The sequence below is a fragment of the Brevundimonas sp. genome (assembly GCF_032107865.1).
Lineage (GTDB): Bacteria > Pseudomonadota > Alphaproteobacteria > Caulobacterales > Caulobacteraceae > Brevundimonas.
Map to the genome: position 1 here is coordinate 1 of NZ_DAMCNG010000003.1, position 41,591 is coordinate 41,591.

Here is a 41,591-nt window from a genome sequence, read left to right on the forward strand (position 1 = left end):
CCGGTTCGGGCGAGGACGCGGGCGGCCGTTTGGGCCGCAGCTTCGCCGCCGAGCGGTCGCAGGACAGCGTTAATCTGTTCGCCGCCGTGGCTCAGCACGCCGAGGCGCTGAAGGAGCAGGGCAAGCGCGTCCTGTTCGCTTCATGGTCCGAAGGTTCGGCCGAGCGTCTGGCCGCCATGCTGGGCGATCACGGCCTGACGCACGTCGTGGCGGTGCGTGACTGGGACGATGTGCGCGGCGCGCCGGAGGGCCTCTATCTGCGCGCGGTGCTGCCGGTCGAGCATGGCTTCGCCACCGACGATCTGGCTGTCATTTCCGAGACCGACATTCTGGGCGACCGTCTGGCGCGGCCCAAGCGCAAGCGGCGGGCGTCCAACTTCCTGGCGGAAGCCTCGGCCCTGACGGCGGGCGATCTGGTCGTCCACTTGGATCACGGCATCGGCCGCTATGAGGGCCTGCGGACGCTGGAGATTCAGGAGGCGCCGCACGACTGCCTCGAACTCCTCTATGCCGGTGAGAGCAAACTCTACCTGCCGGTTGAAAACATTGATCTTCTGACCCGGTACGGCACGGACGCCGAAGGGGTTCAACTGGACCGTCTGGGCGGCGCGGGCTGGCAGGCGCGCAAGGCCAAGGCCAAGGAGCGTCTGCGCGCCATGGCCGAGGGGCTGATCGCCCTGGCCGCCAAGCGGGCGTTGCGCGTGTCCGACGCCATCGTGCCGCCCGCCGGCCTGTTCGACGAGTTCTGCGCCCGCTTCCCCTATGATGAGACAGACGACCAGCTGAACGCCATCGGCGACGTGCTGGAAGACCTGGGCAAGGGCACGCCGATGGATCGTCTGATCTGCGGCGATGTCGGCTTCGGCAAGACGGAGGTCGCCCTGCGCGCCGCCTTCGTCGTGGCCATGACGGGCCAACAGGTCGCCATCGTCTGCCCGACGACCCTGCTGGCGCGCCAGCACTTCAAGACCTTCAGCGAACGCTTCGCCGGCTGGCCGATCAAGGTGCGCCATCTGTCGCGCATGGTCACGGCCAAGGACGCGAACGAGACGCGCGCGGGACTGAAGGACGGCAGTTTCGAGATTGTCGTCGGCACCCATGCGGTGCTGGCCGATCAGGTCGGCTTCAAGGATCTGGGCCTCGTCATCGTCGACGAGGAGCAGCACTTCGGCGTCAAACACAAGGAGAAGCTGAAGTCCCTGCGGGCCGATGTTCACCTGCTGACCCTGACGGCCACGCCCATTCCGCGCACGCTGCAGATGGCGCTGTCGGGCATTCGCGAGATGTCGATCATCGCCACGCCGCCGGTCGATCGTCTGGCGGTGCGGACCTATGTCACGCCGTGGGATCCGGTGCTGGTGCGCGAGGCCCTGCTGCGCGAGAAATATCGCGGCGGTCAGGCCTATTACGTCGCGCCGCGTCTGAAGGATTTGCCGGACATCGAGCGGTTCCTGCGCGAACAGGTGCCAGAGGTGAAGTTCGTCGTCGGCCACGGCCAGATGAGTCCGACCCAGCTGGAAGCCGTCATGAGCGCCTTCTACGATGGTGAATATGACGTGCTTGTCTCGACCACCATCGTCGAGAGCGGCATCGACATTCCGACGGCCAACACGCTTGTCGTGCATCACGCCGACATGTTCGGCCTGGCTCAGTTGCACCAGATCAGAGGCCGCATCGGCCGGTCCAAGGCGCGGGCCTTCGCCTATCTGACGACCGATCCGACCAAGCCGCTGAACCTGTCGGCCGAGCGGCGTCTGCAAGTCCTGCAGTCGCTGGACAATCTGGGCGCGGGTTTCCAGCTGGCCAGTCACGATCTGGATCAGCGCGGCGGCGGCAATCTGCTGGGCGACGAACAGTCGGGCCACATCCGCGAGGTCGGCGTCGAGCTGTATCAGCAGATGCTGGAAGACGCCGTCGCCGAACTGCGCGAGCAGGGCGAGGCGGCGCCGGATCGCGGCTGGTCGCCATCGATTAACGTCGGTGCGGCAGTCCTGATTCCAGAGGATTACGTTCCGGACCTGAACGTGCGTCTGAGCCTGTATCGCCGCCTGTCCGACGCCGAGAAGATGGAAGACCGTGAGGCCATGGCCGCCGAACTGATCGACCGGTTCGGCCCTCTGCCTGACGAGGCGCAGCAGCTTCTGCGGATCGTGGGGATCAAGGCCAACTGCCGCACGGCCATGATCGAAAAGATCGATATCGGGCCTAAGGGAGCGGTGCTGACCCTGCGCAACAACACCTTCCCCAATCCGATGGGGCTGGTGGGCCTGATCCAGAAGAACCACGCCTTCTGGAAGATCCGCCCAGATCAGAAGATCGTGGTCAAGGGCGACTGGCCGACGCCGGAGGATCGGCTGAAGGTCGCCGAACGCATCACGGCCGATCTGGCGCGGGTGGCGGGGGCGGCTTAGAGCCCCCGCGCTTCAGCCCATGCGGGCCTTCATGCTGCGTATCAGGGCGTCGAACAGGTTGACGTAGTCGTCGGTCCACGGCCGCACCTCGGTCGGCTCCAGCTTGCGCCAGCGACCGTCAGCCTTGAAATCAGCCAGTCCCTCGGCGGTCGGGGAGATGACCAGGGCCTCGGTCGAAGCCTCGGCCATCAGGGCGGCCTCAGGGTTCTCGACGTAGACTTGATGCAGTTCGGCCGCGCCCAGTTCGCGCGCGGCGGCGACGGCGGGCAGGGTGATCTCCAGATTGCGGTTGGACAGGTGCAGCACCACGACGCCTGTCGGCTTCAACAGCTTCAGATAACCTTCGATCGCTTCGCGGGTCAGCAGGTGAGTCGGCACGGCGTCGGACGAGAAGGCGTCGATGACCAGCAGGTCATACGTGCCGCGAGGCTCCTTGTTCAGCGTCAGTCGCGCATCGCCCAGCACCGTGCGGATCGGCCCGTCAGCGCAGTCCGAGATGAAGGTGAACCAGTTCGGATCGCGCGAAATGCGGTCGACCATGGGGTCGATCTCGAAGAAGGACATCTGGTCCGCAGCGCGCTTATAGGCGGCCATGGCGCCCGAGCCCTGACCCACCACGCCGATGACGGCGGCCGGGCTGCGGGCCTGGATCAGTTCGGCCGCCTGGCCCAGGGGCGTGGTGCGGGCGTAGTACATGGTCGGGGCGCAGGCGAAGTCCGGATGGCGCGCCTGGGCGCCGTGCAGGGTGGTGCCGTGCATCAGCACATGGATGTCGCCGCCCATCTTGGGATCGGGCGTGACGGCTACCCGCATGACGCCGAAGAAGCTGCGCTCGGACAGGCTCCAGTCGTAACCGCGACCGATGTAGTGAGCGGACAGGGTCATGGCCGCGACCACAGCCGTGAACATCAGCACGCGATCACGGACCCGGAAGGCGAGAATGGCGGCGACGCCCAGGATGATCTGAGCCGTCGTGGTCAGTCCGAAATCGCTGAAGACCGTTCGCAGAGACGGATTGTAGCGCAACATTTCGAACAGCAGGGGCACGAAGAAGGCGATCGCCAAACCGGCGGCCATCAGCCAGATTTCATGCCTGGCCGGACGATCGCCCAGCCAGGGCCGGGCCAGACAGACCAGCACCATGACGAGCGGATATTCCAGCACCGTCTCGAACACGACCGGCGCGATCAGAGCGGTGAAGGCGCCGCCCAGTACGCCGCCCAGCGACAGCAACAGGTAGAATTCTGTCAATCGGTCCGGCGCCGGACGCCGCGCCGCCATCTGTTGGTGGCACATCAGGGCGGTGAAGAAGAAGCCCAGAAGGTGCAGACCTAGCAGAGACAGCCACTGGCCAGTCGTCATCCCGACCAGGGCGGCGATCAACACCGTGAGGAAGGCCTGAATCATCAGGGTGATGTGCAGGGAAATCCACGGCTTCGCCTGGAAGGCGATGACGAAGGTCAGCAGATAAAGCGCTAGCGGTGCGACCCAGAGGAAGGGGGCGGAGGCCACGTCCGTCGAAAGGTGAGCGGTGACGCCCAGCATCAGGCTGGATGGAGCGGCAGCGAGCAGAACCAGTACGATCTTGCGACGCCAAGGAATGGGCGGGCTGCGGTCAGCGGCCTTTTTGGGCTGGGTGATGCTCGCGGCGCGCGGCATGAGGATCGTGAGGCCCACCAGCATGATGGCGAAGACGCCATAGCCCACCGTCCAGCCCCACCTTTGTCCGGACAGGGAGGCCAGCGGCTCGATCAGGGCGGGATAGGCCAGCAGGGCCAGGAAGCTTCCCAGGTTGGAGGCGGCGTAGAGGACATAGGGGTTGGCGCCGTCGGGCCGCCCTGCACGAACACGCGCATACCAGGCCTGCAGCAGGGGGGCCGTGGCCGATAGGACCGCGAACGGGGCGCCGACCGATAGCGCCAGCGCTCCGAGCAACCAGCCGATCGGAGCCGCCGGATCAGGATCGCCAAGCGCCTGGGTGATGCTGAGCGGCAGGAAGACAGCCGCCGCCGCCAACAGCACCAGATGGATCGTCGCCTGCGCCCGTATCGACGGGATGCGCTGCAGCAGGTGAGCGTAGAGATACCCTGCCAGCAGCGCCGCCTGGAAGAAGACCATGGCGGTGTTCCACACCGACGGCGACCCGCCCAGCAGCGGCAGCACCAGCTTGGTCGTCATCGGCTGAACGACGAATACCAGGCTGGCCGAGGTGAAGACGGCGACGGCGAAGGCCGCAGGTGTTATCGCATCGACCTTGCGATGCGCCGGCGTCAGAATTTGATCGGTCATTCGCTGCTTTCGACGTCGGGCGGCTGATTCTGTCCGGTGAGGCTATGACGACTCGTGGACGGAGCGAATTCCTATGTTGCCGCAGGATATCGAGGCGATCGCCGAGGCCGTGATTCGTCGGGCGGAGGCGAAGGGCCTGATGATCGCCACGGCTGAAAGCTGCACGGGCGGACTGGTGTCAGGCGCGCTGACGGCGATTGCAGGCTCGTCCGCCGTGCTGGATCGCGGGTTCGTCACCTACAGCAACGAGGCCAAGGTCGAGATGCTGGGCGTGAGCCGCGATCTGTTGGCGAGTTTCGGCGCCGTGTCCGAACCGACGGCCCGCGCCATGGCGGAGGGCGCCGTGGCGCGCTCGCGGGCCTCCATCGCCGTGTCTGTGACGGGCATCGCCGGGCCCGGAGGCGGCTCGCCGCAGAAGCCTGTGGGGCTGGTGCATTTCGCTGCGCACGGCCCGAACGGTCGGACCGTGCATCTGGAGAAGCGCTTCGGCGACATTGGGCGCGATGCGATCCGGCTGGAAAGCGTGCGGACGGCCTTGGGGCTGCTAATGGACGCCGTGTCGGAATGAGCGAGGCTGTGATGACGGTGGATGCGCGCGGTCACAAATGCCCGGTGCCCAGCCTGCGTCTGCGCAAGGCGTTGGCGGGACGAGAGGCGGGCGTCCGGCTGACCTTGCTGGCCACGGACGCCATGGCGCGGATCGACGTGCCGTTCCTGATGCAGGAATTGGGCGGCCGCGTGGTTCAGATTGACGAGACGGATGGGATCCTGAGCATCACTGTCGAGACCGGCGACGTTCGGACAGGCTGACGACGGTGTCGGGCAGGGCGGCGGGTTCAGATGGAACCGCTCGCGTCTCCCACTCGATTTCCAACTCTGTGGCGAAAGCCCCGCCGTAAAAGACGGCGTTGACGTTCCATGAAAGCCAGATCAGCAGCACCACCACGGCGCCGACCGAGCCATAGGTCGCGCCCAGGTGAACGATCTGCTCGACATAGATGGTGCACAGCCAGGAGAAGAAGGTGGACATGACCGTGGCCACCAGACCGCCGATGATCGCCGCCTTCCAGGCGACGCGCTTGGCGTGGGCCATGGCGTAGCGGTAGAGCATGGTCAGTCCCAGCCATAGACCCAGGGCGGGCCAAAGACCGTCCAGGGGCAGGGCCAGCCAGCCGACGGGCTGATCGGCATAGGCGTGCTCCATCAAGCGCGAGGTCACCACGGCGCCCGACACGAAGGTGAACAGCACGAAGGCCGCCAGGGCGACCAGGAAGGCCAGCATGTTGAACTTGAAGAAGCCGAGCGGGTTGGTCTCGTCGTGGATCAGGTTCAATCCGGCCAGCAGGGCCTTGAACCCACGGTGCGCGGCATAAGCGCCGATCACCAGGGCGATGGCGCTCTGAGCCGAGACCGTGCGCGCCGAGGCGTTCGCCAGACGGTCGATCTCATTCAGGAACAGGGTGCGCGCGGCCGAGGGAATGACGTCCGCCAAGGCGGCGGCCTGCTCGCTGACTTGTCCAATAGTCAGAACGGCCTTGTAGAAGCCGATCAGGATGGCGATGGCCGGGAACAACGCCAGCAGGGCGAAGAAGGACACGCCGCCCGTATAGAGCATGACGTCGCGACCCCAGCTACGGCTAAAAGCCCGCGTCATCAGGCGTAGCCAGAGCCGGGGTTGGGCCGTGATCGGCTTGGAAAAGGTCAAACGGCAGTCTCGATCGTCAACGAAGGGGGCGGATTAACCCCATTCGCGGCAAGGTGAGAAGTCCCAATGTCGTCATCGGATGATCAGCCTTGCCCATTGCGGGCCTCGTCGGCGCCGGTATCATGGCGGTTCTGGAGCGGTCGCGGGGGCGAGCCGTCCAGGCCAAGGAGACAGTGTTTGGAATCGGATCCGCGCGTTCTGGTCGTCGCCGACGCTGACGATCAGCTTGGCTCGCTTTGCGAAGGACTGGACCGACTAGGATGGCGCACCGTCACGGCGCGCTCGCTTGACGCCGCGCTTCTGGCGGTGTCGGACCTGCCGGTGGATGCGGCCGTAGTGGAGTTGAAGAGTCTTCCGGAGGACGGTCTGGAGCGTCTGCGCCTTGCCGCCGCTCCGCGCTATCTGTCGATCCTGGGCCTGGGCGCCGCATCAGAGCGCGGCGGCGATGGATGCGACCTGGTTGTGTCGACCCAGCCCCATCCCTTGCAGACGGCCTTCCGGCTGGAGCAGTTGACCCGCGCTGCGGTTGCCGAGGAAGAATTCAGACTACGCCGAGCGACGTTTGCGGCTCACGGCGTCGACCTGCCTGAGCCGACGATGGGCGACACGCCGTTGCAGGTGCTAACGGCAGGCGCTGCTGACCGCCGTTTCCTGGCCCTGTCCAACGCCTTGGCGGCGGCAGGGGCAGAAGCTGTGGCGGCGCCGACACCCTATACGGCTTTCGACTATCTGCATGAGCGCGCCTTCGACGCCGCTGTGCTGTGGGGCGACCGGGACCATGCGCCGGCCTTGTCGATCGCGGCGGGCATGCGTCGCAACACGCGCCTCTATCATATCCCCCTGACCCTCTACCTGCGCGAGAAGGTCGAGCCTGATCTGGCGGCCCTGTTCGAACGAGGGTTCGCAGACGTCGCCGCTGCAGAGACTTCGGAGGAGGAAGCGGCCGAGCGGGTGCTGGCCCTGGCGCGCAATCATCGCCGTCGGCAGGGTTTGAGGCGGGCTCTGGACGCTGTCCGGGGTTGCGACCTGATGGACCCGGAGACCGGACTGTTCAGTCGCGACCTGTTCGCGGGGCATCTGGCCCGCATCGCCGAGGGTGCGCGTGAACGGGAACGGCGCCTGTCCGTATGCGTGCTGCGCGTGCCGAATAGCGAAACCATGGCGGCGGTTCGCTCAGGCGGCTGGCTGGAGCGGGCCATGCCCCAGATCGGCGCCATGGTGTCGCGCCTGGTAAGGGTGGAGGACACGGCCGCGCGTCTGTCGACGGAGACATTCGCCTTGGCCTTGCCCGCAACGGATCATGATGCGGCGCGGCTGACGGCCGAACGGATCGCAGCGGTGATCGCCTGCACCGCCTTTGACGCGGGACCGAACCGCTCGCCCTTTGTGGTTGAACTCGACGTCGGCGTCGCCGAGATGCGGCCGGATGAAGCGCCGGCCGACTTGTTGGAACGCGCTTCGGCCCAGGTGTCGTGACGGTCTAGGCGTCGGCGTCCAGTTTGTGACCGTCCAGACGGGCCGCGTCGCGGTCGCGTTCTTTCTGCGTGGTCTCGCGCTCGGCGCGGGTGCGGCCGAAGGTCAGGCGGTTGGCTTCGGCCGTGCGCTTGGCGGCGGCCTTGTCGCGGGCCTTTCGCGCCTTGTTCAGGTTGACGACATCACCCATCAAACATGACCGTCCGGGCTGTCCTTGGCCCAGGCGCGCTTCAGCGCCGGGCGGGCGCCGATGCGCTGGACGTAGGCGTCATAGGGTTCGCCTGCGGGCATGGCCGCGCGGAACCACTGCAGCAGACTGCCGAACAGGATGTCGAGGGCCGAGAAGTCGCCCAGGATGTAGCCGCTGTCCTGGATCGCCATGCGCCAGCGCCGGTCCAGTTCGGCATAGGCGGCCTTCTGCGTCTCGTTCCAACCGGCGGGCGGACCGGAGGTCAGCACCGTCTCCAGCACATTGTTGTAGAGGCCCAGCCACGACAGATACTCCGCTCGGCGCGGATCGGCCGGTCCCGGCGCCAGGCCCGCCTCAGGATGACGGTCGGTCAGGAACAGGAAGATCAGCACCGATTCGATCAGCACCTGGCCATCGACCTCGAGCGCCGGGGCCTGTTTAAGCGGATGGGGGTTGGCCGGGTCGGTTCGGCCCTGGCCGTCACGCCGCAGAATATCGACGTAATGGACACGATAGTCGGCGCCCAACTCCTCCAATAGCCACAGAAGGCGGGTCGAGCGGGACTGCGGCGCGTGATGAACGATCATCGACATTGTGAACTTCCTCGCCTGGCTTTGCGGTGAACCCTCTAGCGGCCGGGCCGTTCCGAAGCGGTCCTCATAGTAACGGAGAGCGTCAATGATAAACGCCTCGATGATCAAGGAACATCAGGAAGTCGTCGGTTCGGACGGCGGTCACGTCGGTCGCGTGGACCATGTGATGGGCGACCAGATCGAACTGGCCAAGCTGGATCTGGGGTCGGGCCTCAAGCACCACATGATCCCCGTCACCTGGGTCACGCGCGTGGATGAGCACGTGCATCTGAACATGACGAAGGACGAGGCCAAGGCGCGCTGGACCGAGAAACACTAAGGCGTCGCCTTACCGCGATTTCACCCGAGGCCCTGCTGTAATCAGCGGGGCCTTTCGCCATATAAAGCGGGTGATTGACGCGAAGGGGCGACAGACTTGATCCGACTGTTCCTGAATCTGCTGTGGTTCTTCCTGGGCGGTTTCGCCTCGGGCCTGGCTTGGCTGTTCGGCGGGCTGCTGCTGGCGCTGACGGTCGTGGGCCTGCCGTGGGCGTTTTCGGCTTGGCGCATCGCCAGCTATTCCTTCTGGCCGTTCGGGCGCGAGATCGTCTGGCGCGATCCGAATCCGGCCGATCTGGGCGCGGGCTGCCTGGGTGTTGGGCTGAACGTGATCTGGCTAGTGCTGGCGGGATGGTACATCGCCCTGGCGCACCTCCTGATCGCCGTACCGCAGTTCGTCAGCCTGATCGGCATTCCGTTCGCGTTGAAGAACGTCGAACTGGCCAAGCTGTCGCTGGCCCCGGTCGGGCGGACGATCCGGGACAGATAATTACGACTACTGAGTCAGCCAGACTTCTTTGACCTTGCAGTTTCGAACGTCAATGGCGACATGAGCTGTGCCGCCAGGTCTCACTTCAGTCGGTGCGTAGAAAGCAATCACGACGTCTTGATACTGCGCAGAAACCAACGGCCCACGCGGCTGGAACCAAGGGTGCTTGGTCTTGATCGCTTTTGCTGCGATCTCATCGTAATCGCAACTTTGTAGTGTCGGCCACGCCCTTTCACAACTGCCCAGACCGAGTGCAGCGGCAATGACAAAAAGGGCGTGGCGCTTGTTCATGCTTTTTACTGCGGCGAGATCATCTTCTCGGGGCGGACCCACTCGTCGAACTCTTCGTTCGTTAGATAGCCGCCGCCGACGGCTTCCTCGCGCAGGGTGGTGCCGTTCTTGTGCGCCGTCTTGGCGATCTTGGCGCAGGTGTCGTAGCCCAGCTTGGCGTTCAGGGCGGTGACCAGCATTAGGCTGTTTTCCAGGCCGTGCTTGATGTTGTCCTCGCGCGGCTCGATGCCGACGACGCAGTTGTCGGTGAAGCTGACGGCCGCATCGGCGACCAGGCGAACCGATTGCAGGAAGTTGTAGGCCATCACCGGGTTGTAGACGTTCAGCTCGAAGTGGCCCTGCGAACCGGCGAAGGAGATGGCGGCGTTGTTGCCGAACACCTGGGCGCAGACCTGGGTCAGGGCTTCGCTCTGGGTCGGGTTGACCTTGCCCGGCATGATGGACGAGCCCGGCTCGTTTTCCGGCAGCGACAGTTCGCCCAGACCGGCGCGCGGGCCAGAGCCCAGGAAGCGGATGTCGTTGGCGATCTTGAACAGCGACGCGGCGACCGTGTTGATGGCACCGTGGGTGAAGACCATGGCGTCGTGGGCGGCCAGGGCCTCGAACTTGTTCGGCGCCGTGGTGAAGGGCAGGCCGGTGATGCCCGCGATCTGGGCCGCGACCTTTTCCGCAAAACCGATCGGCGCGTTCAGGCCGGTGCCGACGGCGGTGCCGCCCTGGGCCAGCTCCATCAGGCGCGGCAGGGTCAGTTCGATGCGCTCGATGCCCATGGCGACCTGATGGGCGTAGCCGCCGAATTCCTGGCCCAGCGTCAGCGGCGTGGCGTCCTGGGTGTGGGTGCGGCCGATCTTGATGATGTGGGCCCAGGCCTTGGCCTTGGCGTCCAGGGCGGCGTGCAGGTGCTTCAGCGCCGGGATAAGGTCGTTGACCACCTGCTCGGCGCAGGCGACGTGCATGGCCGTCGGATAGGTGTCGTTCGACGACTGGCTCATGTTGACGTGGTCGTTGGGGTGGACCGGCTTCTTGGAGCCCATCTCGCCGCCCAGCATCTCGATGGCGCGGTTCGAGATCACCTCATTGGCGTTCATGTTCGACTGGGTGCCCGAACCCGTCTGCCAGACGACCAGGGGGAAGTGGTCGTTCAGCTTGCCTTCGATCACTTCATTGGCGGCGGCGATGATGGCGTCGGCCAGCTTGGCGTCCAGCTTGCCCAGGTCGCGGTTGGTCTCGGCGGCGGCGCGCTTGACGATGCCCAGGGCGCGCACGACCGGCAGGGGCTGCTTCTCCCAACCGATCTTGAAGTTGCCGAGCGAGCGCTGAGCTTGCGCGCCCCAATAGCGATCAGCGGCGACCTCGATGGGGCCGAAGGTGTCGGTTTCGATACGAACGTTGCTCATGTGCGCGGGACTCGTCTCTCAGGCGTGGCGGGAAGATGCCGGGCGGTGTAGCACGCAGGCGCGGCGGGGCAAGGCGAGCCGCACTTCACGAAAGGCGGACGGCGCGTGGACGGCTGGATCGGAACCGGAAAGGTCAGGGCGCGCGAGCAGGGCGAGGCGGTCGAGATCGCCATCGACGGCCTGACCACCCAGGCCAAATACTACAAGCCGCTGGTCTATGAGTTCATGCGCAAGGAGTGGACGTCGCGACCATCATGGGGCGACTACGTCGTCGAGATCGTGATGGAGCACGTCGGCGACCCGCCGTGGATGGACTTGGACAACCTGGCCAAGGCCCTTCTGGACGCCATCAAGGGCTATCTGTTCCACGACGACAGCCAGGTCGCCCGCCTGCTGGTCGAGCGGCGCGAAGGCGAACGCGAGCGCATCACCATCCGAGTCTTTCCCCGCAAATAGGGTCACGAAAATAGGGGCCGCGCCGGGCGTGACCCCTATCTTTGAAAGTCAGTCTTGAAGGCGGTTCAGCCTGCCGCGTTCGAGATCAGCGTCTGTATGTCTTTCGGCTTGGCGATGTTCGAGTCGGCGCTCTTGTAGGTGGTCAGCTTGCCGCCTTCCCACAGGCCGACTTCCAGCGCCTTGGTCGCCGGGTCGATCAACAGGTAGGCCGCGTTGACGCCGCCCTCATGCTGTTTGTTGCCCGAAGTGAACAGGACGTCGCCGTCTTTTTGCAGCGGCGCTTGGGTCTGCATACTGGTCGCCAGGACGTCGAACTTGTCGCCCAGCAGCGTCTTCAGATCAGCCGTGATCGCGCTGTCTTCCAGAAGCTTGGTCTCGTTGGGATATTTGCCGATCTGGGTGTTCAGGGTGTTCCAGTCAGCAGTGGCGGTTTCAGCGGTTGCGGGCGCGGCTTCGGTCGAGGCGGTCGGGGTTTCCGCCGGGGGCGTCGCTTCAGGCTGGCTGCAGGCGGTCAGCGTCAGGGAAACGGCGGCGACGGACATGAGGGACAGGCGCATGGAAGCGACCTCGCTTAGGTAAGGAAGTGGAGGTTACGGCAACGCTTGTCTGCAGCCAAAGGTTGCGTGCCCTTTGGGGCGAAGGCGTTATTTCTTGCGGAACTGGTCCAGCGAAACGACCTTCGGGCCGTCGTCGTCCGAGGGCGGAGGCGGGGCGGCGTCCGGATCGCGCGCAGGCGGCGACAGGGGCGCGATCTCGGCCTCGACGATTTCCGGCTCGTCGAACTGCAGCAGGAACTGCACGCTGGGGTCGTAGAAGCGGACCACAGCGCTGTACGGAACGGTCAGCACCTTGGGCGCGCCGCCGAACTTCAGCATGACCGAGAACAGATCCGGCTCGACCGCCAGATCCCAATACTGGTGCTGCAGCACGACCGTCATTTCGTCCGGGTATTTGGCCAGGACGTCCGGCGGGACGCTGACGCCGGCCCCACGGGTCTTGAAGGTGATGTAGAAGTGGTGGGCGCCGGGAATGCCCTCGGGCTCGGCCGCGCGCTCAAGCGCCAGGCGGATCACGCCGCGCAGGGCGTCCTGGGCGAGTTGCTCATAGTGCATCTCGTCGACAGGGGGAGTTTGATCCGTCATCGGCGCCTCAAGAAAGGGGAACGCGCGACTGTTACCCGCCCAAGGCGAGCGACGGAAGACGCAGAGTCGCCTGCGGCAAAGGAATTTCGATGTCGGGATAAGCGCCGGGATTCTGTCGCCAGGCTCCCGAGACGCCTGAAAAGTGGGGGGCTTCTGTTGCCAGGCGCCCCCCGGGCCCCGCCTGAGGATCTGAACCCCCAGGACTTAAGTGTTCGAAATCAACCGAACCGCATTACGCGGCGAGGCGGACTTCTCCAGCGAAGTTATCGTTCGCAGTTAGATAAAGGCCCGATACGGTGGGCCAGGACGAGCGAAAGCAATCCTCTTTACACGTCCGTCGATGCTAGTCGGCCCCATGCTGCCTCCGCCGATAACGCGGGGAAGAAGTTGGTGGAGCCGCCGGGAATCGCACCCGGGTCCGGTCCGCTTATTACAGGCGCGTTTATCGCCATAGCTCGGGCGAACCCGAGCAGGATCAATATAGTATGAGCGACGCGGCCTTCCAAGAGGCTGGCGAAGAAGTTCAGGCGAAACCGGGGTGGCGGGGCCAGTCTCTCTGCTGGTTGCGGAACCAGGTCAGCTGGCGCTTGGCGTAGTTGCGGGTGGACTGCTTCACCGCCGCCACGGCGTCGGGCAAGGGCAGTTCACCCGCCAGATGCGCCGCCAGTTCGCGCACGCCGACCGCCTTCATCGCGGGCAGATCCGGGTCGAGATCGCGGGCGACGAGGGCGCGGACCTCATCCAGGGCGCCGTGCGCCATCATCAGATCCACCCGCGCATCGCATGAGGCGTAAAGACGATCGCGCGACGGCTCAACGATCCGAGCGTCATAACTGCCCGGCGCCAGCAGCGGCTGCGTGTCGGCCTTCCAGGCGCTGAGCGCGCGGCCGCTGGCGCGATGCACGCTGAGAGCGCGGACCAGACGCTGCCGGTCGCCAGGGAAGACGGCGGCTTCAGCGGCAGGATCGACTTCGGCCAGGCGGCGACGGAAGGCGGCTTCACCCTCAGCGTCGAACTCGGCCTGTACGGCGTCGCGGATATCGACAGGCACCGGCGGGATGTCGGCCAGCCCCTTCGCCAGGGCGTTGAAATAGAGTCCTGTACCGCCGACCAGCAAGGCAGGGCGTCCTTCGGCGGCGAGTTCAGCCAGAAGGTCCATCACCGCCCGGCTCCAGCGGCCGACAGACCAGGCGACGGCGGCGTCGGCCACGCCATAGAGGCGGTGCGTAATTTCGGCCTCGTCCTCGACCGAGGGGCGGGCGCTGAGAACGCGCAGGTCGGCGTAGAGCTGCTGGCTGTCGGCATTGATGACGACGGCGCCCGTCGCGTGCGCGGTTTCCATCGCCAGACGTGACTTGCCCGAGGCGGTGGGGCCGGCGATCAGGGTGACGAGGGGCTGGGACAAAGGATCAACTCGCGAACGGACGCTTAGGGCGATAGAACGCCCGTAACCGGCCCGGCAAGTCCGTCGGGCCACAAGGAGCTTCTATCGTGACCGACCGCGCCGCCGTTCTCGCCGCCCTTGACGCCGTGACCGACCCGAAGTCGGGCCAGGGGCTGGCGACGGCGGGGCTGGTCCAGGGGCTGGTCGTGGCCGAGGGGCGTGCGGGCTTCGTCATGGAGGTTCCAGCCAGCGAGACGGCGCTATACGCCCCTGTTCGTGATGCGGCTGAAGCGACGCTGAAGGCCTTGCCGGGCATGGAGCGGGTGTCCGTCGTCCTGACCGCCGAGGCCGTGACCGCCGCGCCGCGCCGTACGGCGGGTCTGTCGAAGGCTGCGACCGATCAGGGGCGGCCCAAGGCGCCGGTCCCGACCGACCGGCCCGCCCATGTGAAGCGCGTCCTGGCCGTGGCCAGCGGCAAGGGCGGCGTCGGCAAGTCGACGGTCTCGGTCAACCTGGCGGCGGCTCTGGCGGCGCGCGGCCTGTCGGTCGGAGTGCTGGACGCCGATGTCTATGGCCCGTCGTTGCCGACCATGCTGGGCCTGTCGGGCCAGCCCGCCTATGAGGACGGCGCCATGGTTCCGCATATGGCGCATGGGCTGAAAGCCATGTCGGTCGGCCTGCTGACCAAGGCCGAGGACGCCATGATCTGGCGCGGACCGATGGCGTCGCAGGCCATTACCCAGATGCTAACCCAGACGCGCTGGGGGACGGAAGAGCAGCCGCTGGATGTTCTGGTCATCGACCTGCCGCCCGGCACCGGCGACGTGCAACTGACCCTGATCCAGAAGACGCCGCTGGACGGGGCGGTGATCGTCTCGACGCCGCAGGAAGTGGCCCTGGCCGACGCCCGCCGGGCGCATACCCTGTTCGCCAAGGTCGGCGTGCCGACCCTGGGCCTGATCGAGAACATGAGCGGCGAAGTGTTCGGGACCGGCGGCGCCGAGGTCGAGGCCGCGCGTCTGGATGCGCCCTATCTGGGCGACCTGCCGCTGGACGGGGCGCTGCGCCGCGCGGGCGATGCGGGGCGGCCATTGGTCGCCGTTGACCCGCAGCACCCGGCGTCCGACCGTTTCCACCAGATCGCCGCGCAGGTCGCTGCGGCGTTAGATCTCTGAGGGAGGGGATGATGGCTGAACAGCAAACGTCCGTGGTCGTCTGCGGCATCGACGGCAGCGCGCATGCCGAAGCGGCCGTGCGTCTGGCGGCGCAACTGGCCAAGGCGAAGGGCGGCAAGCTGGCGCTGGTGGCGGTCAATCCGCTCAGTTCGGCCAGCGGCCACCCTGACATTCGCACCTGGAAGGTCGAGGAGCAGGAGGCCATCCTGACCCGCTCGATGGCCGAGGCCCGCCGTCACTGCAACTCAGTCGAGGCGGTGACGATCGAGGGGCACGATGTCGCCGACGCCCTGATCGCCGCCGCCGCCCAACTGGGCGCGGACCACATTGTCGTGGGCACGGGCGATCGTAAGGGGCTGGTGAACTGGCTGATGGGCTCGACGGCCAAGGCCGTGGCCGCCCGCGCGCCGGTCAGCGTGACGATCGCCCGCTAGCTTCAGACGGGTTCGACCACCACGGCGGTGCCGTAGGCCAGAACCTCGGTCACGCCAGGCATGATCTCATTGGCGTCATAGCGCATGGCCAGGATGGCGTTGGCGCCGATCTCCTGCGCATGGGCGATCAGGTCGTCATAGGCTTCCTGTCGCGCCGCCTCGGCCAGTTTGACGTAGGCGCCGACCTTGCCGCCGATCATCGACTGCACCCCGCCTATGGCGTCGGAGATGACGTTGCGCGAGCGCACGGTGATTCCGCGCACCACGCCCAGTTGGCGCACGACGCGATGACCGGCCAGGTCATTGGTGGTGGCGACGATCATATGGCTCTCCCTTAGATTCAGCGGCGGTCCAGAACGGTGAAGGCGAAGGCGTGGTCGTCCTTCTCGCCCGCTTTGTGCGGTTCGAACGCGGTGCGGACGAAGGCGGTTTCGTCGAAAGGCGGGAAGACGGCATCGCCTGTAGGCTCGGCCTCGACCTCGGTGATGTAAAGACGCCTGGCGCGGGGCAGGGCGGCGGCGAAGATCGCCGTGCCGCCGATGACGCAGACTTCGGCCACGCCGTCCTCCGCCGCCTGCTCGCGCGCGATGGACAGGGCTTCGTCCAGGGTGGCGCAGACCACGGCCCCTTTGGCCAGGCCCGCCTCGGCGTAGGATTCATCCTTGGTCAGGACGATGTTCAGGCGGCCGGGCAGGGGCTTCAACGGCAGGCTCTCCCAGGTCTTGCGGCCCATGATGCAGGGCTTGCCCACGGTCACGGCCTTGAAACGCTGCAGATCCGAGCGCAGTCGCCAGGGCAGGTCGCCGTCACGACCGATGACGCCGTTCTTGGCGCGGGCAACGACGAGGGCGATGGAGGGAACAGCCAAGCTGATTGTCCGTTTGATGCTGGAACGTCACTTTCAAATGCCCTCGGAGCCTCGTGTGAACAAGTACGCCAAGCCGCTGATCGTCGGATTCATCGTCCTGCTGGTCGTCTCCTTCCTTCTTGGCTTCCTGGGCGGAGCGGTCGGTGCGGACCTGGGCGTGTTGCCGATGATGGCGGGCCTCTTCGCCGGCGCCTTCACGGCCTACATCATGGCCAATCTGGCGGGGAACAGGGCTGGCGTCGCCGCATCCGACGCCGAGCGCGCCAACGTCGCCAGCCTGACGCCGCCGCCCGGAAAGGCCCTGGTCATCGTCTATCGCGAAGGTTTCGTGGCTATGGCTGCGGGCATGAACCTGGCGCTGGACGGCCGGGAGTTCGCCCAGATCAAGGGCGGCAAGTTCACCGCCGTCGCCGTGGATCCGGGCGAGCATGAACTGGCCGCCGGTTTCGGCGGCTTGGCCGGCCCTCAGAACAACGCTGCGGTCGTCAGCCTCGTCGCGCGTGAAGGTCAGGCTTTCGCCTACAGGGCCACGGTGTCGTTGGGCGCGGTCAAGAACAGCGTCGTGCTGGCGCCTGCGCCCGAAGACAAGGATGCGCTCAGCGCCAGGCTGGCGCGCATGCCGATGACGGCGCCGGACAGCGCCGTCTCGACCTGATCAGGCGTCCGGCTCAAGCAGTTTCGAACGGAACAGCAGGCCGCCGATCACCGCCCCGATCGCCGGGGCGACGAAGAAGACCCAGACCTGGCTCAGCGCCTGGCCTCCGACCAGCAGGGCGGGGCCGAAGCTGCGGGCCGGGTTGACCGACACGCCCGTCACCTGGATGCCGACGATGTGGATGACGGCCAGGGTGATGCCGATGGCGACCCCGGCGAAGGCGCCGTGCCCCTTGGCCCCCGTCACGCCCAGGATGGCGATCAGGAAGATTGCGGTGGCGACGATCTCGAAGATCAGCGCCGCGTGCAGGCCGTACCCGCCCGGCGATCCGGCGTCGAAACCGTTCTGGCCCAGACTGGCGAAGCCTGTCTTGGCGATCATGCCCAGGATGGCCGCGCCGATGATCGCGCCGATGAACTGGGCGATCCAGTAAACGATCATGTCCTTGGCGCTCATCCGTCCGGCGACGAAGGCGCCCAGGCTGACGGCCGGATTGACGTGGCACCCCGACACCGGCCCGATGCCATAGGCCATGGCCACGATGGCGAAGCCGAAGGCCAGGGCGATGCCCAACTGCCCGACGTGATCGAACCCACCCAGTACGGCTGCGCCGCACCCGAAAAGCACCAGAACCAGCGTGCCGACCAGTTCGGCGGCGAACTTCTTGACCATGAAACCCTCCCGTTTCCAGTCACCGCCTGATGGCGGATCGCAGAGAGGGTGCGCTCAAAACGCCGAATTCGCCAGTCGTCGTTACGTGAGTTTACGCATCCGCAGGTTCATCGACTTCCTCGACCTGCGCCGCTCGACGTGCTGCACGTTGCACTTTTTGGACGGCTTTCCGCAGTTTTGTACGAACCTCATCAGCTTTTTCGCCATCGACCAATTCGCGCTTGATGACGTGCAGACGCATCATCTCCTCGACAGCTTCAGCATCAATCTTGAGTTCAGGGAATGCGCGACGAAGCTCCCGGCGAATTGAGGTTATGACGGGCTCGGAAAGCGCCGCGTGGGCAACTGTGAAGGCATTGAAAAGCTGCCCTTGCTGGTGGAACGCGGTGATGGCGTCTGCCGCCAAGCCTTCGCGTGCAAGCAAGAATAGCTTCTGAAGATCATCCTCAGAGCGTGTTGATAGATCCGGCAAGCAGATGCTCACGACCTCATCCCAACCGATAGGTTGAGCGAAGCGGACACGATAGAAGCGCCATTCTACGGCGTTGGTCAGTACAATCCACTCGATGCCTTTATGCGCGCCGTAGTTTACGGCTTGGCGAAGGTGCGCGTCGCTCAATGTCGAACCGGCTGACTTGACCTCAATCAGGAAGCGAATAGCGCCATCCATTTCAACTGCGAGGTCACAGAATGTCCCACGAATCTGATGTTCGCTCGTGAGCTCAGCGTATTTGTCGTAGCCGAAGACTTCAGCCAAAATGTCTTTTACCAACGTGACGGTATCGGCTTCCGATACATCTCGTGCGCGTTGGGATACGGCAATCGTTTGAAAGTGCTTCAGACGCGCCCGGACTCTATCGGTGAACTTCTTGGGAAGTTTGGCCATTTTCCCCCTCCAAACCACATACTGACGTTAGTCGGACATGGTTCTCTGGGAAGGTCAAGCTAGCTCTTCAGTCTTTCAGCCAACTCAGCCATTTGCGCTGCATCGCGGCGTTCAGGTCCACGCCCGCACGGTCGCAGTAGATCAGCAGCATGCCCAGTACGTCCGCGGCCTCGTCGGCCAGGGCTTGCGGGTCGGCGGCGCCGCGGGCGCGGCTGGTGAGGCGCAGATGCTCGGCGGTCAGCTCGCCCAGTTCTTCCTGCAGCTTCAGCAAGGCCCAGTCACGGTCGCGATCTATGGAATGTTCGCGCGCATAGATGTCGGAGATGCGGAGAACGTCCGCCTGGAGGTCGGTGAGTTTCATCGGAGATCAGGTCGCGTCAGACCGCGACAGCGGCCTTGATGTGCGGCCAGGACTGGTAGTCATTCAGCACGAAGTCCGACAGTTCGAAGCCGAACAGGTCGTCCTTGTCCGCCACCGTCAGGGTCGGCAGGGGCAGGGGCGCTCGGCTGAGCTGAAGCTCGGCCTGCTCCAGATGGTTCAGGTACAGGTGGGCGTCGCCGAAGGTGTGGACGAAGTCGCCCGGCTCCAGCCCCACGACCTTGGCCAGCATGTGCGTCAGCAGGGCGTAGGAGGCGATGTTGAACGGCACGCCGAGGAAGACATCGGCCGAGCGTTGGTACAGCTGGCAGCTCAGCTTTCCGTCAGCGACGAAGAACTGGAACAGGCAGTGGCAGGGCGGCAGCGCCATGTCGTCCACATCGGCCGGGTTCCAGGCGCTGACGATGTGGCGGCGGCTGTTGGGATTGGTCTTGAGGCCGTGAACCAGCTTCTGGATCTGGTCGATGCTCGAGCCGTTCGGGGCGGCCCATGAGCGCCACTGCTTGCCATAGACGGGGCCGAGGTCGCCGTCAGCGTCGGCCCATTCGTCCCAGATGCTGACGCCGTTGTCCTTCAGCCAGGCGATGTTGGTCTCGCCCCGCAGGAACCACAGCAACTCGATGAAGATCGACCGCGTGTGCAGCTTCTTCGTCGTCAGCAAGGGGAAGCCCTTGGACAGGTCGAAGCGCATCTGGCGGCCGAAGACGCCCAGGGTGCCGGTGCCGGTGCGGTCGTCGCGCCGCACGCCGTTGTCGAGGATGTCCCGCAGCAGATTCAGATACTGCCACTCGGGATGGTCGGCGGGCGCGGCCGCCGTGCGGGCTTCGAGATCGGCGAGGGCGACGGCGGCGTTCATGGCGACAAGGATGCCGCTGATTCGTGTTCGAGGGCAGGCGCCTGATTCGCTTGCTCACAGAAAAGAGAAACGCCCGCCGATCTGACCGGCGGGCGTTCCTGTTTCGGTTGTGACGACTGAGGGTCAGTACGTCGGCGTCAGGCGCTCGTTCTGCACCCAGCCGATGTTGTCGTCGCCGTCCAGCACTTCGACCCAGTCTCCACGCGACTTGCCGGTGAGGAAGACCATGTCGCGGGCGGCCAGCGGGCGGATGGTGTCGCCGTCAGGAGCCGCGCGCAGGATCGTCGGCAACGCCAGGCTGCGGCTCGACATCGATGGCGACATGGATGGGCGCTCGGCATAGCGGCGGCGGTCGTCTTCCTCGCGGCGGATTTCATCGCGGATGCGGCGGCGTTCGGCTTCGCGTTCGCGCTCGCCTCGTTCCAGTTCGCGGCGCTCATCTGCGGCCTGGCGGCGCGCGTCGGCTTCTCGGCCGGCGGTTTCGGCCGCGATCGCCTCGCGGTTGGCGCGGGTGACTTCCGGAATCTGGGAGCCGGTTCCGCCCAGACTGGTCACTAGGTCGGCATAGCCGCGCACCATGGCCAGGGCGATGACCTTGCCTTCATCTTCGCTTTCATAGCCCGCGCCGACGCGACCGCCGAAGTGATTGTCGCGGATATGTAGGCCGCGCAGGTCGTCCTTGTTCGCTACGGCGCGCGTATTGCCGACCGTTTCGGCCAGGGGCACGCTGGCCAGGGAGAAGACGACCTGAGCGTCTTCCTTGCCGCGACCGATGTCCTTCTTGAGATCGCGAATCCGTTCGACCGTATTGGCGGCCAGGGCAGGGGCCGGCCCCTGAGCAGGTTGCCCGCGCTGGCCGCCCAGAACGTTTCCGGCCATGCTCGCGGCGGCGTTCAGGGCCTGCATCTGCAAGGGGTTCAGGCCGGATTCCGCGCCCAGACCGCCCAGACCGCCTAGACTGCCCAGACCACCGAAACCGCCGAGGCCGCCGCCACCAAGACCGCCGCCGCCTAGACCTCCGCTCATGTCTCCGCCCGTCGCCGCTGCGATGCCGGCGGTGAGCAGGGCTCGGCCGCCCACCGCCGCCAGCGAACCGAGCAGGCCGGACCCGCGATCGTTGTCAGTCGGCTCGATCGGATTGGCCAGCTCAGCGACCAGGACGAAGTCGGCGGTGCGGACACGGGCGGCGCCGCCGAGGCTGCGCTCACGTTCTACCAGATCCATGCCCGGTCCGCGCTCGATCAGGGTGAAGCAGCCGGATTCGCGGATCACGGTGCGCAGCAGTTCGGTCGGCGCCCCCAGACCCATTTGATCGAACAGGACGCCTTGAGTTTCGGCGATCGCCACAGTGCCCAGGTTCTGAGTGCAGCGCGGCGTCTCATTGATGACCTGAGCCGCTTCCGCATTGCCGCGTCGACCGAAAATCTGCGCTTCAGTCGGCGTAGCTGAGGTTGCGATGAGAGCGGACGTTGCCGTCAGGGCAAGGGCGAAGCGATTCATGATGTCTGCGGCTGGCTGTTGAGGATCAACCGGCCTTAGCTTTGCTGTAACAGCGAAGCAATCAAAGGTCTTTGAAATTTATCCTGAAAAACCTCCGGAACTTAGAAACTCGGCCTCCTGAGGCGTGGTGCTGCGATACAAGCAGGCGTTTCTGTGCGGAAAGCGACCGAAGCGGGCGATGATGTCGCGGTGGATGACGGCGAACTTGTAGGTTTCCGGTTCGCTCTCCGCATCGAGGAGAGTCAGAAGCTGTTCCTGATCCGTCAGCGTTTCAGAGTGCATCAGGGGCATCAAGATGAAGGCGCGCAGTTCCGATGCGACGCTTTGGTCGTGACCTCGCCGGATCGCTTCCTTTGCAAAGCCGAGCGCCAGGGGATCGGTTGCGAACATATGGGCGGTGTCGCGAAAGGCGTTTCGCGGCAACTGATCCAGTAGGATGATCAGGGCCAGGGCGCCGTCAGGCGTTTCAATCCAGTGATCCAGTTCTCGGCGTGCGGCGGCGTAATGGGTGTCGCAGCAGCGATCTGAGAATGTACGGTCGAAGGCGACGTCTTTGGCGAACCATTTGTCCGGCCCGGCGTCAGACCAGAAATCCAGCACTTCGGAAGAGGAAAGAAGTTGCGTCATGCCGCAAGCCTAGCAGCGGCGCACGAAAAGGCACGGCCTGAGCTGTACCGCGTGCATTCACATTTTAAGGAAAGATGGTCGGAGTGATAGGATTCGAACCTACGACCCCCGCGTCCCGAACGCGGTGCTCTACCAGACTGAGCCACACTCCGACTTTCGCAAATCAAACGGTCCGTAGGGCCGCCATCTGCGTCGAGGAGGGGGCTTATAGCCATGCCGACCGGACCTCGCAAGCGGGTAAATGAGGCTCCGGAAAAAAGTCTCGGGTCGATAAAATTCTTTCGTTTTCAGGTGTTGCATCCCCCGGAGCCTTGGCGTAGATGACCGCTCCTCGCCGCAACGCACTGCGGCGGCGGGGCACACCGGACCGCTGGGGAATGGTGTAATGGTAACACTACGGTTTTTGGTACCGTCATTCTAGGTTCGAGTCCTAGTTCCCCAGCCATCGGTTTTCGTTGAAGAAATCGCCCTTCGGGGCGTCCCTCCGAACATCACGATCTCAAGCTTCGTAGCGAAAAACGACCGTCTTCGCCGACGGGTGGTCGCGACCGGTGAAATCCCCCCGATCGTTTGCGGAATCGAAATAGCGTAGCCGTTCTTATCGCGTTGGCATGCGGCCATGGCCGCTCGATTGGTGAGGATGTGCTCTTGAAGACCTGGTTCGGCGGAATCGCGCAGCAGCGGCCTCTGCAACATGGCGTGACGTGCGCCTGTCATTCGCCCCAGGCGCAAAAGCTCCTGGCCCGCATGGAAGCGGGCTTGTCGCGGCGCTCCATCCTGGCCGGTGCGGCGGCGGGCTTCGCTGCGGCCGGGCTTGGCGTCGCTTCGCCGGCATTCGCCCAGGCGTCGGCCAAGCCGCGCCTGCTCGCCAATGTGCGGATCTTCGACGGAGCGAGCGCTCGCCTGATCGAAGACCGCAACGTCCTCATCGTCGGCGACATGATTCAGTCGCTGGTTCAGGCGGGCGAGATTGTCGCCGACGCCGATGTCGTGGATTGCGGCGGACGTGTTCTGATGCCCGGCATGATCGACGCTCACTGGCACACCATGCTGGCCGGCATTTCCCAGATGGCGGCTATGACCGCGGATATTCCCTATCTGCACCTCGTGGCGGCTCAGGAAGCCGAGCGCACGGTGATGCGGGGCTTCACGACCGTTCGCGACATGGGCGGCCCCAGCTTTGCGTTGAAGCGGGCGATTGACGAAGGGCGTTTCGCCGGGCCGCGCATCTATCCGTCGGGCTCGATGATCTCCCAGACCTCGGGGCATGGCGACTTCCGGATGCGGGCTGACTTGCCTCGGACGTCCCAAAGCACGCTCAGCGTCGCCGAACAGGCCGGAATCGCCGCCATTGCTGACGGTGAGGCCGAAGTGCTGCGCCGTGTGCGTGAGCAGCTGATGCTCGGCGCCAGCCAGATCAAGATCCACGCAGGCGGCGGCGTCGCCTCGACCTACGATCCGGTCGACGCCCTGCAATATACGGAGGCCGAGATGAAGGCGGCGGTGGCGGCCGCCGCCGACTGGGGCGTCTATGTCTGCGCTCATACCTATACGCCGGCAGGCATCCAGCGAGCGGTCGCCAGCGGGGTGAAGTCCATCGAGCATGGACAGATGGCGGACGAGGAGACCGTGCGGCGCATGGCGGACGCCGGCGCCTGGTGGAGCATCCAGCCTTTCCTGGCCGACGAGGACGCCAATGTTTACCCCTCGCCTGAGCAGCGCGCCCAACAGCAGATCATCGCTGAAGGCACGGCTCGCGCGGTCGAATGGGGCCGCACGCACAAGGTCAACATGGCCCTGGGCACGGATATCCTGTTCAGCCCCAAGGGCACGACGACACAGGGCAAGCAGTTGGCCAAGTTCGCGCGCTGGTATGGCGCGGCCGAAGTGCTGCGGATGCTGACAGGCGGCAACGCAGAGATCCTGAAGCTATCCGGGCCGCGTAATCCCTATCCGGCGAAGCTGGGGCGCATCGAGGCCGGCGCCTACGCCGACCTTCTGGTGGTCGAGGGCGATCCGCTGGCGGACATCTCCGTAATCGCCGATCCGGACCGCACGATGAAGCTGATCATGAAGGCCGGGCGCATTCACAAGAACACGCTCTAGGAAGCCCGCCCGTCAGCGCCGTCAGGCGGAAAGCAGCGCCAGCAAGGCGAAGCTGGCCAGCCAGTGCTCGCCCATATAGTCGCCGGTGACGTGGGGCAGGGCGGTGTCCAGATGGATGGCCGCCGCCTTTTCTCCGATCGCACGACGCGGGTCATCGGCGGGCAGACCCGCCACGACTTCGCGCCAACACCAGCCGCGGCTCAGGTTCAGACCGTCCAGATGGGCTATCTTGCCGTCTGTACGGTCGCTGACGCGGGCGGGCGTCAGCAGGGTCGCAGGCCGTCCGTCGGCCAGGGCGGGCAGGAAGGCGTCGAACCAGGCGCGGAAGGCGTCAGACGACAGCACCCGCTGCATCAGGGCGGCTTCCATGAGGGCGGGCGACAGGAACTCGTCCTGTGACGGCTCCCACGCCTGGCAGTCGCGATCCTCGGCGTGCCAGCGCAGGGCGGCGGTGCGGCACAGGGCGGCCAACTCGGCATCGTGGGCGTCGGCGTAGTCCAGCGTCAGACGAAGGGCGAAGGCGGTGTTGTAGTGCGTGCCCGTCCGCACCGGATAGTCGGCCAGCGGCAGGAAGGCCTTGAACCGTTCGACGAAAACCTGGGCCAGCGGGAGCAGGGCTTCAGTCCAGCGGCGGCCCTCATCGGTGTCATGGCGTTCCAGTTCCGCGGCCAGCATCAGCAGCCAGGCCCAGCCGTAGGGGCGCTCGAAACCTCGCGCCTCGGGACGCATCAGATAGGCGACCTCTCCGGCGACGTTGCCCCTCGTGAACAACTCGTCGGCCAGGGCGCGGATACTGGGCGCCTCGGCCATTTGGGGGTGCAGGCGATAGAGGGTGAACAGGGTCCACCAGCCATGCACGCAGGAATGCCAGTCAAAGCTGCCGAAGAAGATCGGATGCATGTCACGCGGCGTGCGTGCGTCCTGCGGTCCTGTCAGCACATGCATGATGTGGTTGGGATACTCGCGCGTCACATGGCCCAGGGCCGTGGCGGAGAAACGGGAGGCGAGGGCGGGGTCGAGGCTTTGCGTCATGATCCGAACCGGAAAGCGAGGAAGTACATCAGCAGCATATTGGCGAACAGCATGACGACCGCGGTCGGCAACTGGGCGCGGATGACGCCGTTGAGGGGCGAATTGCGGTCCGGCAGCTCCAGCAGATTGGCGGGCACCACGTTGAAGTTGGCGGCCATGGGCGTCATCAGCGTTCCGCAGAACCCGGCCAGCATGCCGATGGCGCAGACGATGGCGGGATCGCCGCCGAACTGATGCACCACAATGGGCAGGCCGATGGCGGCGGTCATGACGGGGAAGGCGGCGAAGGCGTTGCCCATGATGACGGTGAACAGGGCCATGCCAGCGCAATAGGCGAACACCGCCATAAAGGCTGAGGTCATGGGAATAACCTGCGCGATCAGATCGCCGACCACCTGGCCCACATCAGCCGCCAGGAAGACCGCGCCCAACGAGGCCAGCATCTGCGGCAGCAGAGCCGCCCAGCCGATGGAGTCCATCAGTCGACGGCCTTCCTGAACCGGCGCCATCACGGGCGGACGGAACCAGGCCATGGCAGCGAACAGAGCGATGACACAGCCCAACCCCAGCGAGATCAGCGTGGTCTGGACCGGCGAGATCAGCCATGCGCCTGCTGCTGTGTGCTTGGCCAGCAGGGTGCCGCCGACGGCGACCAGGGGCACCATCAGGGCGGGCACGAACAGAGCGTTCTTCCACCGGGCGGCGCTGGCCTGGCGTTGCTCGGGGGGGGTGGTGGCGGGTTTGCCGACGCCCAGTTTTCCGGTCGCGCCGATGATCACCAGGGCGATCACCAGCATTCCGTTGCCGAAGCCGCCCAACCAACTGCCGAACAGCATGGACAGAGCGATCAGCCCCCAGAACAGGGCGCTGCGGAACCGAGTCGGGTTCTGCGGATCACGCAGGCTGAGGATGGAGAAGGCTGCGAACATCAGCCCGGTCGCGATATAGGCGTGCTCAAGCGTGATCATTGGCCGCCCTCGACTTCGGTCGGGGCGTTCGGAACCGCCATATCCTTCTTCACCTGCCGGTCGAACATCAACAGACGCGCGCCGTGGACCAGGAAGGCGACGATGGCCGTGGGGATGGCCCACAGGGAGACATGCAGCGCCTCGACCCGGATGCCCGCCTGTTCAAGGAAGCCGACGATCAGCACGATGGAACCGATGGCGATGAAGATGTCCTCGCCGAAGAACAGGCCGATATTATCTGTGCCCGCCGCCATGCCGCGAATGCGGAAGCGCACCTTGTCCGTCAGGGGGCCGTGTTCGCTCTCGGCGGCGCCTTCGGCCATCGGCGCGATCAGGGGACGCACCATCTGGGGATGACCGCCCAGGGAGGTCAGGCCGAGCGCCGACGTCGCCTGGCGCACCAGCAGATAGATCAGCATCAGCCGCCCGGCGGTCGCCGCCTTGACCTTGGTCACCAGATCGCGCGCGCGCTCCTGCAGGCCCGCGCGTTCCAACAGGCCGATCACCGGCAGAACCAGCCAGGTAATGTGGAAGTAGCGGTTGTCATTGAAGGCTTGGCCAAAGCGCGAAATCGTGTCGACCCCGGCCTGGAAAAGGCTCTGAGCATCCGCGCCGGGGCCGACCGCCGCCAGCACGCCGGTGGCGATGGCGGCGACCAGGATGACCACCAGCGGATTGATCCGCGCGACAAAGCCCGCGACCACGATCGCAATGCCGATCAACACAAGCATGAGCTCAGATCCTCCCCAGAATCTGTCTTGAAATCTGTCCGCCGAATGGTTGCGCGGATCGTTAGTCGGCGGAAGCGTCTTTCGCGCCGAAGCCGCCGCCGCCGGGCGTTTCGATGACGAAGACGTCGCCCGGCGCCATGGCCGCCTCGGCGGTGGGGCCTAGGGGCTCAACCCGCCCGTCGGCCCGCTCGACACGGTTGACGCCGACCGCGCCCGGTCCGCCGCCGCCCGCGCCGAAGGGAGGCACACGACGATGGTTGGACAGGATGGCCGCCGTCATCGGCTCCAGGAAACGCATCCGCCGCACGGCGCCGTCGCCGCCGCGATGCTGGCCTTCGCCACCCGAGCCGCGCCGGATAGAGAATGCCTCCAGCAGCACAGGGAAACGGGTTTCCAGCACCTCCGGGTCGGTCAGGCGACTGTTGGTCATGTGGGTCTGAACCGCGCTGGTCCCGTCGAAGTCGGGCCCAGCACCCGAGCCGCCGGCGATGGTCTCGTAATACTGTCGCGTGTCGTCGCCGAAGGTGAAGTTGTTCATCGTCCCCTGGCTGGAGGCCAGAACGCCCAGCGCGCCGTACAGCGTATCGACCACGGCCTGGCTGGTCTCGACATTGCCCGCCACCACGGCTGCGGGGTAGCGCGGGTTCAGCATCGAGCCTTCCGGCACGATCAATTCGATCGGCTTGAGACAGCCCTCGTTCAGCGGAATGGCGTCATCGACCAGGGTGCGGAAGACATAGAGAGTCGCCGCCCTTGCGATCGACAGCGGGGCGTTGAAGTTGGTCGGCAACTGGTCGCTGGTCCCGGTGAAGTCGACGACCGCGCTGCGGGCCTCGGCGTCCACATCGATGCGGACGCGGATAACGGCGCCGTCGTCCATCTCATAGGCGAAGGCGCCGGGCTTCAGGGCGGCGACGGCGCGACGCACGGCTTCTTCGGCATTATCCTGAACGTGGCCCATATAAGCCGTGACGACATCGCGACCGAACTCGCCGGTCATGCGGATCAGTTCCTGAGCACCGCGCGTGCAGGCGGCGACCTGAGCCTTCAGATCCGAAAGGTTTTGATCGATGTTGCGCGACGGCCAGGGGCCGGACGCGAACAGCGCGCGCGTTTCGGCCTCGCAGAGCCTTCCGGCGTCGACCAGAAGGAAGTCGTCGATCAGCACCCCTTCATCGTCCACGGTGCGCGAGTCAGCGGGCATGGAGCCGGGCGTGATCCCCCCCACGTCGGCGTGGTGGCCGCGCGCCGCAACGAAGAAGGCCGGGGCGTCATCGCTGCCCAGAAACACCGGCATGATGACGGTGATGTCGGGCAGGTGGGTGCCGCCGTTGTAGGGCGCGTTCAGCATATAGACGTCGCCCGCCTTCATGCCCCGGCCATCCCGCTGATCGCCACGCGAAGTTATGACAGTTCGGATGCTCTCGCCCATCGAGCCCAGGTGGACAGGGATGTGCGGGGCGTTGGCGATCAGCGACCCGCCTGCGTCGAAGACGGCGCAGGAGAAGTCCAGGCGCTCCTTGATGTTCACGGAATAGGCGGTGGCGCGCAGGGCCTCGCCCATCTGCTCGGCGCAGGCCATGAAGCGGCTGTTGAACACCTCGAGCATGATCGGATCGACGTCCGTGCCGATGGCGGTGCGGGCGGGCAGGGCGACGACCCGCTTCAACAACAGGTTGGCCGCTGCATCGGCGGAGGCGCGCCAGCCGGGCTCGACGACCGTGGTGCCGGTGTCTTCCAGCAGGATGGCCGGGCCATCGACATGGGCACCGGGCCTCAGCGCCTCGCGGCGATAGACGGGCGTCTGGCGATCTCTACCCGCCATGCGTACGCTCAGGGCGGCGACGGGGGCGGGCGTCGAAGCCTCGTCATCGGCGGCCTGCACTGTTTCCGGGGCCTGATCCGAGTGGCCGACAGCCTCGACCTCCAGCGTCTCGACGACCAGCGCCTTGTCATCGGCGAAGAAGCCGAAGCGACGGCGGTGCGTATCCTCGAAGGCGGCGGCCATGTCGGCGACCGGGCCGAACGGCACAGTCAGGGGGGTGTCGGACCCGGCGAACTTGATCTCGGCGCGTGCGATGGCCGAGACGGCAGCGGCGTCGAAGCCCTGCGCCGACAGATCAGCGCGAGCCGCGCCTGTCAGTTCAGCGATCCGTTCGTCGAGGACAGTGTCCGTTGCGGGAGCGAGCGGCATGGCGACGGTCGTCTGGCGAATGGCCCGAACCTCGGCCAGGCCCATGCCATAGGCCGACAGTACGCCTGCGAACGGGTGCAGCAGCACTTGAGTCATGCCGAGCGCATCGGCCACCAGGCAGGCGTGCTGCCCGCCCGCGCCGCCGAAGCAGTTCAGCACATATTTCGTGACGTCATAGCCGCGCTGGATCGAGATCGAACGGATCGCCTCGGCCATGCTCTGAACGGCGATGGTGACGAAGCCTTCGGCCAATTCGCCGGGCGTGACGGGGCGGTCGGTAGCGGCGGCGACCTCGGTCGCCATGGCCTCGAATTTCGTGCGCACCGCCTCTGCATCCAGCGGTTGGTCGGCGTCAGGGCCGAAGACGGCAGGGAAGAAGTCGGGGCTCAGCTTGCCCATCATGACGTTACAGTCGGTCACCGTCAGCGGCCCGCCGCGTCGATAGGCCGCCGGTCCCGGCGACGCGCCCGCCGATTCCGGCCCGACCCTCAAGCGTCCGCCGTCGAAGCGGCAGATGGAGCCGCCGCCCGCCGCAACGGTGTGGATGCTCAGCATCGGCGCGCGCAGACGCACCCCGGCCACCACGGCGTCAGATGTCCGTTCATAGTCCCCGGCGAAGTGGGACACGTCTGTCGAGGTGCCGCCCATGTCGAATCCAATGACACGGTCGAATCCTGCGGCTTTTGCGGTCTCGGCCATGGCCACCACGCCGCCCGCCGGGCCTGATAGAATCGCGTCCTTGCCCCGGAAGGCGTCGGCGGCGGTCAGCCCGCCCGAAGACTGCATGAACTGCAACGGCGTCGCGGCACCCAGATCGCCGCCGACCCGGTCCACATAGGCGCGCAGGATCGGGGACAGATAGGCGTCCGCGACCGTCGTGTCGCCGCGCCCGATCAGCTTGATCAGGGCGCCGACCTCATGACTGACAGAGACCTGGTCGAAGCCGATCTCGCGCGCGATTTCCGCCAGCCGTTGTTCGTGCTGGGTGAAGCGCCAACCGTGGACCAGGACGATGGCCAGGGCGCGGAAGCCAAGCTCATACGCGCGGGTCAGATCAGCCCGCGCCTTCACCTCGTCCAGCGGTCGATCAACGGCGCCGTCGGCGGTCAGGCGCTCGTCGATCTCGACCACGTGGCCATAGAGTTGATCGTTCAGGCGTATGTGACGGGTGAACAGCTCCGGTCGGGCCTGCCAACCGATCCTCAAGGCGTCACCGAATCCTGCTGTGATCGCCAGCGCCGTGGGCTCGCCCTTGCGTTCCAGCAAGGCGTTGGTGGCGACTGTCGTGCCCATGCGAACTTCGTCGACCAGTCCCGCCGCAAGCGGGCCGGGTGCGGCCTGCAGTATGCGGCGAATGCTCTCGACGGCGGCGTCGGCGTACTGTTCTGGATTCACCGACAGCAGCTTGCCTGTACGGAGCGAACCGTCAGGCGCCCGAGCGACCACATCGGTGAAGGTGCCGCCTCGGTCGATCCAGAATCGCCAACTCAAGTTCGTCTTTGTCATAATCGATGTTTATGGCCGATATCGGCGCCGGCGCCAGCACTGACATCGGTTGATCTTGGCGCTGATTGACAGGTTGGGCTGAATGAGGCGTATATGAATATGGCCTCATATTTAATTTCAACGACACATAGGGGCATAGGGGAAGAAGCGTGAAGAAGACCAACCTATTCGGAGCCGTCTGCACTGTAGCGCTCGCCGTGGCGGCGAACGCTCAAGCCCAGTCGGAACCCGCCCCGGACGTCGCAACCGTCGAGGATATCGTGGTGACGGCGCGTCACCGCGCCCAGAACCTACAGGATGTGCCGATCTCCATCACGGCCTATTCGGGCGAAAATCTGGATCGGATGAACGTCAACAACGTGCTGGAGCTCAGCGGTCTGGCGCCAGGTCTTCAGGTGCACGGCGGTGACTCCTCGGTGGCGCCCAAGGTCTATATCCGCGGCGTCGGCTCGAACGACTTCAACCCGACCAACCCCAGCCCGACCGCTGTCTATGTAGACGGGGTGATCCGTGGTTCGTCGATCATGCAACTGGATTCCTTCTTCGACCTGTCGCAGGTCGAGGTGCTGCGCGGACCGCAGGGCACGCTGTTCGGCCGCAACACCACGGGCGGCGCCCTGAACATCACCAGCCGTCGCCCGACGGATTATTATACGGCTGACCTGACCGCCCGTTACGGTTCGCGTGAGCGGATGGAGCTGGAAGGCGGCGTCGGCGGTCCGGTGATCGAGGACGTTCTGGCCTTCCGCGCGGCGGCCAATTACGTCCGCGACGACGGCTATACGAAGAACCGTCTGACTGGCCACAACGTCAACGACAGCGACCGCTGGGCGGCGCGCATGTCGCTGCTCTATACGCCCAACGACCGCGTCGAGGTGCTGGCTCACATCGGCGGCGGCAACAGCCGCAACGGCGCCCTGCAGGGGCAGGCGAGGGGGCTGATCCCCAACACGGCCGCAGCCACCGGCGCAGATGGCTTGTGCCTGCCGGCCTTCTACGGCACCTCGGCCTGCACGGACGCCCTGGGCTATGTCGACACCGACGGCGATCCCTATGCTGGCGACTATTCGATGGAAGGTCGTGACCGGCTGAAGCTGTTCAACGCTGACGTCACCACGACGGTCGATCTGGGCGAGCTGTCGCTGGTGTCGGTCACCGGCTTCGTCAACGCCCGCCACCGCGACGACGAGAACACGGATTCCGGCCCGAACAACCTGATCAAGGGCTTCTACCGCGTCGATCAGGATCAGTTCACTCAGGAGTTCCGCCTGCAATCGAACAGCGGCGGCCGCTTCGATTGGGTCGCGGGCGTCTTCTACATGAATGACAGCCTGAAGTCGGACAGTTCGTTCGAGATCGGCCTGGACCTGCTGGAGATGCTGCCGGATCCGATGGACGGCGTCGCCATGGGCGTGGGCACCGTCTACTATCCGCACAGCCTGAAGACCGAGAGCTATGCCATCTTCGGCGAGGTCGACTACAAGCTGACCGAGCGCCTGTCGCTGATCGCGGGCCTGCGCTGGTCGCGTGACGACAAGACCATGGACTACCACAGCCGCTTCACCGAGGCGGGCGTGACCCTGGTCGACTTCCATGGCTCCAAGTCGTTCGAGAGCATCTCGGGCCGGGCCGTGCTGAACTATGACATCAGCGACAACTCGCGCGCCTACGTCAGCTACAACCGCGGCTACAAGAGCGGCGGCTTTGCAGGCGGCATGATCACCGACGTTCAGGATCTGGGTCCGTACGACGACGAAGTGCTGAACGCCTATGAGGCCGGCTTCAAGAGCGAACTGTTCGGGCGTCGCGCCCGCCTGAACGCGGCGGCCTTCTACTACGACTATCAGGATCTGCAGGTTTACAGCTACGTCGTGCGCGGCTCGACCAGTGTGCCGATCCTCGACAACGCCTCCGACGCCGTCATCAAGGGCGCCGAAATCGAGCTGACCGTCGCGCCGATGAAGGGGCTGGATATCTCGTTGGGCGCTGCGGTGCTGGATAGCGAGTACAAGAACTACATCTCGGTCGGCGAAGACTTCTCGGGCAACCGCCTGCCGACCGCGCCTGAGTTCACCTTCAACGGCGCTGTGTCCTATCAGCACAGCCTGGGCGACAAGGGTGATCTGCTGATGACCCTGTCGGGCTCCTATCGCTCGAAGTTCTACTTCAGCTCGGGCAATGTCGAGCGGCTCAGCCAGGACGGCTACTGGACCGTCAACGGCGAACTGGGCTGGGCTTTGCCGGACGGCAAGACCGAGGTGGGCCTGTGGGCGCGCAACCTGACGGACGAAGTCTATCAGCGCGGCATCGTCAATCTGGAGGCCCTGGGCATGGACCGGGTGTCGATGGGCGAGCCTCGCTCGGCTGGCGTCTATCTGCGTTTGCGTTACTAAGGGACGCTTGGCGGCGTTCGGTCTGGTCGGACGCCGCCTGTTCTTGATCGAAACGACGGGCTGGGGCGTGATCCGACCTCGTCGCAGACGAGGCGTTGATGCAACTGCAGAGCTATTCCTCCTATCTGGCCGCTGAGCTGCGGGACAACCCGCCGCGTCTCAAAGGGCAACGCACGCGCGCGCGGCTTTTGCTGGCCGCCGCCCAGGTGCTGGAGGAGCGCGGCTTTCACGCCATGCGCGTCGGCGACATCACGACCCAGGCCGAAGTCGCCGAAGGCTCCTTCTACGTCTACTTCAAGGACAAGACCGAGATTTCCGTCGAGGCGCTGGCGCGCTTCTTCGATGACTATGTCGCCAAGGCGATGACGCCCGCGACGGGCGACACGCCATTTGCCCGAATCCGTTCGACCAACCGTCTGTGGTTCCGGGTCTGTCGGGCGAATCCCGGCCTGATGAAGTGCGTCTTCCAGGTCGGCGACTATGTTCCCGAGTTCCTGCAGATCAGCCAGAAGATCAACCGCCGCTGGGCCGAGGTCGTGGCCGAGAGCATCCAGCGTCGCCGCGCCGAGGACGACCCGGACGCCGTCCGCCTGGCCGGCTACATGCTGGTCGCCATGGCGGATGAAATCGCCCGCAAGATGATCGTCCTGCCCGATGAATCCTTCATCGAGGTCTTGGCGCGCATGGGAGCCGACGCGGACGATACCCTGTCGGACGCCGTCAGCGTGGTCTGGCACCAGCTGGCCTATGGCGACGCCCCAGCGAGCGACGACCTTCCGGAGGCGGCCGTGAGGCTGGCTGGCTTCCTCTCGCGGTCCCGGCCCGCCGCCTAGAGCGGCTGGCCCTGACGGCGGCGCAGGCGATCCAGCTTCAACAGCAGCGGCGCGCTGCACGCCAGCATCAGCGCCGGCCCTGTCGCGAACAGCAGGGGGATGGCGGCCAGAGCCGAATCCGGTTGGGCCTGTCCTCCGGATACATAGCCCGCAAGGCCCAGCAGCACCCCCGCGGCCGCGCCGCCCAGGGCAAGACCCAGCTTTTCACCCGAGACCCAGACGGCCGTCAGCAGGCCGAGGTTGGCTTCAGCCTCTTTCTGGTCGCGGGCCGCGACCACGCTGGGCATCAAGGCGAACGGCAGGACATAGCAGCCCGCCTGACCCAGGCCCGCCAGGGCGGCGACGGCGGTGGCGAGGGCCACATCGCCCGGTCCGCACCAGACATAGCCCAGGGTGGCCAGAGCATAGGCTGCTGCGGCGGCGATTGCGGCGCGCGTCGCGCCCCAACGATCCGCGAACTTGACCCACAACGGCATGGCCGTGACCTGAACGATTGCGCCCGCCAGGAACAATTGCGCCAGCACGCCCGACGACGCCTGGATCTGGTAGGTGACCGCATAGGGCATCATCGCCGACTGGGCGCCCATGGCGACCGTCTGGAAGGCGTAGCCGATCCACAGGAAGCGATAGGCAGGATTGCCCAAAGTGGCGCGCACCCCGGCCGCCAGCGCTTTGGCCGGCTTCAGCGGCGTGCCGAAATCGCGGCTGCGGTCCTGCAGCTTCCAGACCGCGCGCAACGACCCCAACAAGGCGCCGCCCGCCATCAGCGCCAGCAGCAGGCCCATGACCGCATAACCGGGGCGACCGCCGCCCGCCATTTCGACCAGCAGGGGCGACATGCCGCCTGCTACCATCAGGCCGAAGGCCAGGAAGCCGACGCGCCACGCCACGACGCGGGTCCGATCCTGCTGACGTCGCGAAATCTCGCCCGGCATGGCGGCGTAAGGGATCGAGAACAGGGCGTAGGCCGTCGTCGCCGCCATATAGGCCGCCATGACCCAGACCACGGCGCCGAAGCCGGTCAGGTGCGTCGGCGGGGCGAACATGGCCGCGAAACCTAGTGGGAACAGGGCCGCGCCTGCCGCCATCAGGGGCCATCGCCGCCCCATCCGCCCGCGCAGCCGATCCGACCACAGGCCTACGACTGGGTCGAACACCACCTCCCAGATCTTGGGCAACAGAAGGACCACGCCCGCCGTCGCCGCCGGCACCGCCAGGGTGTCGGTCAGGAAGTAGAGCAGCAGCAGTTGCGGCGTGATCAGGAAACAGGCCAGGCCGATGTTGGCCAGGCCGTATCCGGCCAGCAGGCGAGGGCGCAAAGGCGTCGCTTGCTCTACGGCGTTCGGCGTCTTGACGGCGGCGTCCATTAGTCCTCCACGGCCAGACGGCGCAGCGCCATCTTGTCCACCTTGCCGACCGGCAGACGCGGAAGGTCCGGCTCGATCACGAAACGCTTGGGAATCTTGTAGTTGGCCAGCCGCTCGCGGCAATGGGCCTGAAGTTGAGCGGCGTCGACGTCGGCGCGGGCGATCACGAAGGCGACGCCCACCTCACCCCAAACGGAGTCGGGAACGCCCACGACAGCGGCCTCAGTGATGGCGGGGTGGCCTTCCAGCGCGATCTCGATCTCGCGCGGATAGACGTTGTAGCCGCCGGATTTGTACATTTCCTTCAACCGTCCGGTGATGCGCAGGCGGCCGTCGTCCAACCAGGCGCCGACATCGCCGGTGCGGAACCAGCCGTCCTTGGTGAAGGCGTCGGCCGTGGCGTCAGGCCGGTTCCAGTAGCCGAGGAACAGGGGCGCGCCCTTGGCCTCGATCTCGCCGTCGGCTCCGGCTTGTTCGACCAGCGACCCGTCTTCGGCGCGCAGACGGACTTGGTAATGACGGGTCGGCCGTCCGACCGAAGCCGTGGCGAAGACGACGTCGGCGTCACCCTGAACGATCATATCGCCGGTGGCGGCGATGGGACCGCAGGATTCGGTCAGGCCGTAGTTGGTGCCCATGCAGGTTGCGACGGGGATCAAAGCCTTGATCGTCGATGCGGGCATGGCGGCGCCGCCCCAGAAGACGCGCCGTACAGCCGACAGGTCCGTCTGGGCGAAGGCGGAATGAGCCACTGTCATCTCGAAGACGGACGGAACCGTGCCCCACAGGGTGACGCCTTCCGACGCCATCGTGTTCAGCCCCGTTTCGACGTCGAACTGCTCCAGAAAGGCCAGCTTGCCGCCGTTGACCAGAACCATGGCGGTGATGTCGCCGACGCAGCCGATGTGGTTGATCGGCAGATAATTCAACATGCACAGCGGTTCGCCGCGCAAGGGTTCGCCCTGCTCCAGGGCGGGCAGGATCAGTCCTTCATGGTGCAGGACCGCGCCCTTCGGCTTGCCCGTGCTGCCTGAGGTGTAGACGATCAGGCACGGATCGCGCGGCGTGACAGACCGTTTGCGTTCCGTCAGGGCTTCGTCGGTCACGGCCTCGCCCTGGGCGACATAGACGCTCAACGGCAGATGGGCGCGCGCGTCCAATTCGTCTTCGCCGATCAGAACCAGATCCGCCGAGACGTTCGCCGCAAGGGCTTCCAGATCCTGGACGTAATCTCGCCCAGCCACACGGCGACGCCCGATGATCAGGCGCGGCGTGCAATCGCCGACGACATAGGCCAGTTCTTCATAGCGGTAGCGGGGATTCAACCCGACCCAGATCGCCCCAACCGCCGCCGTGGCCAGGAAGACGGTCAGAAAGTCAGGGGAGGGCGGGGCCAGCATGGCGACGCGATCGCCCTTGGCGACGCCGGCGGCGATCATGGCGCGGGCTAGGGCGTCCACGCCGTGCGCCAACTCCGCATAGGTCTGAACCTGACCGTCCAGCGTCGCCGCCGGCGCCTCAGGCGTCTGCTCGCCATACCAGGCGGCGTAATCGGAAATCAGCGTCAGCAGCGGCGACTCTCCTACCGCCGACATCGTCCTGGAAGGCATCAACCGCTGCTGAACGCTGGACATCAGGCCCTCGCTTCGACGCTGTCAGGCACCCAGACGCTGAGCCAGGTCGCCACCAAAGCAGGGCGCTCGCCGCCTTCGATCTCGATCACGGCGTCCATGGAGCGGCGCACTCGTCCAGCCTCATCCGTATGCTCCGGTCCCTTGACGAAGCGGCCCCGCACGCGGCTGCCCGTCGGCACCGGTGCGACCAGACGCATACGGTCAAATCCATAGTTCAGGAAGTAGCCGCCTTTAGGCTTGAAATTGCCGCCGGCGCCCTCGATCGCTTTCGCCGCCAGATGGGTCAGCAAGGACACCGTCAGGAAACCAAAGGCGATGGTGCCGCCATATGGGGTGTTGTCCTTGGCCCATTCGGGATCGTTGTGAAAGGGATCGCTGTCCAGGGTGGCGCGACCGAAATCGTCAATCATGGCCTGCGTGACCTCGACCCACTCCGAGACCATCTCTGAAGCGTGTTCAACCGCCTGAACCATTACTGAACCCTAAAATTGAAGATGACCTCATATTCACAGTTTCAGAGAGTGGTGCAAGAGGCTTGATCGCATTCATAAGAGATGCGGCAAGCGGGGGCGTATATGTGCGCGAATGGAAATCGCAACTGTGGCGCTTATCGTCTGCCGAACCTATCATCGGTCTAGCTCGAAACCGATCAGGCGATTTCGGCTTCTGTCACAGAATAACGCATCAATTTCCAGGCGAAGGGATCAACCGGATGAGTGAAAAGAGAAAAGTCTGCGCCGTCATCGGCGTTGGACCCGGCAACGGCGCCGCTTTGGCGCGACGCTTCGCGGCTGACGGCTATGCCGTCGCCTTGATGGCGCGCTCGACGAAGAACACCTTGGCCCTGGCGGAAGAACTGGTCGACGCCCGCTCCTTCGCCTGCGACGTGGGCGATGCGGCATCGGTCGCCAGCGCCTTCGCGGCAGTCCGCGCCGAAATGGGTGAAGTCGATGTGGTGGTCTTCAACGCAGGCTCGGGCGTCTTCGGTGCGCTCGACGACGTCAGCGCCGCCGATTTCGAGGCGTCCTGGCGCGTGAATAGTCTTGGCCTTTTCCTGGTGGCGAAAGAAGTCACGCCGGCCATGAAGGCGGCGGGCGAGGGCGCCATCATCGTCATCGGCGCGACGGCGTCACGACGTGGCACGGCGCGAACCACGGCCTTCGCTCCAGCCAAGGCGGCGCAGCGCAGCCTGTGCGAAGCCCTGGCGCGACAGCTCGGTCCGGACGGCGTCCACGTCGCGCTGATCATCCTCGACGGCGTCGTCGATCTGCCGCGCACCCGCGAAGTCATGAAGGACAAGTCCGACGACTTCTTCATCAAGCCCTCAGGCGTGGCCGACCTGGCGTCGATGCTCGTCCGTCAGGACAAGTCGGCCTGGACCTTTGAGGCGGAAGCCCGCCCCTTCGGCGAAACCTGGTGACACGCTGAAGTGAAGGCCAGACCTGGGTGCGCTCAGGTCTGGCCGCCGACTTTATGCGCGCCTTATGTGGCGGGCGGCTTTCCGAATGGCCCGCTTACGCCCTGAAAGCGTCTCTTCCGGCTCTAACTGAGCTGGAGATGTCGGCATGACCGATGTGATTTTCGTGGCGATCGGTGTCGGGGCTTTTGTGGCCTTCGCCGCGCTGGCCATTGCGCTGAAGAGGCTGTGACCATGTGGCTGAACGTCCTTTGGGGCGCCGGCGCACTCGTCATCGCTGGCTATATGGTCGCGGCCCTGCTGCGGCCCGAGCGGTTCTGAACGGAGCCGCCTTCTCATGAACATTCAAGGATGGGCGGAGATCGCCCTGACCCTCGGCCTCGCCGTCGTGCTCGGCTGGCCGATCGGGATCTATATGTCGCGTGTCTGGAACGGCGAGCGCACCTGGCTGGACCCGGTGCTGAAGCCGGTCGAGGGCCTGTTTTATCGCGCCGCCGGGGTGGACCCGAACCGCAGCCAGGGCTGGCTCGGCTATGTCGGCGCCCTGCTGGCCTTCAACCTGGCGGGCTTCCTGCTGCTCTACGGCCTGCTGCGTCTGCAGGGTGTTTTGCCGATGAACCCGCAGGGGTTTGACGGCCTCAGCCCGCACCTGGCCTTCAACACCGCCGTCAGCTTTGTCACCAACACCAACTGGCAGAGCTATGGCGGCGAGACGACCGTCTCGACCTTCACCCAGATGGTCGGTCTGACGGTGCAGAACTTCGTCTCGGCGGCGACCGGCGCGACCATCGCCGCCGCCCTGGCGCGCGCCTTCATCGCCAATCGCGGCGAAGGCCTTGGCAACTTCTGGGCAGACCTGACGCGGACCAGCCTCTATGTCCTGCTGCCCATCGCCTTTATCGTGGCGGTGGTTCTGGCCGGGCTGGGCGTGGTGCAGTCGCTGGCGGCCTCGGCCCAGGCGACAACGCTGGAGGGCGGGGCGCAGACGATCAGCCTGTTCCCGACCGCCAGCCAGCTGGCCATCAAGCAACTGGGCATCAACGGCGGCGGCGTGTTCAACGTCAACTCGGCCCGCCCGCTGGAGAACCCGACGCCGCTGACCACCCTGATCACGGCGATCTGCATCAACGTCATGGGGTGGGCGGCCTTCTTCGCCTTCGGCCGCAGCGTCCTGGCCAGGAAGGAGGTCCGCGCCCTGGCGGTGGCCGCCGTCATCCTGCTGGGGGGCGCAGCCTCCGCCCTCTACGTCATCGAAAGCCAGCCGGCGCCCGCCCTGGTCGCCGCCCGGGTCGATACGTCGGTCGGCAATATGGAGGGCAAGGAGGTCCGCTTCGGCGTGCCGTCCTCGGTCGCCTGGGCGGCCCAGACGACCGGCGCCTCGAACGGCTCGGTCAACTCCATGCACGCCAGCTACATGCCGCTGGGCGGGGCTGTGACCATGTTCCTGATGCAACTGGGCGAGATCCTGCCCGGCGGGATCGGCTCGGGCGTCGCCGTCATGGTGCTGATGGCCATGCTGGCGGTCTTTGTCGCGGGCCTGATGGTCGGTCGCACGCCGGAATACCTGGGCAAGAAGATCGAGGCGCGAGAAATCCAGTTCGCCATGCTGGCGGTTCTGGTGGTGCCCCTGTCGGTGCTGGGCTTCTCGGCCGTCGCCGCCGTCCTGCCCGAGGCCCTGGCCGGTCTGCTGAACAAGGGGCCGCACGGCCTGTCCGAGGTCCTCTATGCCTATACCTCGGCGACGGGGAACAACGGCTCAGCCTTTGCCGGTCTGACCGCCAACGCGCCCTGGTGGAATACCACCCTGGGTCTGGCCATGCTGCTGGGCCGGTTCGTGCCCGCTATTGCGGTTCTGGCCGTCGCCGGCGCCCTGGTCGCCAAGCCCAAGCTGGCGCCCTCGACCGGCACCCTGCCGACCCATGGCCCGCTGTTCATCGGCCTGCTGATCGGGGTGATCCTGATCCTCGGCGGCCTGCAGTTCTTCCCCGCCCTCTCACTGGGTCCGATCGTGGAGCATTTCGACATGCTCCAGGTCGTGGCCCGGTTCTGATCGGATAATCCCATGACTCAAGTCACGCTCGATCCGTCGAGCCCTCGGTCAACGCCCATTGCGGGCGGGCTGACCGGGGCCATGCTCGGCCGGGCGCTCGGCGACGCTGTCGTCAAGCTGAACCCGACCAAGCTTCTCAGAAACCCGGTGATCTTCGCCACCTGGATCGTCGCCCTGCTGGCGACCGCTTCGGCGGTCGTGGCGGCAGCCAGCGGCCAGGCGGCCGGCTTCGCCATCCAGCTGGCGCTGTGGCTGTGGGCCACGGTCCTGTTCGCCAATGTCGCCGAAAGCATCGCCGAAGGGCGCGGCAAGGCGGCGGCCGACAGCCTGCGCGCCACCCGCGTCACCACCAAGGCCAAGCTGATCGTCGATCCGGCGACCGGCACGGTGGTCCCGACCCCGGCGGGGGAGCTGGAGATCGGCTCCATCGTCCTGGTCGAGGCCGGCGACGTCATCCCCTCGGACGGCGAGATCATCGAGGGCGTCGCCTCGGTCAACGAGGCCGCCATCACCGGCGAAAGCGCCCCCGTCATCCGCGAAAGCGGCGGCGACCGTTCCGCCGTCACCGGCGGCACCACGGTGGTGTCGGACTGGATCAAGGTCCGCATCACCTCGGCCCCTGGCGCCACCTTCCTTGACCGCATGATCGCCATGGTCGAGGGCGCGGACCGCAGGAAGACGCCGAATGAACTGGCCCTGTCGGTGCTGCTGGCCGGGCTGACCCTGGTCTTCCTGATCGCGGTCGCATCCCTGCTGGGGCTGGGCGCCTATTCGGGGATCAAGCTGGACCCCATCGTGCTGGGCGCGCTGTTCATCACCCTTATTCCGACAACCATTGGCGGGCTCCTTTCGGCCGTCGGCATCGCCGGCATGGACCGGCTGCTGAAGGTCAATGTCCTGGCCACCTCGGGCCGCGCGGTCGAGGCGGCGGGCGATGTCGACACCCTGCTGCTCGACAAGACCGGCACCATCACCTTTGGCAACCGCATGGCTACCGAGGTCATCACCGTGCCGGGCGTGCGTCCCGATGTGGCGATGCGGGCGGCGGTCATGGCCTCGCTGGCGGACGAGACGCCGGAGGGCCGCTCCATCGTCGAACTGGGCCGCAACGCCGGGGTGACGGGCGACCTGCCCGTGGGCGCGAGGACCATCCCTTTCAGCGCCGTGAC

General features: G+C 65.8%; 41 protein-coding genes, 2 tRNA genes and 1 other RNA gene. 18 read left to right on the top strand and 26 right to left on the bottom strand.

The annotated features are described in order from the left end of the window. Window positions 1-2,411: transcription-repair coupling factor (gene mfd, locus RT567_RS00625; RefSeq protein WP_313573605.1), on the top strand; the 2,411-nt coding region annotated here is incomplete at its 5' end. A gap of 12 nt (window positions 2,412-2,423) precedes the next feature. Here the strand turns inward: mfd and RT567_RS00630 are convergent. After that, window positions 2,424-4,700, bottom strand: coding sequence for a fused MFS/spermidine synthase (locus tag RT567_RS00630; RefSeq protein ID WP_313573607.1), 2,277 nt, complete (start codon window positions 4,698-4,700; stop codon window positions 2,424-2,426). Window positions 4,701-4,773: 73 nt separating this feature from the next. On the opposite strand from RT567_RS00630, the gene RT567_RS00635 reads away from it, so the two are divergent. Beyond that, entirely contained in the window at window positions 4,774-5,268 is a 495-nt protein-coding gene (locus RT567_RS00635) for a CinA family protein (protein WP_313573609.1), read from the top strand. Next, window positions 5,265-5,510, top strand: a complete 246-nt coding sequence (locus RT567_RS00640; protein WP_313573611.1) for a sulfurtransferase TusA family protein — start codon at window positions 5,265-5,267, stop codon at window positions 5,508-5,510. The genes RT567_RS00635 and RT567_RS00640 overlap by 4 nt, the downstream gene beginning before the upstream one ends. On the opposite strand, the gene RT567_RS00645 is transcribed toward RT567_RS00640, so the two are convergent. Next, window positions 5,476-6,354: a YihY/virulence factor BrkB family protein gene (locus tag RT567_RS00645; protein WP_313573612.1), complete on the bottom strand. Its 879-nt coding sequence runs from the start codon at window positions 6,352-6,354 to the stop codon at window positions 5,476-5,478. The genes RT567_RS00640 and RT567_RS00645 overlap by 35 nt on opposite strands. A gap of 228 nt (window positions 6,355-6,582) precedes the next feature. On the opposite strand from RT567_RS00645, the gene RT567_RS00650 reads away from it, so the two are divergent. Continuing rightward, complete coding sequence (locus tag RT567_RS00650; RefSeq protein WP_313573614.1) at window positions 6,583-7,881, top strand: diguanylate cyclase domain-containing protein; 1,299 nt, start codon at window positions 6,583-6,585, stop codon at window positions 7,879-7,881. 4 nt (window positions 7,882-7,885) lie between these two features. On the opposite strand, the gene RT567_RS00655 is transcribed toward RT567_RS00650, so the two are convergent. Beyond that, on the bottom strand, window positions 7,886-8,068 hold the full coding sequence (locus RT567_RS00655) for a DUF4169 family protein (protein WP_313573616.1): 183 nt from the start codon (window positions 8,066-8,068) through the stop codon (window positions 7,886-7,888). Beyond that, entirely contained in the window at window positions 8,068-8,661 is a 594-nt protein-coding gene (locus RT567_RS00660) for a glutathione S-transferase (protein ID WP_313573618.1), read from the bottom strand. The genes RT567_RS00655 and RT567_RS00660 overlap by 1 nt, the downstream gene beginning before the upstream one ends. 85 nt (window positions 8,662-8,746) lie before the next feature. On the opposite strand from RT567_RS00660, the gene RT567_RS00665 reads away from it, so the two are divergent. Further along, complete coding sequence (locus RT567_RS00665) at window positions 8,747-8,980, top strand: DUF2171 domain-containing protein (RefSeq protein ID WP_087140701.1); 234 nt, start codon at window positions 8,747-8,749, stop codon at window positions 8,978-8,980. A gap of 96 nt (window positions 8,981-9,076) precedes the next feature. After that, complete coding sequence (locus tag RT567_RS00670; RefSeq protein ID WP_313573620.1) at window positions 9,077-9,469, top strand: YccF domain-containing protein; 393 nt, start codon at window positions 9,077-9,079, stop codon at window positions 9,467-9,469. A 6-nt stretch (window positions 9,470-9,475) separates the two neighbouring features. On the opposite strand, the gene RT567_RS00675 is transcribed toward RT567_RS00670, so the two are convergent. Then, window positions 9,476-9,760, bottom strand: a complete 285-nt coding sequence (locus RT567_RS00675) for a hypothetical protein (protein ID WP_313573621.1) — start codon at window positions 9,758-9,760, stop codon at window positions 9,476-9,478. 5 nt (window positions 9,761-9,765) lie between these two features. Next, complete coding sequence (gene fumC / locus RT567_RS00680) at window positions 9,766-11,157, bottom strand: class II fumarate hydratase (protein WP_313573623.1); 1,392 nt, start codon at window positions 11,155-11,157, stop codon at window positions 9,766-9,768. Window positions 11,158-11,262: 105 nt separating this feature from the next. Here fumC and RT567_RS00685 point away from each other — a divergent pair, with 105 nt between their 5' ends. Beyond that, window positions 11,263-11,613, top strand: coding sequence for a RusA family crossover junction endodeoxyribonuclease (locus RT567_RS00685; RefSeq protein WP_125900891.1), 351 nt, complete (start codon window positions 11,263-11,265; stop codon window positions 11,611-11,613). A gap of 65 nt (window positions 11,614-11,678) precedes the next feature. On the opposite strand, the gene RT567_RS00690 is transcribed toward RT567_RS00685, so the two are convergent. The 4 genes from RT567_RS00690 to miaA form a co-directional block, all read right to left on the bottom strand. Then, window positions 11,679-12,170 carry a hypothetical protein gene (locus tag RT567_RS00690; protein WP_313573625.1) on the bottom strand — a complete coding sequence of 164 codons (492 nt, stop codon included), beginning with the start codon at window positions 12,168-12,170 and terminating at the stop codon, window positions 11,679-11,681. Between the two features lie 87 nt (window positions 12,171-12,257). After that, complete coding sequence (locus RT567_RS00695) at window positions 12,258-12,755, bottom strand: SspB family protein (protein WP_046652932.1); 498 nt, start codon at window positions 12,753-12,755, stop codon at window positions 12,258-12,260. Window positions 12,756-12,896: 141 nt separating this feature from the next. After that, window positions 12,897-13,265: a transfer-messenger RNA gene (gene ssrA, locus RT567_RS00700) on the bottom strand. Window positions 13,266-13,278: 13 nt separating this feature from the next. After that, window positions 13,279-14,160, bottom strand: coding sequence for a tRNA (adenosine(37)-N6)-dimethylallyltransferase MiaA (miaA, locus tag RT567_RS00705; protein ID WP_313573627.1), 882 nt, complete (start codon window positions 14,158-14,160; stop codon window positions 13,279-13,281). An 86-nt stretch (window positions 14,161-14,246) separates the two neighbouring features. On the opposite strand from miaA, the gene RT567_RS00710 reads away from it, so the two are divergent. Both RT567_RS00710 and RT567_RS00715 read left to right on the top strand, forming a co-directional pair. Next, window positions 14,247-15,314, top strand: a complete 1,068-nt coding sequence (locus RT567_RS00710; RefSeq protein ID WP_313573629.1) for an Mrp/NBP35 family ATP-binding protein — start codon at window positions 14,247-14,249, stop codon at window positions 15,312-15,314. An 11-nt stretch (window positions 15,315-15,325) separates the two neighbouring features. After that, window positions 15,326-15,748: a universal stress protein gene (locus tag RT567_RS00715; protein WP_313573631.1), complete on the top strand. Its 423-nt coding sequence runs from the start codon at window positions 15,326-15,328 to the stop codon at window positions 15,746-15,748. Window positions 15,749-15,750: 2 nt separating this feature from the next. On the opposite strand, the gene RT567_RS00720 is transcribed toward RT567_RS00715, so the two are convergent. Both RT567_RS00720 and RT567_RS00725 read right to left on the bottom strand, forming a co-directional pair. Beyond that, the gene (locus RT567_RS00720) at window positions 15,751-16,071 is read right to left on the bottom strand and encodes a YbjQ family protein (protein ID WP_003165113.1); all 321 of its coding nucleotides are present in this window, start codon (window positions 16,069-16,071) and stop codon (window positions 15,751-15,753) included. A 17-nt stretch (window positions 16,072-16,088) separates the two neighbouring features. Further along, complete coding sequence (locus tag RT567_RS00725) at window positions 16,089-16,616, bottom strand: dihydrofolate reductase (protein WP_313573633.1); 528 nt, start codon at window positions 16,614-16,616, stop codon at window positions 16,089-16,091. Between the two features lie 55 nt (window positions 16,617-16,671). Here RT567_RS00725 and RT567_RS00730 point away from each other — a divergent pair, with 55 nt between their 5' ends. Next, the gene (locus RT567_RS00730; protein WP_313573635.1) at window positions 16,672-17,271 is read left to right on the top strand and encodes a hypothetical protein; all 600 of its coding nucleotides are present in this window, start codon (window positions 16,672-16,674) and stop codon (window positions 17,269-17,271) included. Here RT567_RS00730 and RT567_RS00735 read toward each other — a convergent pair whose 3' ends face one another. The 7 genes from RT567_RS00735 to RT567_RS00765 all read right to left on the bottom strand — a co-directional run bounded on the left by RT567_RS00735 (window position 17,272) and on the right by RT567_RS00765 (window position 22,343). Continuing rightward, window positions 17,272-17,943 (bottom strand): aquaporin, encoded by a 672-nt coding sequence (locus RT567_RS00735; protein ID WP_313573637.1) that lies wholly within the window; start codon window positions 17,941-17,943, stop codon window positions 17,272-17,274. It lies immediately after the preceding gene. A gap of 91 nt (window positions 17,944-18,034) precedes the next feature. Next, window positions 18,035-18,829, bottom strand: coding sequence for a type I restriction enzyme HsdR N-terminal domain-containing protein (locus RT567_RS00740; protein ID WP_313573639.1), 795 nt, complete (start codon window positions 18,827-18,829; stop codon window positions 18,035-18,037). Window positions 18,830-18,896: 67 nt separating this feature from the next. Then, complete coding sequence (locus RT567_RS00745; protein ID WP_313573641.1) at window positions 18,897-19,190, bottom strand: phosphoribosyl-ATP pyrophosphohydrolase; 294 nt, start codon at window positions 19,188-19,190, stop codon at window positions 18,897-18,899. A gap of 16 nt (window positions 19,191-19,206) precedes the next feature. Further along, complete coding sequence (locus RT567_RS00750; protein WP_313573643.1) at window positions 19,207-20,064, bottom strand: thymidylate synthase; 858 nt, start codon at window positions 20,062-20,064, stop codon at window positions 19,207-19,209. A gap of 123 nt (window positions 20,065-20,187) precedes the next feature. Next, on the bottom strand, window positions 20,188-21,564 hold the full coding sequence (locus RT567_RS00755) for a hypothetical protein (protein ID WP_313573645.1): 1,377 nt from the start codon (window positions 21,562-21,564) through the stop codon (window positions 20,188-20,190). Between the two features lie 78 nt (window positions 21,565-21,642). Beyond that, on the bottom strand, window positions 21,643-22,191 hold the full coding sequence (locus RT567_RS00760) for a DUF924 family protein (protein WP_313573647.1): 549 nt from the start codon (window positions 22,189-22,191) through the stop codon (window positions 21,643-21,645). Window positions 22,192-22,266: 75 nt separating this feature from the next. After that, window positions 22,267-22,343, bottom strand: a tRNA-Pro gene (locus RT567_RS00765). A gap of 219 nt (window positions 22,344-22,562) precedes the next feature. On the opposite strand from RT567_RS00765, the gene RT567_RS00770 reads away from it, so the two are divergent. Next, a tRNA-Gln gene (locus RT567_RS00770) sits at window positions 22,563-22,636 on the top strand. Between the two features lie 197 nt (window positions 22,637-22,833). After that, window positions 22,834-24,297: an amidohydrolase family protein gene (locus RT567_RS00775; RefSeq protein ID WP_313573649.1), complete on the top strand. Its 1,464-nt coding sequence runs from the start codon at window positions 22,834-22,836 to the stop codon at window positions 24,295-24,297. A gap of 21 nt (window positions 24,298-24,318) precedes the next feature. On the opposite strand, the gene RT567_RS00780 is transcribed toward RT567_RS00775, so the two are convergent. The 4 genes from RT567_RS00780 to RT567_RS00795 all read right to left on the bottom strand — a co-directional run bounded on the left by RT567_RS00780 (window position 24,319) and on the right by RT567_RS00795 (window position 30,728). Then, on the bottom strand, window positions 24,319-25,329 hold the full coding sequence (locus tag RT567_RS00780) for a DUF2891 domain-containing protein (protein WP_313573651.1): 1,011 nt from the start codon (window positions 25,327-25,329) through the stop codon (window positions 24,319-24,321). Beyond that, window positions 25,326-26,297, bottom strand: coding sequence for a DUF979 domain-containing protein (locus tag RT567_RS00785; protein ID WP_313573652.1), 972 nt, complete (start codon window positions 26,295-26,297; stop codon window positions 25,326-25,328). The genes RT567_RS00780 and RT567_RS00785 overlap by 4 nt, the downstream gene beginning before the upstream one ends. After that, entirely contained in the window at window positions 26,294-27,028 is a 735-nt protein-coding gene (locus RT567_RS00790) for a DUF969 domain-containing protein (RefSeq protein WP_313573654.1), read from the bottom strand. The genes RT567_RS00785 and RT567_RS00790 overlap by 4 nt, the downstream gene beginning before the upstream one ends. A 61-nt stretch (window positions 27,029-27,089) precedes the next feature. Next, on the bottom strand, window positions 27,090-30,728 hold the full coding sequence (locus RT567_RS00795; protein ID WP_313573656.1) for a hydantoinase B/oxoprolinase family protein: 3,639 nt from the start codon (window positions 30,726-30,728) through the stop codon (window positions 27,090-27,092). Between the two features lie 149 nt (window positions 30,729-30,877). Between RT567_RS00795 and RT567_RS00800 the strand changes: the two genes are divergently transcribed. Beyond that, window positions 30,878-33,121 (top strand): TonB-dependent receptor, encoded by a 2,244-nt coding sequence (locus RT567_RS00800; protein WP_313573658.1) that lies wholly within the window; start codon window positions 30,878-30,880, stop codon window positions 33,119-33,121. A 98-nt stretch (window positions 33,122-33,219) separates the two neighbouring features. After that, window positions 33,220-33,954: a TetR/AcrR family transcriptional regulator gene (locus RT567_RS00805; protein ID WP_313573660.1), complete on the top strand. Its 735-nt coding sequence runs from the start codon at window positions 33,220-33,222 to the stop codon at window positions 33,952-33,954. Here the strand turns inward: RT567_RS00805 and RT567_RS00810 are convergent. From RT567_RS00810 to RT567_RS00820, 3 genes are read right to left on the bottom strand one after another with little or no spacing between them, the layout of a single operon-like run. Then, a complete protein-coding gene (locus RT567_RS00810) occupies window positions 33,951-35,321 on the bottom strand; it encodes an MFS transporter (protein ID WP_313573661.1) in 1,371 nt (456 codons plus the stop codon). The genes RT567_RS00805 and RT567_RS00810 overlap by 4 nt on opposite strands. Next, window positions 35,321-36,955 (bottom strand): class I adenylate-forming enzyme family protein, encoded by a 1,635-nt coding sequence (locus tag RT567_RS00815; RefSeq protein ID WP_313573663.1) that lies wholly within the window; start codon window positions 36,953-36,955, stop codon window positions 35,321-35,323. Before RT567_RS00815 ends, RT567_RS00810 begins: the two co-directional genes overlap by 1 nt. After that, window positions 36,955-37,428, bottom strand: a complete 474-nt coding sequence (locus RT567_RS00820; RefSeq protein ID WP_313573664.1) for a MaoC/PaaZ C-terminal domain-containing protein — start codon at window positions 37,426-37,428, stop codon at window positions 36,955-36,957. The genes RT567_RS00815 and RT567_RS00820 overlap by 1 nt, the downstream gene beginning before the upstream one ends. 239 nt (window positions 37,429-37,667) lie before the next feature. Between RT567_RS00820 and RT567_RS00825 the strand changes: the two genes are divergently transcribed. The 4 genes from RT567_RS00825 to RT567_RS00840 all read left to right on the top strand — a co-directional run. Then, a complete protein-coding gene (locus RT567_RS00825) occupies window positions 37,668-38,375 on the top strand; it encodes an SDR family NAD(P)-dependent oxidoreductase (RefSeq protein WP_313573665.1) in 708 nt (235 codons plus the stop codon). A 231-nt stretch (window positions 38,376-38,606) separates the two neighbouring features. Next, complete coding sequence (locus RT567_RS00830) at window positions 38,607-38,693, top strand: potassium-transporting ATPase subunit F (RefSeq protein ID WP_256968182.1); 87 nt, start codon at window positions 38,607-38,609, stop codon at window positions 38,691-38,693. A gap of 16 nt (window positions 38,694-38,709) precedes the next feature. Then, window positions 38,710-40,422 (top strand): potassium-transporting ATPase subunit KdpA, encoded by a 1,713-nt coding sequence (kdpA, locus tag RT567_RS00835; RefSeq protein WP_313573667.1) that lies wholly within the window; start codon window positions 38,710-38,712, stop codon window positions 40,420-40,422. Between the two features lie 12 nt (window positions 40,423-40,434). Continuing rightward, window positions 40,435-41,591, top strand: a 1,157-nt coding sequence (locus tag RT567_RS00840) for an HAD-IC family P-type ATPase (protein WP_313573668.1), incomplete at its 3' end; no start/stop codon positions are given.

Bases quoted from the DNA above. Each gene is read 5' to 3' on its own strand.
- RT567_RS00630 (WP_313573607.1), bottom strand. From the start codon at position 4,700: ATGACCGATCAAATTCTGACGCCGGCGCATCGCAAGGTCGATGCGATA.
- RT567_RS00635 (WP_313573609.1), top strand. From the start codon at position 4,774: ATGTTGCCGCAGGATATCGAGGCGATCGCCGAGGCCGTGATTCGTCGG.
- RT567_RS00640 (WP_313573611.1), top strand. From the start codon at position 5,265: ATGAGCGAGGCTGTGATGACGGTGGATGCGCGCGGTCACAAATGCCCG.
- RT567_RS00645 (WP_313573612.1), bottom strand. From the start codon at position 6,354: ATGACGCGGGCTTTTAGCCGTAGCTGGGGTCGCGACGTCATGCTCTAT.
- RT567_RS00655 (WP_313573616.1), bottom strand. From the start codon at position 8,068: ATGGGTGATGTCGTCAACCTGAACAAGGCGCGAAAGGCCCGCGACAAG.
- RT567_RS00660 (WP_313573618.1), bottom strand. From the start codon at position 8,661: ATGTCGATGATCGTTCATCACGCGCCGCAGTCCCGCTCGACCCGCCTT.
- RT567_RS00665 (WP_087140701.1), top strand. From the start codon at position 8,747: ATGATAAACGCCTCGATGATCAAGGAACATCAGGAAGTCGTCGGTTCG.
- RT567_RS00675 (WP_313573621.1), bottom strand. From the start codon at position 9,760: ATGAACAAGCGCCACGCCCTTTTTGTCATTGCCGCTGCACTCGGTCTG.
- fumC (WP_313573623.1), bottom strand. From the start codon at position 11,157: ATGAGCAACGTTCGTATCGAAACCGACACCTTCGGCCCCATCGAGGTC.
- RT567_RS00690 (WP_313573625.1), bottom strand. From the start codon at position 12,170: ATGCGCCTGTCCCTCATGTCCGTCGCCGCCGTTTCCCTGACGCTGACC.
- RT567_RS00695 (WP_046652932.1), bottom strand. From the start codon at position 12,755: ATGACGGATCAAACTCCCCCTGTCGACGAGATGCACTATGAGCAACTC.
- RT567_RS00715 (WP_313573631.1), top strand. From the start codon at position 15,326: ATGGCTGAACAGCAAACGTCCGTGGTCGTCTGCGGCATCGACGGCAGC.
- RT567_RS00720 (WP_003165113.1), bottom strand. From the start codon at position 16,071: ATGATCGTCGCCACCACCAATGACCTGGCCGGTCATCGCGTCGTGCGC.
- RT567_RS00735 (WP_313573637.1), bottom strand. From the start codon at position 17,943: ATGGTCAAGAAGTTCGCCGCCGAACTGGTCGGCACGCTGGTTCTGGTG.
- RT567_RS00740 (WP_313573639.1), bottom strand. From the start codon at position 18,829: ATGGCCAAACTTCCCAAGAAGTTCACCGATAGAGTCCGGGCGCGTCTG.
- RT567_RS00745 (WP_313573641.1), bottom strand. From the start codon at position 19,190: ATGAAACTCACCGACCTCCAGGCGGACGTTCTCCGCATCTCCGACATC.
- RT567_RS00750 (WP_313573643.1), bottom strand. From the start codon at position 20,064: ATGAACGCCGCCGTCGCCCTCGCCGATCTCGAAGCCCGCACGGCGGCC.
- RT567_RS00755 (WP_313573645.1), bottom strand. From the start codon at position 21,564: ATGAATCGCTTCGCCCTTGCCCTGACGGCAACGTCCGCTCTCATCGCA.
- RT567_RS00760 (WP_313573647.1), bottom strand. From the start codon at position 22,191: ATGACGCAACTTCTTTCCTCTTCCGAAGTGCTGGATTTCTGGTCTGAC.
- RT567_RS00780 (WP_313573651.1), bottom strand. From the start codon at position 25,329: ATGACGCAAAGCCTCGACCCCGCCCTCGCCTCCCGTTTCTCCGCCACG.
- RT567_RS00785 (WP_313573652.1), bottom strand. From the start codon at position 26,297: ATGATCACGCTTGAGCACGCCTATATCGCGACCGGGCTGATGTTCGCA.
- RT567_RS00790 (WP_313573654.1), bottom strand. From the start codon at position 27,028: ATGCTTGTGTTGATCGGCATTGCGATCGTGGTCGCGGGCTTTGTCGCG.
- RT567_RS00795 (WP_313573656.1), bottom strand. From the start codon at position 30,728: ATGACAAAGACGAACTTGAGTTGGCGATTCTGGATCGACCGAGGCGGC.
- RT567_RS00805 (WP_313573660.1), top strand. From the start codon at position 33,220: ATGCAACTGCAGAGCTATTCCTCCTATCTGGCCGCTGAGCTGCGGGAC.
- RT567_RS00810 (WP_313573661.1), bottom strand. From the start codon at position 35,321: ATGGACGCCGCCGTCAAGACGCCGAACGCCGTAGAGCAAGCGACGCCT.
- RT567_RS00815 (WP_313573663.1), bottom strand. From the start codon at position 36,955: ATGTCCAGCGTTCAGCAGCGGTTGATGCCTTCCAGGACGATGTCGGCG.
- RT567_RS00820 (WP_313573664.1), bottom strand. From the start codon at position 37,428: ATGGTTCAGGCGGTTGAACACGCTTCAGAGATGGTCTCGGAGTGGGTC.
- RT567_RS00825 (WP_313573665.1), top strand. From the start codon at position 37,668: ATGAGTGAAAAGAGAAAAGTCTGCGCCGTCATCGGCGTTGGACCCGGC.
- RT567_RS00830 (WP_256968182.1), top strand. From the start codon at position 38,607: ATGTGGCTGAACGTCCTTTGGGGCGCCGGCGCACTCGTCATCGCTGGC.
- kdpA (WP_313573667.1), top strand. From the start codon at position 38,710: ATGAACATTCAAGGATGGGCGGAGATCGCCCTGACCCTCGGCCTCGCC.